This window comes from Rouxiella badensis (assembly GCF_002093665.1).
GTDB lineage: Bacteria > Pseudomonadota > Gammaproteobacteria > Enterobacterales > Enterobacteriaceae > Rouxiella > Rouxiella badensis.
The window spans coordinates 1-57,156 of sequence record NZ_MRWE01000028.1; the positions used below are offsets into that span (position 1 = coordinate 1).

A 57,156-nucleotide genomic window follows, 5' to 3' on the forward strand; every position below is an offset into this window, starting at 1 on the left:
ACATAATATTATGAAAATACTTGTTATATCCGTTTAACTAAGGAGACACAGCTGCTTGAGCGGCAGCGCGCACAGTATACCCATTTTCATCCTAAAAATAAGGCTTTGCAGGTCCGTTTGCTCATTACTTCATCATTTTACGGATTTTGGGCGTTCTTTTTGCCGATTTTTGGACTTGCGGCGTTGGTTGCTTAAATCGTTCCTAATCTGTGCGTGGCTGATCAGCGCAAAGATAAAGGTACCGCCAATGATGTTGCCGGCGAGCGTCGGCAGGGCGAAGGGCCACAGGAAGCGGTACCAGGGTTCTGCACCAGACCACACCAGATACAGTACCTCGACGGAGCCGACCACGATATGAGTCAGGTTGCCAATCGCCACCAGGTAGGTCATTAGCAGAATGACCCAAATCTTCGCCGCACCGGCGCTCGGCAGCATCCACACCATGGTCGCAATTAGCCAGCCAGACACCACGCCGCCAACAAACATTTGGGTCGGACTTTTTTCCATCACCTCCATACTTATAGTATGAAAGGCCTGCAAAATAGACGGTTCAAACAGCGGCAGTGAAACAAATGCCAGAGACGCGCAGGCTGCGCCGATAAGGTTACCGGCCAGGACCACGCCCCAAAGCCGAAACAGAATGCCGAAGTTCTTGAACGTGGGTTTATGCATCACAGGCAGCACCGCGGTTACGGTGTTCTCGGTAAAAAGCTGCTGGCGAGCCATGATGACGATAATAAATCCGACGGTATAGCCCAGGTTCTCAAGGAAAAACCGTGCCGGCGTGTCTGCAAGCTGTTCATGCAAAATGCCTTTGGTGACCAGCGAGGCGCTGATCGATAAGCCTGCGGCAATCGCCGACCACATCAGTGCGAGCCCATCGCGCTCCAGCTCTTTCTCACCCTCCATGCGGATCTGCTCGTGCACCGCGGCGGCTCGTGAGGGGAGATTCTCTTCATCGACCTCAATCTCGCTGCCGTCCTCGCGCTCCTCGCTGTCAACGTCAGGGCCATTCTTAAGATTGTCTTTTGCTGAACGAGTTGGATTCATCGCTTATCCCCTTGGTGAAAGTACACAGGCAAATAACGCCGGAATGGGTATAAAAAAGCGTGGTTACATTTTGTATCATTCAACAAGGATAGATTATTTTTTAATCCACCACTCGGTTTGAGGGTGAGAAATCTAAAAATAACAGAGCATTAAGAACTTGTTATTCGATGCTAAAGGCTGTGTTTTTTCTGTAAATTAGAAGTTAGTTAGCGGTAAACTGCGCAGCGAGAGCCTACAGGGTTTGTAAGGCTTATGATATTATGCCCATTCCCGAAAGATAAGAGACTCGCCCCATGTTTGAAGCGCTTAACCTCAGTTGCGTTCGCGATGAGCGAACCCTGTTTAGCGGCTTAAGTTTCACCATCCAGCCGGGCGAGATAGTCCAGATTGAAGGCCAGAACGGAGCCGGTAAAACCAGTTTACTGCGTATTTTGGCCGGTCTGTCCTCCCCAGATGAAGGCGAAGTGCACTGGCAGGGCCAAAACACCCGCCGCCAGCGTGAGCTTTTTCATCAGCATTTACTGTTTCTCGGCCACTATCCGGGGATCAAGTCTGTACTTACCGCTTATGAGAATCTGTCGTTCTATCAGACCGAAAGTGGGAATGACGCGCAGGACGAGATATTTCACGCGCTGGAGCAGGTGGGCCTGTTGGGATACGAAGACGTGGCTGTCGCGCAACTTTCTGCCGGTCAGCAGCGCCGTGTTGCCCTTGCCAGGCTGTGGATTAGCCGCGCGCCGCTGTGGATCCTGGATGAACCCTTAACCGCCATCGACAAACAGGGCGTCTCCACGCTTATCGAACTTTTTGAGCGCCACGCCCAAAACGGCGGCATGGTGTTATTGACCACGCATCAGGATTTACCGGGCGTCACGCGTGCGGTGCGTAAAATTCGTCTGACCAGTGCAGAGCTAGCCTAATGTTTATTAAAGTTTTACGCCGTGAATTGAAAATCGCTTTTCGTAAAAGTGCCGAGATTATAAACCCGCTGTGGTTTTTCCTGATTGTGATTACCTTGTTTCCATTGGGAATTGGGCCGGAGCCGAAGCTGCTGGCGCGCATTGCACCGGGTATTGTCTGGGTCGCGGCGCTGCTGTCTTCGCTGCTTTCGCTCGAACGTCTGTTCCGCGACGACTATCTTGACGGCTCGCTCGAACAGCTGATGCTATTGCCCGCGCCGCTTACCCTCACGGTTATCGGCAAAGTGTGCGCTCACTGGATGGTGACCGGGCTGCCGCTGTTAATCATTTCTCCGCTGATAGCCCTGCTGCTGTCGCTGGACTTTAAAACCTGGGAAGCGGTCGCGCTGACGCTGTTGTTGGGCACGCCCACGCTGAGCTTTATCGGCGCAATCGGCGTCGCACTGACCGTTGGATTACGAAAGGGCGGGGTATTGTTGAGTCTGCTGGTGCTGCCGCTGTATATTCCGGTGCTGATTTTTTCTACCGGTGCGATTGATGCCGCCTCGATGGCGATGCCTATCGGTGGCTATCTGGCCATTCTGGGTGCCATGCTAGCGGGAAGCATCACGCTGGCCCCCTTTGCTACCTCGGCGGCGCTGCGTGTGAGCGTGCACTAATCGGCAAATGTGATTATCACGTCGCGTTATTTGCGGTCATTTTATTTCAAAATACCCATAAATAGAGTAATGAGTTTACTTGTGGTTACAATACGCCTGAAAAAACGCAACCTTTGACTAACATCACACTTCTCGATAGGGAACAATAGGCGTCGTGCCTAAAAGAGCAGAAGGTGTCCAAAAATAGCCCTTACTGCCAACAGTTTTCCAGATAATGGTTTACGGCATTTAACACAGTGTAATTTTAACGTGAGCAACGACAAATAATGTGGAAATGGTTACATCAACTCGCAAGGCCTGAGCGGCTTTACCACGTCTGCGGCCGTTTTATTCCCTGGCTGGCCATTGCGGGTATTGCCTGCCTTATTATCGGCTGGGTATGGGGCTTCGGTTACGCACCTCCTGATTACCAACAAGGCAATAGCTACCGGATCATGTACATTCATGTGCCTGCGGCTATCTGGTCTATGGGGATCTACAGCTCGATGGCGATCGCTGCCTTTATCGGCCTGGTCTGGCAGATGAAAATGTCTGAACTGGCGATGGCCGCGATGGCACCGGTCGGCGCTGTCTTTACTTTTATCGCGCTAGTGACCGGCTCTGCCTGGGGTAAACCGATGTGGGGAACCTGGTGGGTGTGGGACGCGCGTCTGACCTCCGAGCTGGTGCTCCTTTTCCTCTATCTTGGCGTGATTGCGTTATACAACTCCTTCGAGGACCGCCGCACTGCGGGCCGTGCCGCCGGTATTCTGGTGCTGGTCGGCGTGGTGAATATCCCAATCATTCACTATTCCGTGCAGTGGTGGAACACCCTTCATCAGGGCTCGAGCGACTTTGGCAGAACCATCGACCCAAGCATGCGTTATCCGCTGTTCTGGTCGGTATTTGGCTATCTGTTCTTCTTTATTACGCTGACCCTGATGCGCCTGCGCAATCTTATTATCAACCAGGAGCGTCTGCGTCCTTGGGTTGCCACGTTGGTCAATAAGGAGCGCCGTTGATGAACGCTGCATTCCCAACCTGGCAGGCATTCTTTGCGATGGGAGGCTACGCGTTTTACGTGTGGCTGTCGGTCATCGTCACCCTGGTTTCTTTATTTGGCATCATTATTCATACCGTCTGGCATCGTCGCCAGCTGCTGGCTGAAATACGCCGCCGCCAGTCCCGCGAACAGCGGATCCGTCAATCGAAAAAACAGGCCAGTGCCGCGCATAATAATAGCAAGCGTGCAGCACCAGGGTCGCCGGACTCCACCCGGGAGAAGTTATCGTGAATCCTCGTCGTAAAAATCGCATGTACCTTGCGTTGATAGTCCTGGTTGGATTAGGGCTCGCAACCAGCCTGGTGCTTTATGCGTTGCGTTCCAATATTGATTTATTTTATACACCAAGTGAAATTTTGCAGGGCAAAGGCAAGGATCATGAATTGCCGTTTGTCGGTCAGCGTCTACGTATCGGCGGGATGGTAATGCCGGGTTCAGTCAAGCGTGATGACAAGACCCTTGAAGTGCACTTTAAAATCTACGATGCGCGCGGCGCTATCGCGGTGACCTACTTTGGCATCTTGCCAGACCTGTTCCGGGAAGGGCAGGGCGTAGTGGCCCAAGGAGTGATGGAGCCTAATAATGTCGTCATGGCGAAGCAGGTTCTGGCCAAGCATGATGAAAAATATGTCCCACCGGAAGTTGAAGACGCAATGAAAGATAATCATACGGGGCCAGCCTCGGCATATGTTGCTCCTGCTAAAGGAAATGGCCAGTCATGATCCCTGAAATTGGTACTTTTGCTCTTTGTCTGGCCCTGGGCCTGTCAACGTTATTGAGCATTTATCCCCAGTGGGGCGCATCGCGTCAGGACGAGCGGATGATGGCAATGGCCCGTCCACTGTCTTACGGCATGTTCGGTTGTATCCTGTTAGCCTTTATCATTCTGGTTCACGCGTTCGTGGTGAACGACTTCTCGGTCGCCTACGTTGCGAACAACTCCAACACCCACCTGCCGGTTTATTACCGTATGGCGGCGACCTGGGGCGCGCACGAAGGCTCCCTGCTACTCTGGGTGCTCCTGCTGAGCTGCTGGACTACTGCGGTTGCGCTGTTTAGCCGCCGCATGCCGAACGACGCCGTGGCGCGCGTGCTGGCTGTCATGGGCCTTATTACCACCGGCTTCCTGCTGTTCATTCTGCTGACCTCCAACCCGTTCCTGCGTACTCTGCCGAACTTCCCGATTGACGGCAGCGACCTCAACCCGGTGTTGCAGGATATTGGCCTGATTTTCCATCCACCGATTCTGTACATGGGCTACGTTGGATTCTCCGTCGCCTTTGCCTTTGCGATTGCCTCGCTGATGGCAGGCCGTCTGGATACCGCCTGGGCGCGCTGGTCGCGTCCGTGGACGCAGGCCGCATGGGTGTTCCTGACCGTCGGTATCGTGCTGGGTTCTGCCTGGGCCTACTATGAACTTGGCTGGGGCGGCTGGTGGTTCTGGGACCCGGTAGAGAATGCCTCCTTTATGCCTTGGCTGGCCGGTACCGCGCTTATCCACTCATTGGCGGTGACCGAAAAACGCGGCACCTTCAAGGCCTGGACCGTACTGCTGTCGATTACTTGTTTCTCGCTCTGCCTGCTGGGGACCTTCCTGGTGCGTTCCGGCGTGCTGGTCTCCGTGCACTCCTTCGCCTCTGACCCGGCGCGCGGTATGTTTATCCTGGCCTATCTGGTGATTGTCATCGGCAGCTCGCTGTTGCTGTACGCAATCAAAGGCAGCGCGGTGCGTGCACCAAGCCGTCACGAGCCGTTTTCACGTGAAAGCTTCCTGCTGGGAAATAACGTCCTGCTGATTGCTGCGATGCTGGTTGTGTTGCTGGGTACGCTGCTGCCGTTGATTCACAAGCAGCTGGGACTGGGCAGTATTTCCATCGGCGAACCGTTCTTTAACACCATGTTCACCTGGCTGATGGCACCGATGGCGCTGCTGCTGGGTATAGGTCCGCTAGTACGCTGGCGTCGTGACGAGCCAAGCAAGCTGTGGCGTCGTCTGGGCGTTGCGCTGGTCGTAACCTTGCTGCTGTCGATTCTGCTGCCGTGGTTGTTGCAGGACAAAATCGTTGGCATGACCGTGGTCGGTATGCTGATGTCAGTGTGGGTTATCCTGCTGACGCTGATGGAGCTGCACGAGCGCGCTACCCACCGTCACACTTTCTGGCGTGGCCTGACGCATCTGTCTCGCAGCCACTGGGGCATGGTGCTGGGTCACCTGGGTGTTGCCGTTACCGTCATCGGTATCGCCTTTAGCCAGAACTACAGCGTCGAGCGTGACGTGCGCATGAAGTCGGGTGATACCGTAGACATTCAGGGTTACCATTTTGAATTCCGCAACCTGACCGACATTAAAGGCTCCAACTACACTGGCGGTGAAGCCAATATCGACGTGACCCGTAACGGTAAATTCGTGACCGTGCTGCACGCCGAAAAACGCTACTACAGCGTGGCACACAGCATGATGACCGAAGCGGCCATCGACGGTAATCTCGCGCGCGATCTTTATGCGGCGCTGGGCGAAGAGCTGGACGACGGCTCGTGGGCGGTACGCCTGTACTATAAACCTTTCGTTCGCTGGATTTGGCTGGGCGGCATCTTTATGGCGGTCGGTGGCATCCTGTGTATCCTGGATCCGCGCTATAGAATGACCAAGAAACTGAAACGTCAGGGTAAAGAAGCGGCGGAGGAAGCATGAATCGTAAAATTCTCTTTATTCCCCTGTTTCTGTTTTTGGCGCTGGCCGCGGCGTTTCTGGTGCAGCTGACCCGCAACGCGCACGGCGATGACCCGACTCTACTTGAGTCGGCGTTGGTCGGCAAACCGGTGCCAGTGTTCAAGCTGGAATCGCTGTTCGAGCCGGGGAAAACCTACGACCAGTCAGTGTTTCACACCGGTAAGCCGATTCTGCTGAACGTCTGGGCGACCTGGTGTCCAACCTGTCGTGCCGAGCATGATTATCTCAATACGCTGGCGGCGAAAGGCGTGCACGTGGTTGGCCTTAACTACAAGGATGACCGCAATAAGGCGATTAACTGGCTGAATACGCTGGGTAACCCTTATGCGCTGAGCCTGTACGACGGCGACGGCATGCTCGGTCTTGACCTCGGTGTGTACGGAGCCCCTGAAACCTTCCTTATTGACGGTAACGGCATCGTGCGTTATCGCCATGCCGGTGATCTCAACGAGCAGGTCTGGCAGAAGGAAGTACGTCCGCTTTACAATAAATACGGAGGCAACGCATGAGACTGATTTCACTTATCTTTGGTCTGATGCTGAGCTTTAGCGTTTTTGCTGCCATCGATGCTTATCAGTTCAAATCGCCACAGCAGGAACAGCAGTATCGCGAATTGACCGAGCAGCTGCGTTGCCCGAAATGTCAGAACACCAACATTGCGGCGTCTGACTCCATCATCGCGGCTGACATGCGTAAAAAGGTCCTCGAGCTGCTGAATCAAGGGCAGTCGAGCAAGCAGATCGTTGATTATATGGTCGCGCGCTACGGCAACTTTGTGACCTACGAACCGCCGGTCACGCCGTCTACGCTGATTTTATGGGTTGGACCCGCGCTGTTTGTCATTGTCGGCGCACTGGTCATTATTTTACGCGCTCGTCGTCGTCAAACGGAAGAGCAGATGTCTTCACAAGAGAAACTGCGTTTGGCGCAGCTGCTCGGTGAAAAGGACAGGAAAGAATCATGATTGTTTTTTGGCTGGTCATTGTTGCGCTGCTGCTGGTGGGCGTCGCGTTGTTTATTGTGCCTGTTATTCGAGGCGATCGTGATTCTCTGTCCAACACGCGCGACGATCTGAACAAGGCTTTCTATCATCACCGCTTGAGCGAACTGGAAGAAGACGAACAGCAGGGCGTGGTTGCCGCGCCTGAGCGTCCTATCTTTGTTCAGGAACTCCAGGAAAATCTGTTGAGTGATATTCCGGGGCAGGCCAGCAAAGCGGGGAAACCAATCCCACGCTGGACGCTGGCTCCGGGGGTCATATTACTGGTCGTCGTCACTCTTGGTTTTTATCTGTATGCAGGCGGTCTAGGTCAGGTTAGTGCCTGGAATCAGGTCATGAAAAGAATGCCTGACTTACGCGCTCGCGTCGCGGACGAGAATGCCAAGCCACTGAATATGATGGATATTCAGGACCTCGGTCTCGGTCTGCGTACCGACCTGCAGAATGACCCGGACAACGCTAAAGACTGGCTGATGCTGGGCCGTGTGGGCATGGCGCTTAACAATGCCAGCACCGCGACGCAGGCATTTGCTCGCGCATACGCACTTTCTCCAAATGATATGGACATTAAACTGGGCTATGCTGATGTTCTGACGCGTTCCACCGATCCGCAAGATAATATCAACGGCGGCAATATGTTGCGTGATATGCTCGAACATAATCAGGGGAATCTGCAAGTATTGAGTCTGCTGGCATATAATGAATATGAACAGGGGCACTATCCGCAGGCGATCGGCGCATGGCAGGTGATGTTGAAAATTCTGCCTGCCGACGACAAGCGAACTGAAATGGTGAAAGCCAGCATTGAGCAGGCTAAAGCTAAATCGGGCATGGATAAGGTTAAACTCGGCGTTGCGGTTACACTTTCGCCGCGTGCGCAGCAACAGCTTCCTCAGCAGGGTACGGTATTTATTTCGGTGACAGACGGCAGCAGCCCGGTTCCGGTTGCAGTTAAAAAACTGCCTCTCAGCCGATTCCCGCTTTCTGTCACGGTTGATGATACCAATGCCATGATGCCGGAGCGCTTGCTTTCTTCGTTGCATCAACTGAAAGTACGTGTGCGTATTTCACAAACTGGCCTGGCGACACCGGCATCGGGCGACTGGTACGGTGACAGTCCGTTGACCAACTTCTCGGGCAGCGGGCAGGTCAATATCGAGATTAATCAGCAGGTCCCATAAAAAGGGGCCGAAGCATAAACAGGGAGAACATGATGGACTTTCGCCTGACTGGGCTGGCGGTTGCCACATTATTATTGGTTGGCTGTGCGGATAAACCAAAATCACTGGTTACGCCGTCTACGCCGCCAACCTCTTCGGCTTCAACTGCGCCTTCGGCAAAGACGATGTCAACAGGGGTGGTGCCGACAGCGGCCAACGCGTCAAATCCACCGGCTCCCGAGCAGGTTGATCCTCAATTAGGCGGGCGTTCTGACCCGCTTCAGGGCTTCAACCGTTCAATGTTCAACTTTAACATGAACGTGCTGGACCCCTATGTTTTACGTCCGGTTGCCGTGGCGTGGCGCGACTACCTACCACAGCCTGCGCGTAACGGTCTGAGCAACTTCTTTGACAACCTGAGTGAGCCGTCAACGATGGTGAACTATCTGGTTGAAGGTAATGTGCAGGAAGGTGCGAAACACTTTACCCGCTTCTTCCTGAATACCATTCTGGGTGTAGGCGGCCTGATTGACGTTGCGTCAATGGCTAACCCGCAGCTGGCGAAGGAAGAGCCGCATCGCTTCGGTAGCACGCTGGGCCATTACGGTGTGGGTTACGGTACCTACGCGGTGCTGCCGGGCTACGGCAGCTTCACCCCGCGTGAAGACGTGGGCGGCGTGGTCGACGACCTTTACTTCCCGCTTAACTACCTGACCTGGTGGATGACTGCGGGTAAATGGGCGCTTGAAGGCATCGAAACCCGTGCACAGCTGCTGGATTCCGACGGCCTGCTGACCAACTCGTCCGATCCGTATGAGTTTGTTCGCGCGGCGTACTTCCAGCATCACGACTTCCTGGCAAACGGCGGCAAGCTGACGCCGGTGGTTAACCCGAACGCTGCGGCGATTCAGGGCGACCTCGACAGCATCGACTCTGCCAACTGAGTCGATATCAGCCAGACAACAAAAAAGCGCCCAAGGGCGCTTTTTTTATGGCAACGAAACGGACTAGAACGTGTAGTTGAAGTTCATGCCGTACAGCATCGCAGTGCCTTTAGCATCGAATTCATAGTTAGGCACGCCATCGGCGACTTTTTCGCTGATGTGTACGGTTTTGCCGTGCATGTAAGAAACGCCCAGGTCAACCGACGCATCTTTGCTAAACGCATAGGTGGCACCGGCGCTCAACCACAGACGGTCCTGATCGGGAATCGAAATTGTGCGGTTGTCGGCCGGAACCGGGCTGTCATCGAACGCGATACCGGTACGGAAGGTCCATTCATCGCTGTAGTAATAGGTGGTACCCAGGGCGATGCGGTAAACGTCATGATAGCCTTCTTCTTTTTGGAACAGCGTATCGCCATTGTTGGCGGTAGCTTTCAGCTGCTGGAACTCGCTCCAGCTGGTATAGGTCATACTGTAGTGGACCGCCCATTTCGGCGCCACGCGGTTATAACCGGAAACCTCCCACACTTCAGGCAGATTCAGGGTTAAATGGCCGGCCTGCGTGCTGCCCCCAGTTCCGCCTGCCAGAACCGGCAGGTCGCTGCGGTAGTTACCGTCGAAATCGACGTTAACTTTCGAACGATAGGTGAAACCGTAACGGTTGTTTTCATCCACCTCGTAGAGGATACCGGCGTTCCAACCGTAGCCCCAGGCGTTACCGTTCAGGTGTGCGGCGGTGGTGTCGGCAGGGATCTGACCGCGGCTTTGCAACGCAACCAGCTCACCGGCGTTACGCTCGATTTTTGCCTTGGCGTAGACGGCGTCAAAGCCGACGCCGAAGCTGAAGTGTTGGTTAAGGCGATAGGCGGTGCTCAGGTTGAGGTTTTCGGTCATCAGGTCGGTTTTACCCGCCAGAGGACCCGCCGGATAGCCGCTGTTGAATTCGGTAGAGAGTCCGTAGTTGGTCGTGGCCGAGGCTCCCACCGCCCAGCTGTCGTTTAGCGGCATGATGAAGTGCAGGTTTGGAACCCACTGGGTTGGGGCAATATTGTTAGCGTCGAGGCTGGAACCCGTCACCGGGGATTTGCCGGTTAATTTGACGTCTGGATCGATAAATACTGCGCCGCCGGAGAACGTAGGGCGGTCAAACATGGTCATGGTTGCCGGGTTGCGGCTTCCAGAGGCGGCGGTGTCGGCGATGGCGCCTTCACCGGCATAAGCGCGACCCAGTCCAGAGGCGGTGTATTCGTTTAGCTGGAATCCTGCCGCGTAAACGTGTGATGAAACAAGTGCCATTGCAGCTGCCACAGCTGATCTCGTAAACAGGTTTTTCTGGTTCATGACCAAAACCTCATTTTATGTTTTATAGAACAAAGCTAATCATGGGCTATCACATGAGTAACAATGAGCGGCGGATTGTAGCGTCCTGTACTTTTGGGCCGACTAATCAGACCAGTGAGCGAAGTATAGGTCTGACCTGTACACATGTTGCAACGTTGTTTCACACTTATTGGTAATTAGATTTTAAAAATTAGATCCGCTTAACAAAAAGGGAACGGTTTAGATTCATAAAACTGACGATTCGGGTTGAACTAATCCGCATATGAATAAATTAGTTTTATTGCGCTTTATTAGTCTTGTGATTTTAATCACTTAAAAACCATAGTAAAAGTAAGGGTAGTGCTTGTCGCGAGGCAGGAGTAAGATATTTTCCAGAGAATCTATCATTTTTAATGATTCATCACGGCCACTGGCCTGGCGCAATAGCGCGTCGAAAGGAGAAAATATGTCCGAATTATCCACTGAATCGACTAAACCTACGCGGACTACCGCCGCACAGGAAACCGCGGCCTGTTGCTGCGTCGACGTGGGCACTATCATCGATAACACCGACTGCACCGCCTCTTATCAGAACGTTTTTGCAACCCGCGCTGATGCAGAAGCGGCGCTTGAAGACTTAACGGCGCGTGCCCGCCGGGCCGAGTCAGACCCGTGCGACATCAACAGTCAGTTTAACGAGGTGGAGGGCGGCGTTGAGCTTACGGCTGATTTCACCTTTTGCTGCCAGATTGAGTCGATAAACTTCCAGCTTGCCCTGCGTTAATTCCCCTTGCTGCCGCCGCACCGGCGGTAGATACCCCTTTAGATGCCTTCCTCGAAAAATTTGCTGCCGCTCTCAATTCAACAGCTTGGGCTTTGCTAATGACAGGCAGATGGTTAACACTTGATCATCAGGTCAGACCTGTTACAAAAGTCAAAATTGACCGTCATCAGGCCAGTAAACCGAGCAAAAATAAAATAACCCGCTAATTTATAAAGCATTGACCGTTTTATTGAATCAGGAGCCACTATGAACAAGGCCATTCCGCTGGTTACGCGTCAGGGCGATCGTATCGCTATTATTGACGGCCTGCGTACCCCATTTGCCAAGCAGGCAACGGCATTTCACGGCATACCGGCGGTCGATCTCGGTAAAATTGTGGTCAGCGAATTGCTGGCAAAGAGTGGGATTGACCCGTCTGTTATCGACCAACTGGTATTTGGCCAGGTCGTGCAGATGCCCGAAGCCCCTAATATTGCGCGCGAAATTGTATTAGGCACTGGAATGAGCGTTTCAACCGACGCCTACAGCGTTTCTCGCGCCTGTGCGACCAGCTTTCAGGCAATTGCCAACGTTGCCGAAAGCATTATGGCCGGCACAGTGAGCGTCGGTATTGCCGGAGGCGCAGACTCTTCATCTGTTTTGCCAATTGGCGTCAGCAAGGCGCTGGCGAAAACGCTGGTCGACCTCAACAAGGCTCGCACTTTATCTCAGCGGCTGTCGCTGTTCAGCAAACTCAAATTACGCGACCTGCTGCCGGTTCCCCCGGCGGTAGCGGAATACTCTACCGGCCTGCGCATGGGCGACACCGCCGAGCAGATGGCGAAATCCCATGGCATCAGTCGCCAGCAGCAGGACGAATTTGCCCACCGCTCGCATCAACGGGCGGCACAGGCCTGGAATGACGGTCTGCTTGATTCACAGGTGATGGCCGCGCACGTTCCGCCTTATAAAGACGTGATACAAAAAGACAACAACGTTCGCTTTGATTCCAGCATCGAGCAGTATGTGAAGCTGCGTCCGGCGTTTGACCGCAAGCATGGCACGGTGACGGCGGCGACCAGTACCCCATTGACCGACGGCGCGGCAGCAGTGCTGTTAATGAGTGAGTCTCGTGCCCGCGAGCTAGGCCTGAAACCGCTGGGTTATCTGCGCAGCTTTGCCTTTTCGGCCATCGATGTCTGGGAAGACATGTTGCTGGGGCCAGCCTATGCCACGCCGGTGGCGCTAGACCGCGCGGGGTTGACGCTCGCAGATATTGATCTGATTGATATGCACGAGGCCTTTGCCGCGCAAACACTGGCCAACGTCAAGATGTTCGCCAGCCCGCAGTTTGCGCGTGAGAAACTCGGGCGCGAGCAGGCAATAGGTGAAATTGACTGGGAAAAATTCAACGTATTGGGCGGATCGCTGGCCTATGGACATCCTTTTGCCGCTACGGGTGCACGAATGATCACCCAAATTTTGCACGAGCTGCGTCGGCGAGGTAAAAAACTCGGACTCACCACCGCCTGTGCCGCCGGTGGTCTCGGTGCGGCAATGATTGTGGAGGTGGCAGAATGAGCCAAAAACCAATGATTTCGCCGGCGGAGGTAACGGAATCAGCAACGCCTTCGGCCTTCACCCTCTATTTTACCGAGGACAATATCGGCATCGTCACCATTGATGTCGCGGATGAGAAAGTCAATACGCTAAAAGCCGAGTTTGTGCAGCAGATAAACTCACTGTTGCAGCAGGCACAGCAGCATCCCAAATTAAAAGGCTTGGTGTTTATTTCCGGCAAGAAAGACTCCTTCATTGCGGGTGCGGATATCAGCATGATTGCGCGCTGCGAAAAAGCCTCAGAAGCCGAGGCTCTGGCGAAAAAAGGACAGGGCGTGATGGCACACATTGCCGGGCTTTCGGTGCCCGTGGTGGCCGCTATTCATGGCGCATGCCTAGGCGGAGGCCTTGAGCTTGCCCTTGCCTGCCACAGTCGAATCTGCTCGCTGGATGATAAAACTCAACTCGGCTTGCCTGAGGTTCAGCTCGGTCTGCTGCCGGGTTCCGGTGGAACTCAACGCCTGCCCCGACTGATTGGCGCACCGAAAGCGCTGGATATGATGCTCACCGGCCGCAGCATCCGCGCAAAACAGGCACTGCGTATGGGGCTGGTGGACGACGTTGTGCCACAGTCTATTCTTTTTCAGACGGCTATTGAGCGCGTTCGCAAAGGGCATACGGCCAGACGAGAGCTGTCTTACATTGACCGTGTAGCTCAGGGGCCGCTAGGCAAAGCGCTGCTGTTCTATATTGTGCGCAAGCAAACGCGGGCGAAATCACGCGGACATTATCCCGCCACTGAAAAGATTATTGACGTGGTACAGACCGGGCTGAGTCAGGGCAGCAGCAGTGGCTACGAGGCGGAGGCTCGTGCGTTTGGTGAACTGGTCATGACGCCACAGTCCGCCGCGCTGCGCGGTATTTTCTTTGCCTCTACCGCGTTGAAAAAAGATTTTGGTGCGCAGGCTGAACCGCGAGAAATCCACAAAGTCGCGGTCTTGGGAGGCGGGCTGATGGGCGGCGGCATTGCTAACGTGACAGCTACCAAGGCCAATATTTCGGTCAGGATTAAAGATATTAATGAGCAGGGAATAAGCCACTCGTTTAAATACAGTTGGGATCTGTTGCAGAAAAAACTGCGCCGTGGGCACCTCAAAAAATCCGAGCTGCAACGCCAGATGATGCTGATTTCCGGCACGACCGACTACAGCGGATTCTCGCAGGTTGACTTGGTGATTGAGGCGGTCTTTGAAGACCTTGAGCTTAAGCAGAAGATGATCCATGAAGTTGAGGAAAATGCCTCTCCGCAGACAATTTTTGCTTCAAACACTTCTTCTTTACCGATTCATAAAATTGCCGAAGGCGCAGCAAGGCCGGAGCAGGTGATCGGCCTGCATTATTTCAGCCCGGTAGATAAGATGCCGTTGGTGGAGGTTATCCCGCACGCGCAGACCAGTCCGCAAACTATTGCCACCACGGTTTCTTTCGCCAGAAAACAGGGCAAGACCGCTATTGTGGTCGGTGACAGCGCCGGTTTTTACGTTAATCGTATTCTCGCGCCTTATATGAATGAAGCGGCGCGTTGCCTGCTGGAAGGCGAGAGCATTGAACACATCGACAACTCACTGGTCAACTTTGGTTTTCCAGTGGGGCCGCTGCAACTGCTCGACGAGGTCGGAATAGACGTGGGCACTAAAATCATTCCTGTTCTCGAGTCGGCCTTCGGCGATCGCTTTGCCGCGCCTGGCGGGCTTGAGGCGGTGCTCGAAGACGGCAGGAAAGGCCGAAAAAATAGTCGGGGATTTTATCTTTATCCACAGAAGGGCCAAAAGTCCGGTAAAAAAACGCCAGACCCAACGATTTACAAGCTGTTAGCCGTGACGCCAAAAAACAAACTGAGCGAGCAGGCGCTGGCCGACCGCTGTGTGGCGCTGATGCTCAACGAGGCAGTACATTGTCTGGATGATGGCACCGTGCGCAGCGCGCGAGATGCCGATATTGGTGCCGTTTTCGGCATTGGCTTCCCGCCGTTCCTCGGAGGGCCTATGCGCTATATCGATGCGCTGGGGGCCGACGTTTTGGTGAAGAGACTGCAGGCATTGCAGAAGCTGCACGGCACCCGTTTTGCACCCTGTGAAGGGCTCGTCACCCGAGCAGACAATGGGCAAAAATTGTATAGCTAACGTAATGGGCGTAAAATAGACGATCTTTTAGACTTTGAAACGATGCAAATTTAGCCATTAAGTGTGATCTGCATCACGGCTTAATTTAAGGTTTCTGGTAATTCTTGGTTAGCAGAGTGAAAAATGATCGCGCTGTTCATTAAATAGCCAGACCTATTTACATCTATTCGCAGTTGGTGTAAAAAACAGCGTTTTCTTTGTGGTGACTTTCAGGCAAAATGCCCGGCCGCGATACGGTGGGTTTTGATGTGATGGTTGTAGTGCCCTGCTAGGATGTGGGCAGAAGGGTAATACAGCACGCTCAGCGTACCTGTATAGCGCTATTTTTGTTAACAAAAGCGGTGCAATATGCAAGTTGTGATTATGCGTCACGGTGAGGCTGCTCTTGATGCGGCCAGCGATTCAGTAAGACCTCTTACCGATTGTGGTTGTGACGAGACGGTATGTATGGCGTCCTGGTTGAACGGTCGCTCCGTGAAAATTCAGCGTGTGCTGGTGAGCCCTTATCTTCGGGCGCAGCAAACGCTGGAAAAAGTGCGTCAGGCGCTCTCTCTTCCTGAAAAGGTTGACGTGTTGCCGGAACTGACGCCGGGCGGTGACCCCGCACAAGTAGCCGAAGAGCTTCAGGCTTTGGCGAGAGAGGGCGTGAGCTCCGTGCTGGTGGTTTCTCACTTGCCGTTGGTCGGCTATCTGGTGGCGGAACTTTGCCCAGGACAGTGCCCTCCGATGTTTGCCACCTCGGCGATGGCCAGCGTAGAAATCAACGCTGACACCGGACGAGGCAGCTATGACTGGCAGTACAGCCCTTCTCAGGTGATTGCGAAAGCCTGCAGCTGAGGTGACTGAAAGACGCTAAAAAGGCACAGCTTGCTGTGCCTTTCGCTATTTTGGGCCGCGAAAAATCGTTAGCCGTTATTCCTGGTCGGTTTTATCGTCCAGCTCGACCAATACCAGCAGTGCCGCATTACCGCCCAGCTCACGCGGAGCCTGGTGGAAGGCCTCGACGTCAGGATGCTGCGCCAGCCACAGAGGGGTCTGCTGCTTAAGAATATGTTTGCCGTGCCCGTGCATTATACAGGCGCAGTGAACGTGTTCTCTACGGCACGCGGCAATCAGCGCACCCAGTTCCTGCTTGGCTTCGTGCTGCGTCAGGCCGTGCAAATCAAGAAACAGCTCGGGCGAATAATCGCCGCGGCGAAGCTTCTTTAATTCGAAATGGCTGACGTCAGGCCGCACATGACGTACCGGTCCTTCGGCGTCAAGCATTGGCTGAAACTCGTCAGAGAAATAGTAGGTCGCATCCACCTGCTCCTGAAGCAAACGCTTTGGCGAGGCAATCACCGTCGGTTTAGGTGCCGGTTTATGGACTATGGTGTCATTTTTAAGTCGCTTGGTGCCCGGTACCGCCTCACGAAATAAGGCCAGCTCCTCCTTACTCAGCGAAAATTTTTTCTTCATCGCAATATCATCATTCGTCGAACATTTTCACAGTGTACCTGCTCCTCTTCCCCTTTTTAAGTAAATGTCTTTGGAGAAGTCTCGCAACAATGGGGTATTACTGCTGATTTGTTGCCGTCTTCGTGGCAAACTATGCGGAAATTTTATGGCTATGAATGATGGCCACCCGCCGTACCCCAGGAGAGAAAATTGGATAAAATATTCGTCGACGAAGCCGTCAGTGAGCTGCATACCATTCAGGATATGCTGCGCTGGACCGTCAGCCGCCTGAATGCCGCGAATGTCTATTACGGCCATGGAACGGATAATCCCTGGGACGAAGCCGTACAACTGGTGCTGCCAAGCGTCTTTTTACCGCTCGACATCCCTGAAGACATGCACACCGCACGCCTGACCTCGAGCGAGCGCCACCGCATCGTCGAGCGGGTGATCCGCCGCGTGAACGAGCGCGTACCGGTCGCTTATCTGACCAACAAAGCCTGGTTCTGCGGCATGGAGTTTTACGTTGACGAACGCGTGCTGGTCCCGCGCTCGCCAATCGGTGAACTGATCAACAACCGCTTCTCCGGCATCTTGCAAGATCAACCAAGCCACATTCTTGATATGTGTACTGGCAGCGGCTGCATCGCTATTGCCTGCGCCTACGCGTTCCCTGAGACCGAGGTTGATGCGGTAGATATCTCCGCCGACGCGCTGGCCGTGGCCGAGCGCAACATCGAAACGCACGGCATCGAGCAGTGGGTTACGCCGATTCGTTCAGACCTGTTCCGCGAGCTGCCTGAGCTGCAGTACGACCTGATTGTGACCAATCCGCCTTACGTCGACGAAGAAGACATGTCTGACCTGCCGGACGAATATCGCCACGAGCCGGTGCTGGGCCTGGCGTCCGGTAGCGACGGTCTGAAGCTGACTCGCCGTATTCTGGCCTGCGCGCCAGACTACCTGACCGACAACGGCGTGCTGATTTGTGAAGTGGGTAACAGCATGGTACATCTGATGGATCAGTATCCTGATATTCCATTTACCTGGCTGGAATTTGAAAACGGCGGCGACGGCGTATTCATGCTGACTAAACAACAGCTGCTGGACTGCGCTGAGCACTTCAGCGTGTACAGGAAGTAATTCGTTCAGCAAAACGCGTATCTTGCCAATAAGCGGGGTCGCGGTTTGCATCAGATTTAACGTCATTGAATTTAACAGCTAACTAATGGTTAAGGAGCCGTGATGGCAGGGAACAGTATTGGGCAGTTTTTCCGCGTCACAACGTTTGGTGAGTCCCACGGTATTGCGCTGGGATGTGTTATCGACGGCGTGCCTCCGGGCATTCCATTGACCGAAGCTGACCTGCAGCACGACCTGGACCGTCGTCGTCCGGGCACGTCCCGCTATACGACACAGCGCCGCGAAGCTGACGAAGTGAAGATTTTGTCTGGCGTGTTTGACGGGGTGACCACCGGCACCAGCATCGGTCTGATTATTCAGAATACCGACCAGCGTTCGCAGGACTACAGCGCGATTAAAGACGTATTTCGTCCGGGCCATGCCGATTACACCTATGAGCAAAAATACGGCACCCGCGACTATCGCGGCGGCGGTCGTTCTTCTGCCCGTGAAACCGCAATGCGTGTAGCCGCGGGTGCAGTCGCTAAAAAATATCTGGCGCAGAAATTTGGCGTACAGATTCGTGGCTATCTGGCACAAATGGGCGACGTAAGCTGCGAGCTCAAAGACTGGGATATCGTCGAGACCAACCCGTTCTTCTGCCCGGATGAGTCAAAGCTGGAAGCGCTCGACGAACTCATGCGTGAGCTGAAGAAAGCCGGTGATTCTATCGGGGCAAAAATTACCGTGGTTGCAGAGAACGTGCCTACCGGTTTGGGCGAGCCGGTCTTTGACCGTCTGGACGCCGATATTGCACACGCCCTGATGAGCATCAACGCCGTTAAGGGCGTCGAGATCGGTGACGGCTTTGCGGTTGTGAACAAGCGCGGCAGCGAAAACCGTGACGAAATCACGCCACAGGGCTTCGAAAGCAATCACGCAGGCGGCATTTTGGGCGGCATCAGCAGCGGTCAGGCGATTGTCGCGCACATGGCGCTGAAACCGACCTCAAGCATTACCGTGCCGGGTCGCACTATCAACCGCGAAGGCGAGCAGGTCGAGATGATAACCAAAGGGCGTCATGACCCTTGCGTGGGCATCCGCGCCGTGCCGATTGCCGAGGCGATGATGGCGATTGTGTTGATGGACCATCTGCTGCGCCAGCGCGCACAGTGCGGTGACGTCAATTCCAGCGTTCCGCGCTGGTAATCGCGCGACAAAAGACCGCCTGACAGCAGAGAGTGCGCTTATAGAATGCGAATTAACATCGGTTTAGTGGGATTACTGGCTTTAGCGGCATCATTGCCTGCTTTGGCCGTCACGCCGTGGCAGCGTATTACCCAACCTATTGCGGGTGCTCCGCAGGCGGTGGGGAGCTACGCCAATGGGTGTCAGATTGGCGCGAAGCCGCTGCCGCTCAACTCGCCGGACTATCAGGTGATGCGTACCGATCAGCGTCGCTTCTATGGGCAGCCTGACCTGCTGACTTTCATCAAGCGACTGTCCTCCGAGGCCAATCGTGAAGGGCTGGGCACCGTGCTGATTGGCGATATGGCGATGCCTGCGGGCGGGCGTTTCAGCAGTGGGCACGCGAGTCATCAGTCCGGCCTCGACGTCGACATCTGGCTACAGATGCCGCGCAAACGCTGGACTGAGCAGCAGCTGCTGAAACCGCAGCCTATCGATCTGGTCAGCCGTGACGGTAAAAGCGTGGTCAAAAGCCAGTGGCAGCCGCAAATCGAATCGCTTATCAAGTTAGCCGCTGAGGATGCCGATGTGGTCCGCATCTTCGTCAACCCAGCCATCAAGCAGCAGCTTTGTGCCGATGCGGGGAGTGACCGTGAATGGCTGCACAAGGTCAGACCATGGTTTGGTCACCGGGCGCACATGCATGTACGCCTGCGGTGCCCGGTTGGCGACCACAACTGTGAGAGCCAGGCCCCTCCGCCGCCGGGAGACGGTTGCGGCGCCGAGCTGCAAAGCTGGTTCCTGCCGCCGAAACCGGGCGGCGGTATTCCGGTGAAACGTGAGCCACCGCCGCTGCCGGCCATCTGCCAGTCGCTGCTGGATAATCATGCGGGTCAGCTGTAATCAGCCGTTATTTTGTCGTTTTGCTTTATTTTGAGTTAGTCAGTCACTATGTCAGATTCAACAGAAAAACATTATTATCAGCAGCTTATTGATATTTTTGACGGCTGTTTCAGTCAGGATCACAACACACGTTTGATCCGCGGCGACGATGAACCTATCTATCTTCCGGCCGACGAGCAGGAAGATTACAACCGCATCGTTTTTGCCCACGGCTATTACGCCAGTGCGCTGCATGAGATCTCCCACTGGTGCGTTGCCGGCGCTGAGAGACGCAAGCTGGTGGACTTTGGTTACTGGTATTGCCCAGACGGCCGCGATGCGCAAACACAAAGCGAGTTTGAGAAGGTTGAAATCAAGCCGCAGTCTTACGAGTGGATGTTCTGTGTCGCTGCAGGCTTTAACTTTAACGTCAGCTGTGACAATCTTAGCGGCGAATGTGAACCGGACCGGATAGGTTTCCAGCGCAAAGTACGTGAAGAAGTGTTGAGAATGCTTGAGAAAGGGTTGCCAGAGCGCCCGGCGCGGTTCATCCGTGCGTTGCAAGCCTACTACAACACGCCTGCGCTGAGCGCCGAGTCTTTCCCCGCGCCGCAGGACTTTTAATCTCGCAACGGGCGGATGCCCCGTGAATCAGTAAGGAAGAGAATGATTGCAGAATTTGAAGGGCGTATTTTCGCGCTAATTGAAGACATGGTTGAAAGCGCCACCGACGATGAGCTGTTTGCGAGCGGCTATCTGCAGGGTCATTTGACTGTTTCCGTTGCCGAGGCAGAAGCTAACGGCGAGAACAGCTCAGAGCAGCTGAAGGCCCGGGTTCAAAGCAGCCTGGACAAGGCGATTCAGGCCGGTGAACTCTCTCCGCGTGACCAAGTTCTGGTGCTCGGTATGTGGGAAAACCTCTACCAGAAAGCACTGCCTGAAACCGAACGTTGAGTCTGGCGCTTTGCAGGACAAAAAAGGGCCCTTAAGAGGCCCTTTTTTTACGTCTGTTGATTGCGTTAAAGCGTCTCAGGTGGGGTAATTGGCCGACCCTTCAACAGTTTGCGGACCCACATGCGATTTGGATTAAGCGCCGCCAGCGTTTTCGAATCGAGCGGAAGAGGTTCTGCCGTTATCTGTGCGGCCAGTATTTCGGCAGCGAGCGGTGCGGAACTCAGCCCTCTGGATCCCAGCGCACCCAATACGTAGAGGTTGGCATAATCCGGCGCAGGCTCAATCTCCTGCTGCTGCTTCAAACGCTGCGGCAAATCGGCATAGTTAGCCAATAGCTTAACGTAGTCTGGCACGCTGCCGACCATCGGCAGATGGTCACGCGAGGCGCAGCGCACGCCGTTTCTTGCCTCCCCGGCACTGACATCTACCTCATGCGGCCAGTCTATCCCCGGCAGGCAATCAATGAGCCGCTGGCGGTTCTGCTGCTGATCGGAATCGCGATAAAGTGGCTTGCGCTCGGCGCGATGATAGCTGGCACCGATGCAGTGATGCTGATTGTTTGGGTTAACCGGCGTCAGATAACCGTCGTAGCACAATACCTGCTTAAGCTGGCCAAGCGTCGCTGCGGTTGGCACGTGCGAAACCTGTCCACTCACAGCGTAAACCGGCAGCTTGTCGCTTTGCTCAAAGCGGGTGATATCCGCCCCGTTCGCCAACACAACGGTGGCATGTTCTGCTTCGGGTTGAGCGGCAAAGCTTAACTGCCATCCCAGCGTTTGTGTCGGTGCTATGCCGGTTACCTGGTGCTGATAATGCACCACCAGTCCGAGCGACTGGGCGTGGGCGATAGCCTGTGCGGTCAGCTGTGCTGGACACAACCAGCCACCCAACGGATAACTCACACCGCCGTTCCCGCAGGGCACGCCAACCTGTTCGGTGAATTGCTCTGCGTTCAGCGCCGTCGCCAGCGCCTGAGGCCATTCACCTGCCATAATCTGGTCAATTTTGCCCTGACTTTTCTCGTCGTATCCTAATTGCGCAACCCCACACCAGTCATGATCAAAAACAAGATTCAGCTGGGCGAACTGGGTATATTGGCGGCGCGCAAAGGTAAAGGCATGAGCAAAGAACTGCTCGATAGTGTCGTGTCTGCCGTTCAGCAAAGGATAAACCGCCCCCTGACGATTGCCCGATGCACCCAGAGCCGGTTGTGGATCTTCACAGTACAGGGTGACGCGAGAGCCGCGGCGCAGCAGTGCCAGTGAGAGCAGGGCGCTGGCAACACCGCCGCCGATAATTGCCACCTCTTCGGGATGTGTGGCGGCAGTGCGCGAATACCAAGGGGCAGGGTGCAGGGCTTTCGGACCCGCTTCTCGCCAACCGCTGAGCATTTCACGTTTTTTGCCGTGGCCTTTGACCCGGCTGACGTTAAAGCCTGCCTGTTGCAATCCGCGACGCACAAATCCTGCGGCGGTGAAGGTCGCAAAGGTGCCTTCCGGGCGGGTGAGTTTTGCCATGGAGGTGAACAGACCTTCGGTCCACATATCTGGGTTCTTGGAGGGAGCAAACCCGTCCAGGAACCAGGCGTCAACCTGTTGAAACAGACTCGGGTCGCTCTGCGGAAGCAGGTCGGTCACGTCGCCATACCACAGGTCGAGCGTGATGCGTCCGCCGTCCAGCAACAGTCGATGGCAGCCGGCGAACGGCAGTGGCCATTGCTGGCGTAATTCCTCGGCGAAGGCGGCTAATTCTGGCCAATGAGCCAGCGCTTTGTCTAAATCTTCTGCAGAAAGTGGATATTTTTCATAGCTGATGAAATGTAATCGCTGAAGCGTTGTCAGAGGATGCTGTTGTCTGAATGCAGAGAAGGCCTGCCAAAGAGTCAGGAAGTTCAAACCCGTGCCGAAACCCGTTTCCGCAATGACTAAAAGTGGACGCGGATGCGTGACAAAACGTTCTGGAAAATGGTTGCCATTAAGAAAAACATGGCGTGTTTCATCAAGACCGCCGCTTTCGGAAAAGTAGATGTCATCAAACTGTGAGGAAACAGGTGTACCCTGTTCATTCCACCGTAATTCGGCCGGTTGGATGGGAGTGTGATCCACGTAAAACTCTCTTGGTTCTAGGCTGTGCGCGAAGTTTAACTGTCTGCTACTCTCTGCGCAAATTTCAATTCTTTACATAATGAATTGCTGATCGGACTTGTTCGGCGTACAACTGTACGCTAAAGTGCATGGCGAAATCCCGAATAGTTAATAGTAAAAGAGGTATTAAATGAAACGTGCTGTGATTACTGGTCTGGGCATTATCTCGAGCATCGGTAACGACAAGCAGGAAGTTCTCGAGTCTCTGAAAGCAGGGCGCTCAGGGATCACTTTCTCGCAAGAATTCGAAGATGCAGGGATGAAATGCAAAGTCTGGGGCAATGTGAAACTGGACACAGCCGGTCTTATCGATCGTAAAGTCGCGCGTTTCATGAGCGATGCTTCTATTTACGCTTACCTTGCCATGGAGCAGGCGATTGCAGACTCAGGTCTGACTCCAGAAATGGTTTCAAACGACCGTACCGGCCTGATCGCAGGTTCCGGTGGTGGTTCTCCGCGTAACCAGGTTGCTGGTTCTGACGCGATGCGTTCTACCGGCCTGAAAGGCGTTGGTCCTTTCATGGTGACCAAAGCGATGGCATCTGGCGTTTCTGCCTGCCTGGCGACCCCATTCAAAATCCGTGGCGTTAACTACTCCATCAGCTCAGCCTGTGCGACCTCTGCTCACTGCATTGGTAACGCGTATGAGATGATTCAGTTAGGTAAACAGGACGTTGTATTTGCTGGCGGCGGCGAAGAGCTGTGCTGGGAAATGGCCTGTGAGTTTGACGCGATGGGCGCAATGTCTCGTAAATTCAACGAAAATCCAGAAAAAGCTTCCCGCACCTATGATACAGACCGCGACGGTTTTGTTATCGCAGGCGGCGGCGGCATCGTTGTTGTCGAAGAACTTGAGCACGCTTTGGCTCGTGGCGCGCACATCTATGCTGAAATCATCGGCTACGGCGCGACCTCAGACGGTGCAGACATGGTGGCTCCATCAGGCGAAGGCGCTGTGCGCTGCATGAAGATGGCGTTGCAGAACGTTGATACCCCTATTGACTACCTGAACGTGCACGGCACTTCTACGCCAATCGGCGACAGAAAAGAGCTGGGTGCAGTGCGTGAAGTCTTCGGTGATAAAGCGCCAGCAATCTCTTCTACCAAAGCCATGACCGGTCACTCTCTGGGTGCCGCTGGCGTGCAGGAAGCTATCTACACCCTGCTGATGGCTGAGAACAACTTCATCGCACCAAGCATCAACATCGAAAATCTCGATGAAGCGGCAGAAGGCATCAACATCGTGACTCAGCCTACCGAGCGTGAGCTGACTACCGTGATGTCTAACAGCTTCGGCTTCGGCGGTACCAACGCCACGCTGGTGATGCGTAAGCTGAAAAACGATCGTTAATCCTTTGTGATTCAACGCTGAATATCGAAAGCTCGCCCTCTGGCGGGCTTTCTTTTTTTGGATCACGGCCGACAGACTTTCACTCCAATTATCCTGCATTTAATCAACATTTCAGATACAATTCCCTGCGCCTCACTCCTCACTGAATACATTTTTAAGATGCGATTTATTTTTCAACGATGAAAATCTCAATTGGCCAGATAGCGCATTCGCGAGGTCGCTTCCCCGCATGGCTGGGAATTTGCGCGATCCTGATGCTGTTTATCGCGCCAGTGGTCTCTAAAGCGCTGGTCGCTCAAGGCGTGCCGATGCCGATGATGGCGGGCATGGAGATGTCGTCGATGAATGAGATGTCGGATAGGGCGATGAGCGATATGCCGATGTCGGAGCACGTCAAACACGCCGTGGGGGCAGAGCATGCGGTGGCCGACAACAGCGGGAACAGCACGCCGTATGACACGATGTCTCCTCTGGAGATGATGGACGCCGCCTGCGGATATTGCGTGCTGCTGATGCACCTGCCGCTGCTGGTGCTGCTCGCGATCCCGCTTTTGTGGTCGCTGGCGAGAATGGTTCGCCCTCCCTTTATACGCGTTACTTCCTGTCTTATTCCTGCTCCTGTCTTTACCGATGCTCAACCGCGTGCGCCACCTGAACTTGTCTGGGCCTGATAACGGCCAAAGCGTTTAAAAATCAATTTATTGCAAGATAACCTGCCGTTGCGTCTATCATCCGACGCGGCTGCGGCGTTGTTTGATTTTATACTGACAAGCTTCAGGACATTCCCTATGAGTCAATCCTTGGACCGCACCGCTGTGGCGGGCGATTTGAGTACCAAAGCCGCCGCGCTGGCGCTGCTAAAACGCATCCATTTTTATATTGGTTTGTTTGTTGGACCGTTTATTTTCATCGCCGCGCTTACCGGCGTGCTGTACGTTGCTACACCGCAAATTGAAAATAAACTCTATGCTAACCAGCTTTTTACCTCATCAACAGGCACAGTTCAGCCGTTGTCGAGGCAGGTCGAGTCCGCCCGTGCCGTCGTCGGCGAGCAGGCGGAAATCTACGCCGTGCGACCGGCTCCCTCAAGCGGCGAAACCACCCGCGTGCAGTTTTCCGAGCCGGGACTGGGTGCATCAAAAAGCCGTGCCATCTTTATCGATCCCGTTACGCTGGATGTAAAAGGCAGTTTGGTTGTCTACGGCACCAGCGGTGTGTTGCCGTTTCGTACCTGGCTGGATGATTTGCACCGTGGGCTTTTGTTGGGGGATATCGGCCGTAATTACAGCGAGTTGGCAGCATCCTGGCTGTGGGTTGCGGCACTGGGCGGGCTGCTATTATGGGCATTTACCCGGGGCGGCCAGAAATCGGTTCGTAAAATGACCCGGCAGGGTGCGCGCCAGCGTCGTAGTCGTCTGTGGCACACCACGCTTGGGATTGTATTGCTCGGCGGCCTGCTGTTTTTCTCGGCCACCGGCCTCACCTGGTCGCAGTGGGCGGGAAATAATATCGGTATTTTGCGTGCCGATATGGGGTGGTTAACGCCCTCGGTCTCCACACAATTGAGCGCTGAGGCACCCCATGAGGTCGCCGATGAACACGCCGAACATCACGCCGCTTCCATGAGTGGCATGAAGATGGCCGATATGCCGGATATGGACATGAGTGCCATGCAGCCCGCACCGGCTCAAGCATTGCAGATAAAAGACGCCAGCTTTGATAGCGTGGTGGCCGCCGCGCGGGCGTCAGGTATTGATGCGGCAAAAATCGAAATTCGACCCGCTTACAAGGCTAGCAAAGCCTGGACGGTCAGCGAGATTGACCGCAGTTGGCCGACCCGCGTTGACGCCGTCTCGGTGGATCCCGCCAGCCTGCGCATCGTTGATCACGTCTACTTTGCCAAATTTCCACTCCTGGCGAAGCTGACACGCTGGGGCGTAGATGCCCATATGGGCGTTCTGTTTGGCGTGTGGAACCAAGTAGTGCTGATTCTGTTTGGGTTGGGGACCTGTGCACTCATTGGTTGGGGTTATGTATTGTGGTGGCAGCGCAGACCGAAGATGGCCGGTCAACGTAGCCCAACCGCAACACTCATTCAGACCTGGCGGGCGGTTCCTGTTTTGCCGCGTTGGGTTCTATTGGCGTTAGCCATTGCTCTGGCCTTTAGCCTGCCGGTGATGGGTGTGAGCCTGCTGGTGTTCCTAATTGTGGATCTACTGCGCTGGCTGCGTCAGGCCAGAGAGTCGCACTCAAAGCCGATGACCTCGGCGCGCCAGCCATAACTTCACCGAATATACTACGGTGATGGATGAAAAAGGGATGCATTAGCATCCCTTTTTTTGCGAGACGTCGCGGAGAGTTAACCGGCGCATCTGGCGTAATGCTTTTCTGTAAGGTAACGTCTGCACATTACCGGCCGGTATGTAAACTTGCGATATCCTAATGATGACTCAAACCTTTTCGATGCTTTTTCGTCCTTTTCTGCGCGACCGTTTTTTACATATTTTACTGTTGCTGGGCGTGATTCTCACCGTCTTTCAGCCCGAGAAAGCATCGCAGTTTATAAGCTTTGTTGACTGGAACACCATCGTCACTCTGCTAGGCCTGCTGATGCTGACTAAGGGCGTCGAGCTGAGCGGGTATTTCGACGTTGTGGGTCGAAAGATGATAAATACGCTGGACAACGAACGCTGGCTGGCACTGTTTTTAGTCACTGCGGCGGCGGTGCTTTCGACCTTTATGACTAACGATGTCGCGTTGTTTATTGTGGTGCCGCTGACCATCACGCTGAAAAAGCTGACGTCGTTGCCGGTGACGAGACTGATCGTCTTTGAGGCTCTGGCGGTTAACGCAGGCTCGTTGCTGACACCTGTGGGCAATCCGCAGAATATCCTGCTGTGGAATCGTTCTGGTCAATCGTTCCTGCATTTTATTGCTCAGATGACACCGCTGGCGCTGGTGACGATGGCTGCACTGTTGATAGTTACCTGGATAAGCTTCCCGTCGCACAGCCTCAAGAAGAAAGAAAGCCAAAGCCAAAGTACCTTCAGCAAGCCGCTACTCATCTCTTGCGTCGTTTTGTATCTGCTGTTTATTGCCTGCGTCGATTTAGGCTTTGCCCGTTACGGACTCGTTGCCGTATTGGTTGGCTTTCTGGTGATGTCGCGTCAGGTGCTGCTGCGTATCGACTGGCCGCTGATTTTGGTGTTCATCACTATGTTTGTCGATGTCCGGCTGATTGTGGGGCTGGGTGCTTTGCAGCAGGCATTGGGCAGCATTGCCGGTCTGCCAGACTATGGTCATTACCTGCTGGGGCTCGGGCTTTCGCAGGTGATTAGCAACGTTCCGGCAACGATTTTGCTGGTGAACTATGTTCCCGCCAATGCGCTGCTGGCCTATGCCGTCAATGCCGGAGGGTTTGGTCTGGTCATTGGGTCTCTCGCTAACCTGATTGCACTGCGGATGTCGGGAGAGAAGAAAATTTGGATCACTTTCCACTATTACTCTTTTGCCTTTTTAGCGTTTAGCGGGCTTGTCGGCTGGTGGTTATTGCCTCTGGTTGCCTAGCTTTTGGAGGCGGTCAACGGCGGCGGTGATTTCGCCCGGCGTCAGCGCTGAAAATCCCAGCAGCCATCCGTCTTTCACGGTCGAGATAGCGGTATCTGCATTGGGCAGATAGAGGGCTGAAAGCCCCGGCGTAATGACGCCGAGACGTTGAGCCTGCTGGCTGAGTATGGCTTCTTGCCCGACAGGCAGGCGAACGGCCAACTGAAGTCCCCCGGCCGAAGGTTGAGGGGTTATCCAGTCACCCAGTTTTTGCTTTATCTGCGTCAGTAAGCTGTCGCGACGGCTCTGGTAAAGCTGGCGCATATAGCGCAGGTGGGCGGCGAAGTGGCCTTGCTGGATAAATTCAGCGGTCACCGCCTGCATTAACTGCGAAGTGTGGCCGTCGTAAACGGTGCGAAGCGTCGTGGCAGGCGCAACCAGCGCTGGCGGCAGCACCATGTAGGCCAGTCGCAGCGAAGGGAATAGAACCTTTGAAAATGTGCCCAGATAGATGACGCGCTGATGAGTATCCAGCCCCTGCATGGCGGGAAGCGGACGACCGTCATAGTGCAGTTCGCTGTCGTAATCGTCTTCAATTATCCAACTCGCCTGCCGCTTGGCGTAATCGAGCATCGCTATCCTACGGGGTAAACTCAGGCTGACACCAGTGGGATAATGGTGTGAGGGCGTCAGATAAATAAGCCGTGGCGGCGGCAGATTATCGGCTAATGCCACTCCTTGTTCATCGACCGGGATCCCGTGAAGATGGGCACCCGCGCTTGCAAAGGCATTGCGCGCACCGAGGTAGCCGGGCTGTTCAATCCATACCGGGTCGCCGTTGTCGATGAGCAGCGTGGCGAGCAACTGGAGTGCCTGCTGCGAGCTGGTGGTAATCACAACGTGTTCGGCGCTGCACAGCACGCCCCGCGACTGCTGCAAATAGCCCGCAACCGCCTCACGCAGGGCAATATACCCCTGTGGGTCGCCATACCCCAGCAGCCGCTCACCGCCCAGCCTGAGCGTTTTATTGGTCAATTGCCGCCACAGCTTTAATGGGAATGCGCGTAAATCCGGTGAACCGGCGGCGAACGGCAGAGGCGTCTGTGGGTCCCGGCATCCACCGGTGGCAATAATCTCGGCTCCGCGCGCCGAGAGCAGGGCGGACGAGGTCTTTTCCTGGGCGAACGCTGGCCTATCGTCCTGCAACTTGCGCGAAGCTTTAGTTGTGGACCTACGGGGCGCGTTGCCCTGGAGAGGGTTAACCCCGTTTGCGGCAGCAAGCACCTCTGCGCTGACAAAAGTGCCTTTCCCCACATGACGGGTAATATAGCCTTCGGCTTCAATCTGCGCATACGCGGCCTCAACGGTAATACGCGAAAGTTGCAGGTCGGTGGCCAAAAGGCGTGATGACGGCAGGCGTTGCCGTGGGGATAGCGCGCCCAAACGAATTGCCTGCCGCAGTGCGGCGCAAAGCCGGTCACGCAGTGAAGTAGACGCAAGATCCGACTGTTCGAACAGTTGTATGAGAGCGCCGTGTTGGCGATGGGCAGGAGAGGCCGGTTGCTTGCTCAAAATGGGTCTTACCCTCATCATTAAAATGGTCTTAATTATAAGACCAAAAGGCGGCAATATAACACCGGTGTGAGGAGTTAAAACCCCTCATCGGCCTTGCACCAATCAACGAACTCAGGAGAATTCTATGCAGCCCATGTCGAAAGTTTTGGCTTTTCCGCCGCCGCAGCCACAGGTCAGTGAGCACTATTTGTATTCCAAATTGAGTTTTTATACCGATGCATGGGACGTCGCCGAAGACCTGCGTCATCAGATTCCAGACGTGGTGGTGCTCGACGCCCGTTCAGAGCAGCATTATCAGGCGGGCCACATTCCTGGTGCCGTGAGCTTCCCACATCGATTAATGAATGAAGAAACGGTGGCAAATCTGGCTCGCGACAAGGTTTATGTGACCTACTGCGACGGCATTGGCTGCAACGGTTCTACTCAAGGAGCTTACAAGCTGGCGAAGCTGGGTTTTAGGGTCAAGGAACTGATTGGTGGACTGGATTTCTGGATACGCGACGGGCATCCGCTGGCGAAAGGTACAGAGGCCGGTGTTTATCCGGCCAACGTTGAGGTGCAGGACTGTGGGTGCGAGTAATGGCTAAAAGCCTTGCTCAGACCACTAACCACAGCACCAGAGCGAGCAATACCAAGATAATAACGGTAAGCCAGACGCCGCCGTTGGGCCGCATAGACTCGGGCAACATCGCAACGAAAGGATTGACCCGTGAGGTGGAGTTCGAGATACGCGGCTGTCTTTCCTGCGCCTGCGGGCGGTCATGGCGAACGGTATTCCCCACGCGCTGACTAAACAGCACGGTAATCAGGCTGTTGACCTGGGCAGGCAGCAGAGGGGTTTTGGGCGTTGCATGAAAATTGCTGGCGGCGTAGTCGCTCAGACGATGCTGCTCTAGCTCCGTTGCAGGCTGTTTTAGCACGCTGAGCAGGCTGGTCAGCGTTGGCGCGGTTTGCTGGCTAACGGTGATTTTCACCTGAGCAAACTGAGTCAACAGCTGGAAATGTTTGGCCGGGATAGGGTCACCGACCTTGACGCCAACCAGCATAAACAGGTCCTGCCAAATCTTGGCCGGGGCTTCACCGGTCGCGGCGCTGAGCTTGGTCACCGACTGTTGAAGATTGTTATGCTCGGCAGGAAGCAGGGGACGGTCCATTACCGCCGTAAGCTGTGGCTGAGGAATGGCCATCTCTCGCGACTGGATGAGCACCAGCACCTTTTCAAGCTGTTCATGGCTAAGCTGGCTGAGCACCGTGTGGCCGAAATTCTGGCGTATAAATTCGCTCACAGCCTGACGATTATTGCCCAGCGGCACCAGTTCGGTGAGCTGCTGCATGAGTTGGCGCGTGGCGTGGCTGTCCTGTGCCTGATTGAGCTTGGCTAACAGCAGCGTCTCGGCCTGCGCACATTGGCTGGCGTTAAGTTCGGCGTCATGGGGCAACGACAGATCGTGGCGCAGGTTGGCCCAGATCTCGGGGGATTTCATGGTCGTTAAGGCCATGAGCTTCACGATCAGCTTTTCGAGGGTGGTTCGCTGAGCGGGGGTCAGCGGATGATTTTCACCCGCTCCGGCAGGGACTGTTTGACCATCAGGCTGTTCCCGATTTTCGTCAACGGGCGAGCGGCCACTCAAAGGTTGCATAGTACCAGTCCTTGCTAAGAGGTTTTATGCCCCCGCAGGCTAAACATTGGGGGGATAAAAGAATATTAAACACGGCGTCGAGCGCACAAGGCCGACATCATACAGATAAATCTTTTATATCGACACCGTGAATACCTTCATAGCAGAGATTCTTTTGACTTAACTTTCCTGCTTATCCTCAACGAGGAGGGTGGGTTCACGACGTCCAAACAGTGGCGTTCGCAGTCTCTGGGCCAGGATCACGCCAATCAGGGTAATTCCCCCGCCGATGAGGTGATAACTGTGCAGCTGCTCGTGCAGAAACAGTACCGCGATAACCGCCGTGAAAATAGGCGTCAGGTTCATAAAGATGGTTGCCAGATTAGCCCCAAGATGATGAACGCCTTTAATCCACAGGAACGGCGCAATAATCGAGGCAGGGATACCGGCAAACAGAACCAGCGGAATGTTGTGCTCGTTCAATTGTACGTCGTTTGCCATCAGGAAATTAGGCACCAGCATCACAACGCCAAAAATAATCTGCAGATAAAGCGACTGCCAGTTTGGCACGGGAATGGCCCAACGCTTGGTCAGCACGCCGTACAGCGCGTAAGAGGCAGAGGCGGCGAACATCATGAGCTCACCCATGCCAACGCCCTGTTGCAGCAGCAGTTCAGGGTGACCCGAGCTCACCAGCCAAATCAGGCCGCCGAGTGAGACCAAGCTGCCTACGGCGATGCCGACGGTGGGTACCACGCTAAGCACCACCAGGCTGATAAGCACGGTCAGTAGCGGAATAAGGGAAGCAATAATTCCCATGAAAAGCGCGCTTACTGTGTGGGCGGCATAGTAGGCCAGGCTCTGATAGAGCACCATGCCCAGCAGCCCGAGGATCATAAACTTCCACCAATATTTTTTGATTTCGGCGCGATTGCGCCACACGCTCGGCAGGATAAACGGCGTCAGGGTGACTAACGCCAGTAACCAGCGATAAAACGAGATAGCCGCGGGGTCAATAGCTCCGGCGGCTGCTTTGCTCACCACGGCGTTTAAAGACCAAATGAGCACGGCAAAAAGAGGGAACAGCAGGTTCATGTGTTGAGTCCAATGTGAATGATCACGTTAGTGTATTACTGTCTGGTTTTTTAGATATACTGATAACCAGACATCTTGTGACGCTAACCAGACAATATGAGTCCCAGTGGCACAAGAGATTGAGTAGAGTAGATCGAATTTATTAAAGCATCATTGTGGCGAATCATTTTCGCAGGAAACCTTTATATGGGCACCCCAAAAAAGAGCCGCATTGCCGCCCACTCTTTTCCATTATCTACCCAGCCTCCCGAGCCGATACTGTTTCGCGGCGAAACGGTGAGCGCCAATACCGAATACGCCCCGCACTCCCACAGCTGGAGTCAGATAATTTGTGTCAAGTCGGGAGTATTGACGATGGAGGTGGACGGACAGCGTTACCTTGCGCCCCCCGAGTTTGCGTTTTGGTTGCCCGCCGGAATCGTACATTCAAGTTATAACCGCAAGACCACTCGCTTTTATGCCATCGATATCGCCGCTGAACTTAATGAAGGGCTGCCGCAGTCGGCCTGTATGCTGAGCCTGACGCCGGTGTTTAACGCCATCGCAGAAGACTGTTTTGCGCGCAATTTGTCAGTGCCTAAAACCGCCGCTGATATGCGCATGTGCCAGGTTCTGCTCGACCAAATCGCCATTTGTCCGCGACTTCGCGCCTATCTCCCAGGTTCTGAAGACAAACTGCTGGCACCCGTGCTCTCGGCACTGGAAAAGGATCCGGCCAATAATCTGTCGCTGGCCGAGTGGGCAAAGCAGGTTTATACCTCCGAGCGCACGCTGTCGCGTCGGTGTCAGGAAGAGCTCGGCATGGCGTTCAGTGAATGGCGGCAGAGGCTGCGTTTTCTATACGCTATCTCCCTGCTCGAACAGGGGAAAAGCATCCGCGAGGTTGCACTGGACGTGGGATACAGCTCCTCTTCCGCCTTCATTAACATGTTTGTGCAAATCTCGGGTACTACGCCTCAGCGTTTTCGCACTGAACAATAATTCGCTGGGTATATATAGCCGAAAAGCTATGGCAAAATGGCCTCCGTTTGATAAAAACTTATTTTTTTTGCATGGCTAGCGGAGACAAGCGTGAAAATCCTGGTTGATGAAAATATGCCTTATGCGGTCGAGCTGTTCAGCCGATTGGGGGAAGTTCAGGCCGTACCCGGCCGTCCGATCCCAACAGAAGCTCTCTCGTCTGCCGATGCACTGATGGTGCGTTCTGTGACAAAGGTTAACGAGAGCCTGTTACGCGATACGCCGGTGAAATTTGTTGGCACTGCCACCGCCGGGACTGACCACGTGGATGACGGTTGGCTTGCGCAGGCGGGTATCGGTTTCTCGGCGGCACCGGGCTGTAACGCTATCGCCGTCGTAGAATACGTGTTCTCTTCGCTGTTGATCCTTGCCCAGCGTGACGGTTTTTCTCTGCGCGACAAGACCATTGGCATCATCGGCGTGGGTAACGTTGGCTCTCGCCTGAACGCGCGCCTGACGGCACTGGGTATCCGCACGCTGCTGTGTGATCCACCGCGCGCGGCGCAAGACAGCAGTGAGACCTTCTGGACGCTCGACAAGCTGGTCGCCGAGGCTGATATTCTGACCTTCCACACGCCGCTGAATCAGTCTGGTCCCGATAAAACCTTTCATCTGGTGGATGCGGCGCTGCTCGCAGCCCTTAAACCTGGCGCTATTCTTATTAATGCCTGCCGTGGCGAAGTGGTCGACAACGCGGCGCTTCTGGACGCACTCAACGGCGAAAAACCGCTGACCGCCGTGCTTGACGTCTGGGAACCTGAACCGGAGTTGTCGCTGGCGTTGCTCGACAAGGTGGCTATCGGCACGGCTCACATCGCGGGTTACAGCCTGGAAGGCAAGGCGCGCGGCACCACGCAGGTGTTCGAGGCCTATAGCCAGTTTATCGGCAATCCGCAGCATGTTCCGCTCGCTAGCCTGCTGCCTGCGCCAGAGTTTGGCGAAGTTCTCCTGCGCGGCGAGCTCACAGAAGCTAAACTGCTGCGTCTGGCGCACTTGGTGTATGATGTGCGCCGCGATGATGCGCCTCTGCGTCGCGTCGCGGGAAAAAGCGGGGAGTTTGACCGCCTGCGTAAGTTTTATGAAGAACGCCGTGAATGGTCTTCGCTGCAGGTTCACTGTGATAATCACGAAACAGCAGACCTGTTGAAAAAAATCGGTTTCAGCAGCGACGTCATTTGATTTTCCCCTAAGGAACGCGCTTCATACTGACGTATCCTTTCATAAATCAGGGCGGTGATTGCCGCCCCTTTTAGTTTGTAGTCTGAAATTTTCTGGAGAGAACCAACATGTCTGATGGCTGGAATATTGCGCTGCTTGGCGCCACTGGCGCAGTGGGTGACGCGCTGCTGGAGCTACTGTCTGAACGTCAGTTCCCGGTTGGTGAGCTTTTCCCTCTGGCGAGCGAGCGCAGCGCCGGACAAACCATTCGCTACAACGGTAAGAGCATGCTGGTACGCGATGCCGCCGAGTTCGATTGGTCACAGGTGCAACTGGCCTTTTTCGTTGCCGGTAAAGAGGCTTCCGCGAAATATGCCGAAGAAGCGGCAAATCAGGGGTGTCTGGTTATCGACAGCAGCGGCCTGTTTGCCCTGGAGCATGACGTGCCGCTGGTGGTGCCGGGCGTAAATCCGGACGTGCTGACGCACTACCGCAACCGCAACATCGTGGCGGTTGCCGATAGCCTGACCAGCCAACTGCTGACCGCCATCAAGCCGCTGACCGAGCTGGCTGGGCTGTCTCGCCTGCACGTGACTTCTCTGCTCTCCGTTTCTGCTCTCGGCAAGGCCGCAGTTGACGATCTCGCGGGCCAGAGCGCGCGCCTGCTCAACGGCATTCCGGCCGAGGAAGGCATCTTCAGCAAACAGCTGGCGTTTAACCTGCTGCCGTTGCTGAATGACGGCGAAGGCAGCGTGCTCGAAGAACGTCGCCTGGTTGATCAGGTGCGAAAAGTGGTGCAGGACGATGGCCTGCCGATTTCCGTTAGCTGCGTGCAGTCGCCGGTGTTCTACGGTCATGCGCAGGTCGTGCATCTCGAAGGTTTGCGTCCGCTGTCTGCCGAAGAAGCTCGTGCTGAGCTTGAGAAGGTTGACGACATCAATTTGAGCGACGAAGACGACTTCCCGACCCAGGTCAGCGATGCTTCAGGTAATGCTTCATTGAGCATCGGCTGCCTTCGCAACGATTACGGTATTCCTGAGCTTATCCAGTTCTGGTCTGTCGCCGATAACGTGCGCTTTGGTGGCGCGTTGATGGCGGTAGAAACGGCTGAGAAATTGATCCAGGAGTATTGGTATTAATGTCTGTTGAGCAACCCTCCGAACAGGCGTCTCCGGCCGTGGCTGAGCGCATTGCCTTGGGGATTGAATATGACGGCAGCCGCTATTACGGCTGGCAGCGTCAGCAGGAAGTCGAAAGCGTGCAGGAGTGGCTCGAGAAGGCGTTGAGCCGCGTGGCCGACGCGCCCATTACCGTGCAGTGCGCCGGGCGTACCGATGCCGGTGTAAGTGCAACCGGTCAGGTCGTGCATTTCGATACCCCGGTTATCCGCAAGGATGCCGCCTGGACCATGGGGGTAAACACCCATCTGCCAAAAGATATTGCGGTGCGCTGGGTGAGCCACGTCCCGCAGGACTTCCATGCCCGTTTTACCGCGACGGCGCGGCGTTATCGTTATGTGATTTATAACCATCGCTATCGTCCTGGCATCTTAAGTCATGGAATTACCCACGTTCATATGCCGTTGGATGTTGAAAAAATGCAGCGGGCAGGGCAATGTTTGCTGGGCGAAAATGACTTCACCTCATTTCGTGCGGTTCAATGCCAGTCAAGAACGCCTTGGCGCTTCATGATGCATCTCAACGTGAGCCGGTTTGGAAATTATGTTGTGGTTGATATAAAGGCCAACGCATTTGTTCATCATATGGTGCGCAATATCGTCGGCAGTCTGGTTGAAATAGGTGCGGGTAACCAGCCTGAAAGCTGGATGGCTGAATTGTTGGCTGCGAAAGACAGAAATCTTGCTGCAGCCACGGCCAAGGCTGAAGGTTTGTATCTTGTTGCCGTTGATTATCCTGAAAAGTTTGCTCTACCAGCCGTCACTATGGGCCCACTTTTTCTCGCCGATTAAAGGACATTAGAGGTAATACCATGGAATTCATCCACTATATCGTTGATTTTATCCTGCATATCGATGTGCATCTCACCGAGCTGGTTGCGCAGTATGGCGTCTGGGTTTATGCCATTCTGTTCGTGATTCTTTTTTGCGAAACCGGGCTGGTGGTTACGCCATTCCTGCCGGGCGATTCGCTGCTGTTTGTTGCGGGGGCACTTGCTGCGCTGCCAACCAACAGCCTCGACGTCCATCTGATGGCGTTTCTGATGGTGGTGGCTGCCGTCGTGGGTGATGCGGTGAACTACACCATTGGGCGTTTGTTCGGTGCGAAGCTATTTTCCAATCCGAATTCAAAAATTTTTCGTCAAAGTTATTTAGATCAAACTCACAAGTTTTACGAGAAACATGGCGGCAAAACGATTATTCTTGCGCGCTTTGTGCCAATTGTTCGCACTTTTGCACCTTTTGTTGCCGGCATGGGACGCATGTCTTATCGCCAATTTGCCGCCTATAACGTGATCGGTGCGCTATTCTGGGTACTGTTACTGACATACGCTGGCTACCTTTTTGGCAATGTGCCGTTTGTGCAGAACAATTTGAAATTTGTGATTGTCGCCATTATCGTTGTTTCTGTTTTGCCGGCGATTATCGAGGTAATTCGTCACCGCAAAACGGCTAAAAACGCGGGATAGCGGTCAGGCCGTAGGGCAGAGGAAACCCTGTCCCTGGCGTGAATTATTAAAATTAAAGGCATTAAACCAAAGGGTAAGACCAGTTTTTTATCTACAGTCTCTAACTGTTATGGTTTAATGAGCGACATTTGTGGTCTGTTCCTGCGAGCAACCCTCCCTGTAGGACGTTTTTTAGCGGCTCGAGTTGCTTAAAAATTCTTGATAATTGGGGACGGTTATTTGTTTTAAGCAGGGGACTTGTTACAGCATGAACAGCGAACTGGCGTTTGCCAGGTTCAAACAGAAAGGTCATCGATGAGCTGGATTGAACGAATTCTTAATAAGAGCAACATCTCGCAAACCCGTAAAGCAAGCATTCCAGAAGGTGTCTGGACCAAATGCGATAGCTGTGGTCAGGTGTTATACCGCGCTGAACTCGAGCGCAATCTGATGGTTTGTCCTAAGTGCGACCACCATATGCGTATGTCTGCGCGTATGCGTCTGTTCACTTTCATGGACGAAGGGAGCGAGGTCGAATTGGGTAGCGAGCTTGAGCCTAAAGATTTGCTTAAGTTTAGAGACTCCAAAAAATATAAAGATCGTCTGCTGGCTGCTCAGAAAGAAACTGACGAGAAAGATGCAATGGTCGTGATGAAAGGCACCCTGTACGGCATGCCAATCGTTGTTGCTGCATTCGAATTTGCCTTCATGGGCGGTTCAATGGCATCCGTTGTCGGCGCGCGTTTCGTTCGTGCGGTCGAACAGGCTCTTGAAGACAACTGTCCACTGGTCTGTTTCTCTGCCAGCGGCGGAGCACGTATGCAAGAAGCGCTGATGTCTCTGATGCAGATGGCAAAAACCAGTGCTGCACTGGCTAAACTTCAAGAGCGTGGTCTGCCTTACATCTCCGTACTGACTGACCCAACTATGGGCGGGGTTTCAGCCAGTCTGGCAATGCTTGGCGATATCAACGTGGCTGAGCCTAAAGCGTTGATCGGCTTTGCGGGTCCTCGCGTTATCGAGCAGACCGTACGTGAGAAACTGCCGCCAGGCTTCCAGCGCAGTGAGTTCCTGATTGAAAAAGGCGCGATCGACATGATCGTTCGTCGTGCAGAACTGCGTAACAAACTGGGCAGCGTGTTGGCCAAGTTGACCGGCCATCCTGAACCTAAAGTCACCGAAGTCCCTGTTATCAAAGCAGACGACGCTTCAGCTGATCATCATCAGGATGCCTGACAGGCAGCAACAATAGCCTGTGAGTGAAAATTGGCGGCAAGCTTCTTGCCGCCTCTGCTATTATCCTCGCCAGTGGCGGGGATAAACAAAATGGGCTGTTATCCAGCGTCGTGCGCACAGTACTGACAAAGGGGCATTGCCTGTCGTAAAAGTCCGGTAATGCATGTCCTTCAGGCTCATTATGAATCTGAACAGATTACGTTAGGCGGGACTTATGCAAAACATCTCTATTCCTGAAGCCACGTCGCCTTTGGCCACGTGGCTTCATTATCTTGAAAATCTTCATTCTCAGGCGATTGAGCTCGGGCTCGACAGAGTAAATACCGTGGCAACGCGCATGAATCTTCTGACTCCCGCTCCCCAGGTCTTTACCGTCGCCGGAACCAATGGCAAAGGCACCACCTGCCGCACGCTCGAAGCCGTGCTGATGGCCGCAGGGTATCGCGTGGGCGTTTATAGCTCACCGCATCTGGTGCGCTACACCGAGCGCGTGCGTATTCAGGGGCAGGAGCTGAGCGAAGCCGAACACTGTCAGTCCTTTGCGCTGCTCGAGGCCGGTCGCGGTGATATTTCGCTGACCTATTTCGAATACGGCACCCTGTCGGCGTTACAGCTGTTTAAGCAGGCGGCGCTCGACGTGGTTATCCTTGAAGTGGGCCTTGGCGGTCGTCTTGATGCCACCAACATTGTCGATGCCAACGTTTCCGTCGTGACCAGCATTGCGCTCGACCACACCGACTGGCTCGGTTCCGATCGCGAGAGCATCGGCCGTGAGAAAGCAGGCGTATTCCGCAAGGACCGTCCTGCGGTCGTGGGGGAGATTGATATGCCGCAGTCGATTGCCGACGTCGCCAACGAAAAAGGCGCGCACCTGCACCGCGTGGGTCAGGACTGGCATTATCAGGTCGGCAGCAGCGACTGGAGCTGGCGTTGCGAAGGCGTAGAGACAGCGGCTTACAGCGCACTGCCGCTGCCTAACGTGCCGCTGGCGAATGCGGCGACGGCGTTGGCCGCATTGCACTATAGTGAAATCAACGTTTCGGAAGACGCGCTGCGTCAGGGGTTGCAGCAGGCATCCTTGCCGGGCCGCTTCCAACAGGTTAGCGAATCTCCACGTCTGATCCTCGACGTTGCTCATAATCCACACGCTGCCGGGTATTTAGCCGGTAAACTTTCTGATTTGCCACGTCAGGGCGGAAAAGTGCGTGCAGTTATCGGTATGTTGTTGGATAAAGACATTGCCGGAACGTTGGACTGTCTGAAACCGCAGGTTGATGTCTGGTACTGTGCTCCTCTCGAGGGTCCGCGCGGTGCTGGGGTCGCGGCGTTGACAGAACATCTTCCCGAGGCGTTTTCGTTCACAGATGTGGTGAGCGCATGGAAACAGGCGATGCAGGATGCTGAAAGTCAGGATATTGTTATAGTCTGTGGATCATTTCATACCGTAGCGCATGTGATGGCTGCGTTGGATACGGGGAATACCAGTGGCAAGTAAGTTTCAAAATCGTCTGGTTGGCACCGTAATTCTGGTGGCGTTGGGGGTCATTATTCTCCCGGGGTTGCTGGATGGAAAAAAGAAGCACTATGAGGACGAGTTCGCCTCGATTCCTCTGGTTCCAAAAGCCGGGGATTCTCAGGATCAGGAAAACGCCGGGCAGGTGACGCAGGCGTTACCGGCTCAGCCGCCAGAAGGGGCGAGTGCGGCAATCAACGCTGGCGCTGCCGAGGCGGCACACGCCGCCGCACAGGCTGACGGAGAAGCCGATGAAGGCGATACCGCCACCGCCGCGCCGAAAACTGAATCACCCAAAGCGACGCAGCCTAAAACTTTGACGCCGCCTGCGATGACAGAATCTCGTCAGGCACAGCAGCCAAGGCAGACGCAGACCAAACCGGTCGAACCGAAGCGCGTTGAGCCTAAAAAGGTGGAGCCTAAACCTGTTGAGACGGCTAAAACTGAAACTCGCCCGCAGACGCCTGAAAAGGCCCCGGCGGGTCAGTCTTACGTCGTACAGTTAGGGGCGTTGAAAAATGCTGATAAAGTGAACGAGGTGGTCGCTAAACTGCGTTTATCAGGCTATCGTGCTTATACCGTCCCGGCCACGCCGGTTCAGGGGCAAATCACCCGCGTCTTCGTTGGGCCTGAAGCCAATAAGCAAAACCTTGAAGCCTCTCTGTCTTCGCTGAAAAGCGTCAGCGGATTGAGCGGCGTAGTGCGTGCCTACTCTGCCCACTAAACTGTCTTTCACCCATTAACGTACAGGGTGGTTGATTCCTCTACAGCACCCCGGTTACCGAATTGTCAGGTATCCGGGGTGCTTGCAGTGGCGTCTGTTTGTAGGTTAAGGGGCGCGAAGACTAAGCGGAATGTGCCCTTTTTAGGTAACTTGAATTTATAACGTTTCGTTATCTTTTTGCGGTGATTGATGTTTTTTTAGCCGCAATGATTAATTTGGCTGACCGGCAGATTTCCCCTACGCAAACGTTTTCTTTTTCTGTTAGAATTCGCAGCGATTTGGATGCCGGGCAAGTTTTTCCCCGAATCATTCCCGCTTTGGCGAGAAAGATGAAGGGTCTTATCCTGGATGAGATTGATAAAGTGATGGTTTGGATTGATTACGTCATTATTGCGGTTATCGGGTTTTCTGCTTTAGTCAGCCTGATTCGAGGTTTTGTTCGCGAGGCCTTATCATTGGTAACCTGGGGGTGCGCCTTCTTCGTTGCCAGCCACTATTATCCTTACCTCGCCGTCTATTTCACGCGTTTCGAAGACGAAGTCGTTCGAAACGGGATCGCAATTGGTATCTTGTTCATCGCGACGTTGATCGTAGGTGCCATTGTAAACTATGTGATCAGCTCTTTGGTCGATCGTACCGGACTATCGGGAACCGACCGGGTTTTAGGCGTCTGTTTTGGCGCACTGCGTGGCGTATTGATCGTCGCAGCAGGGCTCTTCTTTCTGGACACTTTCACCAGCTTTTCACACGGTGATGACTGGAAGCAGTCTCAGTTGATCCCGTATTTTAGTTCTATCATCAGGTGGTTTTTTGACTACCTGCAGAGCACGTCGAGTTTCTTGCCAAAGCATATTTAACTTTGGCAGCGCTGATGAGGAAAAGACAACATGTGCGGTATTGTCGGTATCGCCGGTTTTATGCCGGTAAACCAGTCGATTTATGACGCGTTAACGGTGTTGCAGCACCGTGGGCAGGATGCCGCTGGCATCGTCACCATTGATGGCAACAATAACTTCCGTCTGCGGAAGGCAAATGGCCTGGTGAAGGATGTGTTTGAAGCACGGCATATGCAACGTTTACAGGGCAACATGGGCCTTGGTCACGTTCGTTACCCTACGGCTGGCAGTTCCAGCGCTTCTGAGGCTCAACCATTTTACGTCAACTCTCCGTTCGGCATTTCACTGGCCCATAACGGTAACCTGACGAATGCACACGAATTGAGAAGTACGCTGTTTGAAGGCGCGCGTCGCCACGTCAACACCACTTCCGATTCTGAAGTTTTGCTAAACATTCTGGCCAGCGAGTTGGACAAGTTCCAGCACTATCCGCTGGAGGCTGACAACATTTTCGCTGCCGTCACGGCAATGAATCTGAAGATCCGCGGTGCGTATGCTTGCGTCGCGATGATCATCGGCCACGGAATGCTGGCTTTCCGTGACCCGCACGGAATTCGCCCGCTGGTTATCGGCAGGCGTGAGCTTGAAGACGGCCGCTCCGAGTACATGGTAGCGTCCGAGAGCGTGGCGCTGGATACCCTGGGCTTCGAGTTCCTGCGTGACGTCGCGCCAGGCGAAGCGGTGTATATCACCGAAAAAGGCCAACTCTTCACTCGCATGTGTGCCGAGAATCCTCAGTACAACCCATGCCTGTTCGAGTACGTCTATTTCGCCCGCCCTGACTCGTTCATCGACAAGATTTCCGTTTACAGCGCGCGTCGCCGTATGGGTCAGAAGCTGGGTGCCAAAATTGCCCGCGAGTGGGAAGATCTTGAAATCGATGCGGTTATCCCGATCCCTGAGACGTCTAACGACATCGCTCTGGAAATCGCCCGTATCCTGAACAAGCCGTACCGTCAGGGGTTTGTTAAAAACCGCTACGTGGGCCGTACCTTTATCATGCCGGGTCAGCAGGAGCGCGTTAAGTCGGTGCGCCGCAAACTAAACGCCAACCGCGCCGAGTTCCGTGATAAAAACGTTCTCCTGATCGATGACTCCATCGTTCGCGGTACCACCTCTCAACAGATTGTCGAGATGGCCCGTGACGCGGGAGCTAAAAATGTTTACCTGGCTTCGGCTGCGCCGGAAGTGCGTTTCCCGAACGTCTACGGTATCGACATGCCAAGCGCCAACGAGCTGATTGCCCACGGTCGTGAAGTGAGCGAAATCAACCAGATGATCGGTGCGGATGCGCTTATATTCCAGGACTTGAGTGACCTCATCGACGCGGTGAAGGAAGAGAACCCGGATATCGAGCAGTTCGAATGCTCGGTGTTTGACGGTATCTACGTCACCAAAGACGTTGACCAAAGCTATCTCGAATACCTCGACGCCCTGCGTAACGACGATGCTCAGGCATTGCGTGGTCAGCAGGAAGCCGAAAATCTCGAAATGCATAATGAAGGTTAATTAAGCCTTTTTACCGTCTGTCTTACCCTGTTACGCAGGTCAAGGCAGACGGTTCTCTCCGGTATTATCCCCGCTTGACACCGTTACTTGCCAATCGCTTTTCATTCCGGCAAAGTCTTCTGATTAATCCTACGTTCTGAAGTTTAAGTTCGTCATTTCTGAGGCTGTATCCATGAAACGACTCATTGTCGGCATCTCCGGCGCCAGTGGCGCTATTTATGGCGTTCGTCTTTTACAGGTGTTGCGCGAAGTGCCTGAGGTCGAAACGCATCTGGTGATGAGCAATGCGGCGCGTCAAACGCTGGCGCTTGAAACCGATCTCAGCCTGCGCGACGTTCAGGCGCTTGCCGACGTTGTCCATGACTCCCGAGATATCGCGGCAACCATCTCTTCCGGCTCGTTCAAAACCGCGGGTATGGCAATACTGCCGTGCTCAATCAAAACGCTGTCCGGTATTGTCAATAGCTATACCGACGGATTGCTGACCCGTGCGGCAGACGTCGTGCTGAAAGAGAGCCGTCGTCTGGTGCTGTGCGTGCGCGAAACGCCACTGCATCTCGGCCATTTGCGTCTGATGACCTCCGCAGCCGAACTCGGCGCGATTATCATGCCGCCGGTACCTGCCTTTTATCATCGTCCCTCAAGCGTTGAAGACATCATCGATCAGACCGTAAACCGGGTTATCGACCAGTTTGATATCGAACTTCCGGAAGACCTGTTTGTTCGCTGGCAGGGCAGCCACTAGCTTTTTGCAAGCCCTTATGCCCTAAATTTGCACAGAATGATAACGATGCACCAAAATTGAACTCTTTATGTTTTATTTTGGTGCGTTTCTGTTTCAATCTGACGGTAGCGCTCGCTTAACCGGTGATTTTGCAGACTAATCTGAATGTAATTTTGCCTTCGTTGTTCACTAAAACGACAGTTCCGCAAAGTCGGCACGATTACTGCATAACTATTGCATAATTACTGCATAGTAGTGAAAGTGGTGAAAATGTTACCGACGCAGACCGGTGACAAAAAAATAAAACGGTTGTCCCGGCAACCAAACACAACAAACAACAACGCACGATTAATGGCTGAGGGTTATGTATGAAAAAGTTGTTCAAGGTTCTTCCTCTGGTATTCGTATTGGCCAGCGCAAGCAGCGCTTTTGCTGCCGTGCCAAAAGTAATTAAAATCGGTACGGATCCAACCTATGCACCATTTGAATCGAAAGATTCCAGCGGTAAGCTGGTCGGTTTTGATATCGACCTGGCTAATGAAATGTGTAAACGTGCGCAAATCAAATGTACCTACGTTGAAAGCGACTTTGACGCGCTGATCCCTTCCCTGAAGGCGAGAAAAATCGACGCCATCATCTCTTCTTTGTCTATCACTGAGAAACGCCAGCAGGAAATTGACTTCACCGAGAAGCTGTATGCCGCCAACGCGCGTCTGATAGCACCGACCGGCTCTAAAATCTTGCCCACTCTGGATTCCCTGAAAGGCAAAAACATCGGTGTTCTGCAGGGTTCTACTCAGGAAGCCTATGCCAACGCCAACTGGCAGCCTAAGGGCGTTAACGTAGTGGCCTACCAGAATCAGGACCTGATTTATTCAGACCTCGCGTCCGGCCGTCTTGACGCAGCGTTCCAGGATGAAGTCGCAGGCAGCGAAGGCTTCCTGAAACAGCCTGCGGGTAAAGGCTACGCGTTTGCAGGCGAGTCGGTTAAAGATGACAAATTCTTCGGTGTGGGCACCGGCATGGGCCTGCGTAAGAACGAAGACGATCTGAAAAATGCATTGAACAAAGCCTTCGATTCCATGCGCAAAGACGGCACCTACGACAAGCTGGCGAAAAAATACTTCAACTTCGATGTGTACGGCGGTTAAGGGGTAGCTGACGACATCAGGGACAGGAGTCGTTTCCGTAGTGGCGGCCTGCCTGCAAGGGGAGGCCGCTTTAAAAGAGAAGCCCAGTTAAACCTGCGAAACGCAGTCTGATTATCGTCAAAGACAGGATATGTTCATGCTATACGGGTATTCCCACGTAATAATCCAGGGCACACTGGTCACGCTGGAACTGGCACTCTCCTCGGTGGTGCTGGCCTTGATCATTGGTTTGATCGGAGCGGGCGGAAAGCTGTCAAAAAACCGGGTTATATCTGGATTGTTTGGCGCCTACACCACGTTGATTCGCGGCGTTCCCGATCTGGTATTAATGCTGTTAATTTTCTACGGCCTGCAAATTGCGTTAAACAGTCTGACCGAAGCCATCGGCATCGATCAGATTGATATCGATCCCCTCAGCGCAGGTATTATCACCCTTGGATTCATTTACGGTGCCTATTTCACCGAGACCTTTCGCGGCGCTTTTATGGCGGTTCCGCGCGGACAAATCGAGGCGGCGGTGGCTTACGGCTTCAGCGGCTCACAGATTTTCCGACGTATTCTCTTTCCAGCCATGATGCGTTTCGCTCTGCCTGGCATCGCCAACAACTGGCAGGTTATTCTCAAGGCCACGGCGCTGGTGTCTCTGCTCGGCCTCGAGGACGTCATCAAGGCAACGCAGTTGGCAGGTAAGGGGACTTATCAACCTTTCTACTTCTCTATCGTTGCCGGCATCATTTATCTGGTATTTACCACCTTATCCAATGGAGTATTGCTGTGGCTCAACCGCCGGTATTCGCTGGGTGTGAAGAGGGCTGAGCTATGATCGACATTTTGCATCAATACGGCATGTCGCTGCTCTACAGCGACGGCTACCGTTTTACCGGTCTCGCCGTAACGCTGTGGCTGCTAATAAGCTCGGTGGTGATGGGGGGACTTCTCGCTGTGCTGCTCTCCGTTGGGCGCGTTTCGCCAAACCGTTGGATAAGCATGCCAATCTGGCTGTTTACCTACGTTTTCCGCGGTACCCCGCTCTACGTGCAACTGCTGGTGTTTTACTCCGGGATGTACAGCCTCGAAATTGTCCGTGGCACTGACTTTCTGAACGCCTTCTTCCGCAGTGGCCTCAACTGCACCATTCTGGCCCTGACGCTGAACACCTGTGCCTACACCACCGAGATTTTCGCCGGTGCGATACGTGCAGTACCGCATGGTGAAATCGAGGCGGCCAATGCTTACGGTTTCTCGCGCTTTAAAATGTATACCTGCATCATCCTGCCTTCTGCGTTGCGTACCGCTTTACCGGCCTATAGCAACGAGGTGATTCTGATGCTGCACTCTACGGCGCTGGCGTTTACAGCCACCGTGCCAGACGTGCTTAAAATTGCCAGGGACATCAACTCTGCGACCTATCAGCCGTTCTATGCGTTCGGTATCGCGGCGGTGATTTACCTCTGTGTCTCGTTTGTTTTGATTAGTTTGTTCCGCAAGGCGGAAAAACGCTGGCTGGCGCACGTTAAGCCTCAGTCTTCACACTAAGAAAAAAATGTATTAACCGTGAAAACGTTTAAACCAGTGCGGGAAAAATCATGTCAGAAAATAAATTAGCCGTAATCGATCTGCATAAGCGCTATGGCGAGCACGAGGTACTCAAAGGCGTCTCAATGTCTGCCAATGCCGGTGACGTTATCAGCATCATTGGATCATCAGGTTCTGGGAAAAGTACCTTCCTGCGCTGCATTAACTTCCTCGAAAAGCCGAGCGAAGGGTCGATTAGCGTCAATAATCAAGATATCCGCATGGTGCGCGACACCGATGGTCAGCTCAAAGTGTTCGACAAGAAGCAGCTCCAGCTGTTGCGCACCAAGCTGACGATGGTGTTTCAGCACTTCAACCTGTGGAGTCACATGACGGTGCTTGAAAACGTCATGGAGGCACCGATTCAGGTGCTGGGCATCAGCAAGGCCGAAGCGAAAGACCGGGCTATCCGTTACCTCGAGAAAGTCGGGATTGACGAGCGTGCACGCGGCAAGTATCCGGTGAACCTGTCTGGCGGTCAGCAGCAGCGCGTATCAATTGCGCGTGCCCTGGCGATGGAGCCTGAGGTGCTACTGTTTGACGAACCGACGTCGGCACTGGATCCGGAGCTGGTGGGGGAGGTTTTACGCATCATGCAGAAACTGGCCGAAGAGGGGAAAACCATGGTGGTGGTTACGCATGAGATGGAGTTTGCCCGTAACGTCTCCAGCCACGTAATTTTCCTGCATCAGGGCGTTATCGAGGAGCAAGGGAACCCTGCAGACGTATTCGGTAGCCCGAAAAGTGCCCGTTTGCAGCAGTTTTTATCGGGTGCCTTAAAATAACCCGCTGTACTTGACGTTGCAGCAGCGTTGGCTCACCCCGGTTACTGAGTTTTTTAGGTTTCCGGGGAAAGGGCCAACTTGCCGCAGCGCCAAATACTTAGGGTTATGTTCGTCCTATCTTACTTACTCCATTTTGGTCAAATCATACAGCTGATGCATGTCTCCCTTGATGTTTTTGTATATTGAACGATAGGTGTTGAACAGTGCGTTGTATTTTTCGTGGGCTTTTGCGTCGGGTTCCGCACGAGCTTCCAGCGTAAACCACTGCTTTATCTGTTCTGCATTTTGAATGATCCCTACGGCCTTCGCGGCCAGGAAGCAATCCCCAAGCGGTGCCTCAACCTCCTCCTTGATAGTCAGAACCGGATAGCCGGTCACGTCAGCGATGATCTGCATCCACATGTCCGAGAAGGCCGCACCGCCGACGACGATAAGCTCGTTGTCTAACCGCTCGGCGCAGGCTTTGCCGGACTCGATATTATCTTTGAGCGCAAAGGTGATGCCTTCTAACACAGCGCGATACATGTGATGTCTCGTGTGGTAAAGGCTTAATCCAACCAGAGTCCCGGTTGCCTTGGCATCCCAAATTGGGCTGCGCTCTCCCATCAGATAAGGGAGAAACACCAGACCATCAGCCCCTGGTGATAGGCATTTGGCTTTTTCTTCCAACACATGGTGCACCGTGCAGCCTTGCTCTTTAGCCTGTTGCTTCTCGGCGCTGCAAAACTGCTCGATAAACCAGGTCACTGACGCGCCTGCGGTAATCGCACCGCCAAACGTGTAGATATCCTGCAAAGGATTATTGACGTGCGGCATGCTAATAAGGCCGTGCCGTGCGTCTACGGAGTGATTGATAAAGCCCCAGCACATCGAGGTGCCTATCATCGCCACGTGGTTACCCGGCGCGACAACGCCTGCGGCCAGGGTTGCGACGGCGGCATCGACGCCGCCGGCCACAATCGGCGTACCCGCGGCCAGTCCGAGTTTCTCTGCCATCTCGGGCAGCAGACCGCCCACAATTTCGTCGGAGGCGACCAGCCGAGAGGGCATCATCGATTTGGGGATCCCGAGCATGCGGCAGGCCTTGGTTGACCAGTCGCGTTTTTCAATGTTGTAGACACCGCCGATATTGCCCGCCGAACAGTGATCGACCGCGACCTCGCCGGTCAGCTTGTAATTGATGTAGCTGTTTGGCGGCAGGAAGAAACGGGTATTTTCCCAGACCTCAGGTTCGTGCTCTTTGATCCACAGGATCTTGGTGTAACCGTAGTAGCTGTCGAGCGAGTTGCCGGTAATACGGAACAGCTCCTTAGTGTCGACGTAATTCTTGACCCACTCGACGCGGTCAGACGCGCGTCGGTCCATCCAGATAAGACAGGGATAAAGCGGTATGAGGTTTTCATCGACCGCGATCCCCGATCCGCCGTACAGACTGCTAATGCAGACGGAGGCAATCTGGCTTTTGTCTACGCCGGACTGCCTGACAATGTCTGCCAGCACCGCCATTGTTGCCTCGAGCCAAACCTCAGGCCATTGCTGCGCCCACAGCGGCTTTGGCGTTTCGACGCTGTAGCCGCGGGATGCGCTGGTGAGAATACGTCCCTCGGCGTTCATCAGAATACCTTTGGTGCTCTGGGTACCGACATCGACTCCAATAACATATTTCATGGCCGTGCGTCCTTCAGGGAACTAACAAAACTTTAACCGATTCGGCGCTGTGAGCGTTTTCAAATGCCGCCTCCCATTCATCCAGAGAATAGGTGTGAGTAACAACGCCCTCGGCGCTGAACAGCTTACGTTCAAAAAAGTTGATAACGGTTTCGTAGCAGTGCGGGCCGAGGTGTGCGCCGCGAATGTCCAGCTCTTTGCGGTCGCCGATGATCGACCAGTCGACGGTGGTCTCTTTGCTGAACACGCTGAATTCAACGAAGCGGCCCATCTTGCGGATCATTTGCAGACCCTGTGGGACACTCGCCGGATTACCCGTGGCTTCAATGTACACGTCACAGCCATAGCCGTCGGTCAGGGCTTTCACTTTCGCCACCACGTCTTCTTCGAGCGGGTTCATCACCAGGTCGGCACCGAACCCTTTTGCCAGCCGCAGGCGCTCGGGGATAGTGTCGAGGACAATTAACAGCTTAGGTGTTTTGAGGCGAATTGCCTGTACCATGCCCAGCCCCAGCGGACCTGCACCCGACAGCACCACGACGTCGTTGAACTGGATGTCTCCGCGATTGACGGCGTGAATGGAACAGGCGAAAGGCTCGATCAGCGCGCATTCGTTGCGAGTGAGTGAGTCTGGGATTTTGTGAACGCGGCTGGTGGGTTTGAACAACATGTATTCGCACATGCCGCCGTTAGCGTCCTCGTTCTGAAAACCGTAGATATCGTGCTTCTCGCACATCCAGTATTGGCCGTTTTTACAGAAACGGCATTGTTCGCAGGGTACGATTTGTTCCGCGATAACCCGGTCACCCATCTTGACGCTGAAATGCTCCAGCGCACCTTCCCCATAGCCGACGACTTCACCAAAAAATTCATGCCCGGGGACGACCGGTGGTTTAACCCATGAAGGGGCGGTCGCGCTGCCCCAGAACATCGGTGCGCCGCCGTGGCAGTGAACGTCAGAGGCGCAGACGCCGCAGGCACTGATCTTGATTAATAGCTCACGGGCCTTGGGTGTCGGTAGAGGCGCATCTGAAACCAGGCGATAATCACGCGGACCGTAATTAACGAGTTGTTTAATTCGTTGAGGTAATATATTCATTTTTGACCTTATTGTATTTTTATTGGTGCTTATACCGTAGTTTTTAAAATTATTTTCTTCAACATTTTGGTTGTTATTTTAGATCGTCGTCACCTTTATTCTTTTCGTTAAGCTAATATTCATTTGGCGATCTTATTGGCTCTCTTTAATAAGGTGTTTTACTTGTCTAATGTATTTGTCGTTGAGTTGATGGCTTATTGTGTGACTGGCTTCTTGATAATGAGAATATTCTGTTGACCTTGATAGGCCTACTGTTGATTAGATGGAGGGTGCGAGACTTTTCCAGAAACGATTTATAAAATTTATTTGTGGAAACTTCTCCATGCCATTGACTTATTGTCGCCTGTTTACAACCATCAATTTATTACAACAAGGGCTTAGGATGAAAGCGAATACAGACCACTGGATGGGGCTGCCCAAAAACTTGCTTTGGGGCTATATCGCCATCTTTTTATTCATGACCGGCGACGGTTTTGAGCTGGCTTTCCTGTCAAAATATATCGTTGAAATTGGTTTTTCACCGGCGCAGGCGACCTTCGCCTTCACGGTTTATGGCCTTTGCGCGGCGCTTGCTGCCTGGGCTTCTGGCGTTATCGCCGAGGTGATTACGCCACAGAAGGCGATGAAAATAGGCTTTTTAATGTGGGTCGTTTTCCACGTGCTGTTCATGATTTTTGGTCTTACACAAAAGAACTACTATTTTATTTTACTGTTTTATGGAATACGTGGGCTTGCCTATCCATTATTTCTTTATTCATTCATAGTAGTTATTGTTCACAACGTGCGTGAGGAATTAGTTGGATCGGCATGTGGGTGGTTCTGGGCTGCATATTCATTAGGCATCGGTGTAATAGGCAGTTATTTGCCGAGTCTGATTATCGTTCATATTGGCGAGCTTAATGTTTTATGGTTCTCGCTGGTCTGGGTGTGCGCGGGAGGAATGCTTGCGATGGTGTCTCTTAAAAATATTAAAACCTCAACCCATTTGCTCGATTTATCTACCCGTGAAAAGTTTAGCGAAATGAGCCGCGCCGTTACGCTGCTGGTGAGTAATAAAAATATTGCACTGGCCAGCGTCGTCAGGATTATTAATACGCTTTCGCTTTACGGGTTTGCGATTATTATGCCGCTGCTGTTTGTGGGCGATCTGGGCTTCACGATGCCAGACTGGCTGCAAATATGGGCAATCTTCTTCTTCTCGACTATCGTGTTTAACGTTTTTTGGGGGATCATGTCGCAAAAATGGGGAATGCTGCGATTAATACGCTGGTATGGCTGTATTGGCTGCGCGGTATTTAGCCTGTCGTTTTACTATCTGCCTGTCTACTTTGGCGATAACTTCTGGATAGCGGCGCTGGGGGCCACTTTGCTAGGCGCATCGACGGCGGCTTTTGTGCCGATGACCGCACTGTTTCCTGCACTCGAACCCGAGCACAAGGGGGCGGCGATATCGGTATGTAATCTGTCGGCCGGGCTGAGCAACTTCTTTGCACCGGCAATCGCGACGTTATTGCTGCCGTTCGTCGGAGTGAAAGGCGTTGTCTTTGCCTATAGCGCGCTCTACATTTTGGCCTTCTTGCTGACGCTCTACATTCAATTTACGCAGAAAGAGTTCGGGCCGATGACCCGCAGTACCGCGAGGTCCGTGTCCTGATGGACTAAAATTATTTCGCCCCATAAACCGTCTGTGGGGCGAAATTTTTTATCACGAATTAGCTTTTTGCCGCCAACAGGCACAGCGCCTTGGTCAGCTCGTAGGACTTCACGAAGGAATTTACCGGCAGGAACTCAAATTTAGAATGGAAATTGTGTGCGCCAGTAAAGTAGTTCGGCGTTAGCAGGCCTTTAGCCGAGAGCGCCGCACCGTCGGTGCCTCCACGCATCGGGATAACTTTAGGCTCGACCTTAATTTCTTTCAATGCCTCAAAAATCAAGTCAATAGCGCGACGATCTTCCCCGATAGCGCTGCTGATATTGCTGTAGGTATCGCTTATCTCGACCGACACCTTCGCGGTTGGGTATTGCTCGGCAATAATCTTCACCACGTCTTGAATTTTCACTTTACGCGCGGCAAAGCTGGCGCTGTCGAAATCGCGAATTGAGGCTTTCAACGTCGCCGCTTGCTGGTTGGCGCTGATGTCATTGAACCAAACATAGCCTTCACGATCCTTCGTTTTTTCTGGCGTTTCTTCGCGGTCGAAGTGGCTGATGAAATCGTGGGCCATCAGCAGAGGGTTGACCAGCACGCCAATGGCCGACATCGGATGCGCCGTCACGCCGGTAAAGGTAATTTCCGCCGACGCGGCGTTGAAGTTTTCATACACCACTTCGCCGAGTTCGCAGCAGTCGATGGTGTAAGCGAAATCGACGTCAAAACGGCGCAGGTCCAGTGCCTTGGCGCCGCGCAGGCCAATCTCTTCATCCGGCACAAACGCCACGACGATATCTCCGTATTGCTCCTGTTCGGTCAGGTTTTCCAACAGCGTCATCACCACGGTGACTGCCGACTTGTTGTCTGCGCCGAGCACGCTGGTACCGTCGCTGAAGATGATCTCCTCACCTTTGTACGGAAGAATTTCAGGATGCTCATCGGTACGCAGCCAGATATTTTTTTCGGCATTCAGGCACACATCGTCGCCGTTAAATACCTGCGTCTGCGGGTGAATATCCGGGCTCAGTCCGACGTCAACGGTGTCAATGTGGGTGATAAAACCAATGCGCGGACCGCCTTTTTTGGTGCCCGGTTTCACGGCGGTGACGGTCGCGTGCTGGTCAATCTCGATATTTTCCAGCCCCAGTGTTTTTAGCTCTTCGGCGAGAAGGTTTGCTAACTCTTGCTGCCCCGGCGTGCTCGGCAGAGCGGTGGCTTTGGGGTCGCTTTGGCTAGTAACGGACAGGTAACGGAAGAAGCGTTCAGTGAGCTGCTTGGCAATTTGAGTCGACATCCTAACCTCTGGTTGTTTATCTATAAGATTTTCATATATAACAGAGTATTACTAAGTTTATTGTGAATGGTAGTCTGTTTTTGAATTGCGTACTAACGAATTAATTAGCCAAATATCTTTCTGACAGGGAAACGCATGAAACAAAAAATAGCACAACTGACCACCGGACTTTTAGCCCTGGCGATGGTCGCAGGGGCATCGGCACAGACGCTGGTTTATTGCTCCGAAGGCTCGCCGGACATTTTCAATCCTCAACTTTATACTTCTGGAACCAACGTTGACGCCAGCGCGGTGCCTATCTACAACCGTTTGGTGGATTTCAAGACCGGGACGACCGAACTGATCCCAAGCCTGGCAGAAAGCTGGGATATCAGCCCGGACGGTAAGACTTACACCTTCCATTTGCGTAAAGGGGTGAAGTTCCAGAGCAATAAACTGTTTACCCCAACGCGGGATTTCAACGCTGATGACGTGATTTTCTCGTTCATGCGCCAGAAAGATCCTAATAACCCTTATCACAACGTTTCTAACGGCACCTATCTGAACTTCGACAGTCTGGATATGGGCCATCTGATTTCAAGCATTGACCGCGTTGATGATTACACCGTGCGTTTCAATCTGTCGCGTCCCGAAGCGCCATTTATCGCAGATCTCGGCTGGTATTTTGCTTCGATTCTTTCCTCGGAATACGCGGACAACATGCTGAAGGCCGGCACGCCGCAAAAAGTCGATACCGACCCGGTCGGCACCGGTCCGTTTGAACTGGTGCAGTATCAGAAAGACACGCGCATTCTCTACAAGGCCTTCCCACAGTATTGGCAGGGTAAATCCAAGATTGATCGCCTGATTTTCAGCATCACGCCGGATGCTTCAGTGCGTATGGCCAAGCTTGAGAAGAACGAGTGCCAGGTAATGCCTTTCCCGAATCCGGCAGACCTCAAGCGTCTCGGTGACAATAAAGATATTACGTTGCTCAGCAAATCGGGTCTGAACACCGGATTCCTGGCATTTAACACGCAGAAAAAACCGCTGGATAACGTCAAGGTGCGTCAGGCGTTGACCATGGCGGTGGACAAGGCGGCGATTATCGATGCCGTATTCCAGGGGACCGGCACAGTCGCGAAGAGTTTGCTGCCGCCGGACGTATGGAGCAGTGAAGACAAGACGATGCAGGACTATCCGTACTCGCCGGAAAAAGCCAAGGCGCTGCTGGCGGAGGCCGGGTATCCGAATGGATTTGATATCGATCTGTGGGCGATGCCGGTACAGCGTCCTTACAACCCTAACGCGCGCCGCATGGCCGAGATGATTCAGTCAGACTGGGCGAAGATTGGCGTCAGGGCGCACATTGTCAGCTATGAATGGGCCGAGTATCAGACGCGCATCCGTAATGGCGAGCACCAGGCCGCGCTAATGGGCTGGACGACGGCGAACGGTGACCCGGATAACTTCTTCGCTCCATTGTTTACCTGTAAGGCGGCCAACGGCGGTTCTAACTCGGCGAAATGGTGCGATCCGGCGTTTGACAAAATTATCGAGCAAGCGCGTTTAACCACCGACCACGACAAGCGTGTGGCGCTTTACCAACAGGCGCAGCAGATCATGCACGACGAAGCGCCGGCAATTATGATTGCCCACTCGAAAATCTTTGAACCGGTGCGCAAAGAAGTGACCGGCTACGAAATTGATCCGTTTGGGAAGCACATCTTCTACCAAACATCAGTGAAATAGGGGCTTAGCAGCCCGCAGGCACTTTTTCAAGGCGGCTGCCATAAGAGCCGCTTTTAAACTTCGCTTACTGAGCGACGGCCCAGTAAGCGAAGCGCATGTCTTTGCCCGAAAAGACCGCTCCCTTCAAAAGAACCCGGAAAGTTTTATTTTTCTAACACATCCTCTAAGGCCGGTTTCAACTCGGTATAACGAAATTCAAATCCGGCATCCTCAAGCCGTTGGGGGATGGCCCGCTGGCCGCCCAACACCAGAATCGCAGATTCTCCCATCAGCAGTCGCACCACGCTCGCCGGAACGCGCATAAACGACGGGCGATGCAGAATTTCACCCAGCAGCGCGCTAAATTGATCGTTGCGCACCGGGTAAGGTGACACCAGATTGAATGCGCCGTTTAAGGTTTCATGATTAAGCAGGAAGAGGATGGCGTTAACCATGTCGTCGATATGTATCCACGGCATATACTGCTGGCCGTCGCCGAAGGGCCCCCCCAGACCGGCGCGGAAAGGCAACACCATCTTAGACAGCGCGCCGCCCTTTTGGGAGAGCACCACGCCGGTACGCAGCAGGCAGACGCGAGTTCTCTCGCTTTCCGCCGCCAGCGCCAGCGCCTCCCATCGGGCGCAAAGCTGCCAGGTGAACTGTTTGTTCGGCGGCTCGTCCTCAGCGACCACCGCCTGACCCTGATCGCCATAATAGCCAACTGCAGAACCCGAGATAAATACCGACGGTGGATTTGTGCTGGCATTAATCAGCGCAGCAAGCTTTTCGGTCAACTGCCAGCGGCTGTCGCAGAGTTTCTGTTTCTGATCTTTGGTCCAGCGCTTGTCGGCAATAGGTTCACCGGCCAAATTGATGACCGCGTCAAAACCGTCCAGCGATGTCTTGTCCGCCAGCGTATTCCAGAGCTGCACCTGAGGGCCGAGAAGTTTGGCCGCCCGCTCAGGTGCGCGCGTCAATGCAGTGACTTGATGAGACTGACTCAGGAGAGTCTCGGTCAAACGACGCCCAATCAGCCCGCTGGCACCGGTTATCAAAATCTTCATAGTCTGCCTCCAATTAACTTGCTGATATTACTATCTGTACTCTGCTAGTCAGCATAGTTTATGTCAGCCAGGTAACACGCGATACAGAGCACATCCTGTAGTTAATTATCTACAGAACGCGTTATTTATCAGGAAAGGGGGCGGGATAGGCAGAACAAAACGCCCCCGGAACCGGGGGCACAAAGCCTTAGCTGGCGTCGGCCAGAGAGTAGGCTTTAATGGTAGCCGGGCGGTTTTTAATGCGTTCTACCCAGTTGCGAACTGCCGGATAGTCAGCCAGATCAATGCGTTGGCGCTCATGAATCAACGCCCAAGGATAGGTGGCAATATCGGCAATGCTGTAATGTTCGCCCGAGAGATACGCGTGTTTCTCCAGCTGGGTATTCAGCACGCCGTAGAGGCGCTTTGTCTCTTGCTGATAACGCTCGATGGCGTAAGGCACCGGCTGGGGAGCGAAATGCGTAAAATGGCTGTTTTGTCCCAGCATCGGGCCAAAGCCTGCGACCTGCCAGTACAACCATTGTAGAGTGTTGGTGCGCTCGCGCAGCTCCTTACTCAGCAGCTTGCCGGTCTTCTCGGCCAGATATTGCAAAATGGCACCCGACTCAAACAGGCTCAGAGGCACGCCGCCGTCTACCGGTTGGCTGTCTACAATAGCGGGGATTTTGTTGTTGGGGGATATTGCGAGAAAGGCAGGGAGAAACTGGTCACCGGATTTGATATCAACGCGATGAAGTCGATAGGGAAGTCCCGACTCCTCCAGAAATAGGGTTATTTTATGGCCGTTTGGTGTTGGTGCATAATAAAGGTCGATCATAATTGCCTCCTGCGTATTTTTTTAATGGTCCATCAGTGCTTTATGGGTCAATACCGATGGGGCTGGATGCGAACGCTTAACTCAATTGAGTGTGACAGTGTTGAAGAATACCCATAAGGTTAATATAACTGCTAATGATAGCAGCCTATGTCAGACTAGTCTGATGGATTACCGTGGCCTTTGACATAGGTTTTACATATTACTAACGCATCTGTTGCTATTGAAGCGATCCCCATGAGCCGGATAGAATCAGTGACTCATTGAAAAATCACAGCGCAACATTCCGCGCAATAGAGAAGGTTTCATAGGATGACGAACCAAGAGCAAAACACCGGCAGCAGCGACGAGTGGGTTGATATCGTTAATGAAGAAAACGAGGTGATTGCCCAGTCCAGCCGCCATCAGATGCGCGCTCAAAACTTACGTCATCGCGCCAGCTACATCGTGGTTCATGATGGCATGGGAAATATTTTGATTCAGCGTCGAACCGAAACAAAAGATTTCTATCCTGGTTGGCTTGATGCGACAGCGGGCGGCGTGGTGCAGAGCGGGGAAAATATCCTCGATTCCGCCCGTCGCGAAGCAGAAGAAGAGTTGGGCATTGCCGGTGTACCTTTTGCTGAACATGGTGCGTTTTATTTCGAACAAGACAACTGCCGGGTGTGGGGATCGTTGTTTAGCTGCGTTTCCCA

54 protein-coding genes (1 of these 54 only partly in view) are annotated in these 57,156 nt (G+C 53.7%); 42 read left to right on the forward strand and 12 right to left on the reverse strand.

Annotation, left to right across the window (positions count from 1 at the left end):
* Positions 1 to 132: 132 nt before the first annotated feature.
* On the reverse strand, positions 133 to 1,050 hold the full coding sequence (locus BS640_RS15740; RefSeq protein WP_017494291.1) for a formate/nitrite transporter family protein: 918 nt from the start codon (positions 1,048 to 1,050) through the stop codon (positions 133 to 135).
* Positions 1,051 to 1,343: 293 nt separating this feature from the next.
* Between BS640_RS15740 and ccmA the strand changes: the two genes are divergently transcribed.
* The 10 genes from ccmA (at position 1,344) to mlaA (ending at position 9,506) form a co-directional block, all read left to right on the forward strand.
* Positions 1,344 to 1,970 (forward strand): cytochrome c biogenesis heme-transporting ATPase CcmA, encoded by a 627-nt coding sequence (gene ccmA, locus BS640_RS15745; protein WP_017494290.1) that lies wholly within the window; start codon positions 1,344 to 1,346, stop codon positions 1,968 to 1,970.
* The gene (gene ccmB, locus BS640_RS15750) at positions 1,970 to 2,629 is read left to right on the forward strand and encodes a heme exporter protein CcmB (RefSeq protein ID WP_084912902.1); all 660 of its coding nucleotides are present in this window, start codon (positions 1,970 to 1,972) and stop codon (positions 2,627 to 2,629) included. Before ccmA ends, ccmB begins: the two co-directional genes overlap by 1 nt.
* Positions 2,630 to 2,895: 266 nt before the next feature.
* The gene (locus BS640_RS15755; protein ID WP_084912903.1) at positions 2,896 to 3,630 is read left to right on the forward strand and encodes a heme ABC transporter permease; all 735 of its coding nucleotides are present in this window, start codon (positions 2,896 to 2,898) and stop codon (positions 3,628 to 3,630) included.
* Positions 3,630 to 3,902: a heme exporter protein CcmD gene (ccmD, locus tag BS640_RS15760; protein WP_084912904.1), complete on the forward strand. Its 273-nt coding sequence runs from the start codon at positions 3,630 to 3,632 to the stop codon at positions 3,900 to 3,902. Before BS640_RS15755 ends, ccmD begins: the two co-directional genes overlap by 1 nt.
* Positions 3,899 to 4,393, forward strand: coding sequence for a cytochrome c maturation protein CcmE (ccmE, locus tag BS640_RS15765; RefSeq protein WP_017490312.1), 495 nt, complete (start codon positions 3,899 to 3,901; stop codon positions 4,391 to 4,393). The genes ccmD and ccmE overlap by 4 nt, the downstream gene beginning before the upstream one ends.
* The gene (locus tag BS640_RS15770) at positions 4,390 to 6,363 is read left to right on the forward strand and encodes a heme lyase CcmF/NrfE family subunit (RefSeq protein WP_017490311.1); all 1,974 of its coding nucleotides are present in this window, start codon (positions 4,390 to 4,392) and stop codon (positions 6,361 to 6,363) included. The genes ccmE and BS640_RS15770 overlap by 4 nt, the downstream gene beginning before the upstream one ends.
* Positions 6,360 to 6,911: a DsbE family thiol:disulfide interchange protein gene (locus tag BS640_RS15775; RefSeq protein ID WP_017490310.1), complete on the forward strand. Its 552-nt coding sequence runs from the start codon at positions 6,360 to 6,362 to the stop codon at positions 6,909 to 6,911. The genes BS640_RS15770 and BS640_RS15775 overlap by 4 nt, the downstream gene beginning before the upstream one ends.
* Positions 6,908 to 7,366 (forward strand): cytochrome c-type biogenesis protein, encoded by a 459-nt coding sequence (locus tag BS640_RS15780; RefSeq protein WP_017490309.1) that lies wholly within the window; start codon positions 6,908 to 6,910, stop codon positions 7,364 to 7,366. The genes BS640_RS15775 and BS640_RS15780 overlap by 4 nt, the downstream gene beginning before the upstream one ends.
* Entirely contained in the window at positions 7,363 to 8,583 is a 1,221-nt protein-coding gene (gene ccmI, locus BS640_RS15785) for a c-type cytochrome biogenesis protein CcmI (RefSeq protein ID WP_017490308.1), read from the forward strand. Before BS640_RS15780 ends, ccmI begins: the two co-directional genes overlap by 4 nt.
* 32 nt (positions 8,584 to 8,615) lie before the next feature.
* Entirely contained in the window at positions 8,616 to 9,506 is an 891-nt protein-coding gene (mlaA, locus tag BS640_RS15790) for a phospholipid-binding lipoprotein MlaA (protein ID WP_017490307.1), read from the forward strand.
* A 63-nt stretch (positions 9,507 to 9,569) separates the two neighbouring features.
* On the opposite strand, the gene fadL is transcribed toward mlaA, so the two are convergent.
* Complete coding sequence (gene fadL, locus BS640_RS15795; RefSeq protein WP_017490306.1) at positions 9,570 to 10,847, reverse strand: long-chain fatty acid transporter FadL; 1,278 nt, start codon at positions 10,845 to 10,847, stop codon at positions 9,570 to 9,572.
* Between the two features lie 445 nt (positions 10,848 to 11,292).
* Between fadL and BS640_RS15800 the strand changes: the two genes are divergently transcribed.
* The 4 genes from BS640_RS15800 to sixA all read left to right on the forward strand — a co-directional run bounded on the left by BS640_RS15800 (position 11,293) and on the right by sixA (position 16,169).
* A complete protein-coding gene (locus BS640_RS15800) occupies positions 11,293 to 11,610 on the forward strand; it encodes a YfcZ/YiiS family protein (protein ID WP_017490305.1) in 318 nt (105 codons plus the stop codon).
* Positions 11,611 to 11,856: 246 nt separating this feature from the next.
* A complete protein-coding gene (fadI, locus tag BS640_RS15805; RefSeq protein ID WP_017490304.1) occupies positions 11,857 to 13,170 on the forward strand; it encodes an acetyl-CoA C-acyltransferase FadI in 1,314 nt (437 codons plus the stop codon).
* The gene (fadJ, locus tag BS640_RS15810; RefSeq protein WP_084912905.1) at positions 13,167 to 15,332 is read left to right on the forward strand and encodes a fatty acid oxidation complex subunit alpha FadJ; all 2,166 of its coding nucleotides are present in this window, start codon (positions 13,167 to 13,169) and stop codon (positions 15,330 to 15,332) included. The genes fadI and fadJ overlap by 4 nt, the downstream gene beginning before the upstream one ends.
* Before the next feature lie 348 nt (positions 15,333 to 15,680).
* On the forward strand, positions 15,681 to 16,169 hold the full coding sequence (gene sixA, locus BS640_RS15815) for a phosphohistidine phosphatase SixA (RefSeq protein ID WP_017490302.1): 489 nt from the start codon (positions 15,681 to 15,683) through the stop codon (positions 16,167 to 16,169).
* A gap of 75 nt (positions 16,170 to 16,244) precedes the next feature.
* Here sixA and smrB read toward each other — a convergent pair whose 3' ends face one another.
* Positions 16,245 to 16,790: an endonuclease SmrB gene (gene smrB, locus BS640_RS15820; protein WP_017490301.1), complete on the reverse strand. Its 546-nt coding sequence runs from the start codon at positions 16,788 to 16,790 to the stop codon at positions 16,245 to 16,247.
* Between the two features lie 189 nt (positions 16,791 to 16,979).
* On the opposite strand from smrB, the gene prmB reads away from it, so the two are divergent.
* The 5 genes from prmB (at position 16,980) to BS640_RS15845 (ending at position 20,915) form a co-directional block, all read left to right on the forward strand.
* Entirely contained in the window at positions 16,980 to 17,912 is a 933-nt protein-coding gene (gene prmB / locus BS640_RS15825) for a 50S ribosomal protein L3 N(5)-glutamine methyltransferase (RefSeq protein ID WP_017490300.1), read from the forward strand.
* 102 nt (positions 17,913 to 18,014) lie between these two features.
* Complete coding sequence (gene aroC / locus BS640_RS15830) at positions 18,015 to 19,100, forward strand: chorismate synthase (RefSeq protein WP_017490299.1); 1,086 nt, start codon at positions 18,015 to 18,017, stop codon at positions 19,098 to 19,100.
* Between the two features lie 45 nt (positions 19,101 to 19,145).
* Positions 19,146 to 19,982 carry a penicillin-insensitive murein endopeptidase gene (mepA, locus tag BS640_RS15835; RefSeq protein ID WP_017490298.1) on the forward strand — a complete coding sequence of 279 codons (837 nt, stop codon included), beginning with the start codon at positions 19,146 to 19,148 and terminating at the stop codon, positions 19,980 to 19,982.
* A 48-nt stretch (positions 19,983 to 20,030) separates the two neighbouring features.
* Positions 20,031 to 20,585 carry an elongation factor P hydroxylase gene (locus BS640_RS15840; protein WP_017490297.1) on the forward strand — a complete coding sequence of 185 codons (555 nt, stop codon included), beginning with the start codon at positions 20,031 to 20,033 and terminating at the stop codon, positions 20,583 to 20,585.
* 42 nt (positions 20,586 to 20,627) lie between these two features.
* Positions 20,628 to 20,915 (forward strand): YfcL family protein, encoded by a 288-nt coding sequence (locus BS640_RS15845; RefSeq protein ID WP_017490296.1) that lies wholly within the window; start codon positions 20,628 to 20,630, stop codon positions 20,913 to 20,915.
* Positions 20,916 to 20,980: 65 nt separating this feature from the next.
* Here BS640_RS15845 and mnmC read toward each other — a convergent pair whose 3' ends face one another.
* Positions 20,981 to 23,020: a bifunctional tRNA (5-methylaminomethyl-2-thiouridine)(34)-methyltransferase MnmC2/FAD-dependent 5-carboxymethylaminomethyl-2-thiouridine(34) oxidoreductase MnmC1 gene (mnmC, locus tag BS640_RS15850; protein WP_017490295.1), complete on the reverse strand. Its 2,040-nt coding sequence runs from the start codon at positions 23,018 to 23,020 to the stop codon at positions 20,981 to 20,983.
* Positions 23,021 to 23,189: 169 nt separating this feature from the next.
* Between mnmC and fabB the strand changes: the two genes are divergently transcribed.
* The 4 genes from fabB (at position 23,190) to BS640_RS15870 (ending at position 27,977) form a co-directional block, all read left to right on the forward strand.
* A complete protein-coding gene (fabB, locus tag BS640_RS15855; protein WP_017490294.1) occupies positions 23,190 to 24,410 on the forward strand; it encodes a beta-ketoacyl-ACP synthase I in 1,221 nt (406 codons plus the stop codon).
* Positions 24,411 to 24,589: 179 nt separating this feature from the next.
* Entirely contained in the window at positions 24,590 to 25,081 is a 492-nt protein-coding gene (locus BS640_RS15860) for a DUF2946 domain-containing protein (protein ID WP_084912906.1), read from the forward strand.
* 117 nt (positions 25,082 to 25,198) lie between these two features.
* A complete protein-coding gene (locus BS640_RS15865) occupies positions 25,199 to 26,692 on the forward strand; it encodes a PepSY-associated TM helix domain-containing protein (protein ID WP_084912907.1) in 1,494 nt (497 codons plus the stop codon).
* Between the two features lie 160 nt (positions 26,693 to 26,852).
* Positions 26,853 to 27,977, forward strand: coding sequence for an SLC13 family permease (locus BS640_RS15870; RefSeq protein WP_017490291.1), 1,125 nt, complete (start codon positions 26,853 to 26,855; stop codon positions 27,975 to 27,977).
* On the opposite strand, the gene pdxR is transcribed toward BS640_RS15870, so the two are convergent.
* Positions 27,957 to 29,549, reverse strand: a complete 1,593-nt coding sequence (pdxR, locus tag BS640_RS15875) for a MocR-like pyridoxine biosynthesis transcription factor PdxR (RefSeq protein ID WP_084912908.1) — start codon at positions 29,547 to 29,549, stop codon at positions 27,957 to 27,959. The two genes, BS640_RS15870 and pdxR, sit on opposite strands and share 21 nt — an antisense overlap.
* Positions 29,550 to 29,655: 106 nt before the next feature.
* Here pdxR and BS640_RS15880 point away from each other — a divergent pair, with 106 nt between their 5' ends.
* The gene (locus BS640_RS15880; protein ID WP_084912909.1) at positions 29,656 to 30,111 is read left to right on the forward strand and encodes a rhodanese-like domain-containing protein; all 456 of its coding nucleotides are present in this window, start codon (positions 29,656 to 29,658) and stop codon (positions 30,109 to 30,111) included.
* 16 nt (positions 30,112 to 30,127) lie between these two features.
* Here BS640_RS15880 and flk read toward each other — a convergent pair whose 3' ends face one another.
* Both flk and BS640_RS15890 read right to left on the reverse strand, forming a co-directional pair.
* The gene (gene flk / locus BS640_RS15885; RefSeq protein ID WP_084912910.1) at positions 30,128 to 31,171 is read right to left on the reverse strand and encodes a flagella biosynthesis regulator Flk; all 1,044 of its coding nucleotides are present in this window, start codon (positions 31,169 to 31,171) and stop codon (positions 30,128 to 30,130) included.
* Positions 31,172 to 31,330: 159 nt separating this feature from the next.
* Positions 31,331 to 32,245 carry a DMT family transporter gene (locus tag BS640_RS15890; protein ID WP_017490287.1) on the reverse strand — a complete coding sequence of 305 codons (915 nt, stop codon included), beginning with the start codon at positions 32,243 to 32,245 and terminating at the stop codon, positions 31,331 to 31,333.
* 186 nt (positions 32,246 to 32,431) lie between these two features.
* Between BS640_RS15890 and BS640_RS15895 the strand changes: the two genes are divergently transcribed.
* The 15 genes from BS640_RS15895 (at position 32,432) to hisP (ending at position 47,161) form a co-directional block, all read left to right on the forward strand.
* Positions 32,432 to 33,226 carry an AraC family transcriptional regulator gene (locus BS640_RS15895; protein WP_026110313.1) on the forward strand — a complete coding sequence of 265 codons (795 nt, stop codon included), beginning with the start codon at positions 32,432 to 32,434 and terminating at the stop codon, positions 33,224 to 33,226.
* 90 nt (positions 33,227 to 33,316) lie between these two features.
* Positions 33,317 to 34,444 (forward strand): 4-phosphoerythronate dehydrogenase PdxB, encoded by a 1,128-nt coding sequence (gene pdxB, locus BS640_RS15900; protein WP_084912911.1) that lies wholly within the window; start codon positions 33,317 to 33,319, stop codon positions 34,442 to 34,444.
* A gap of 107 nt (positions 34,445 to 34,551) precedes the next feature.
* Positions 34,552 to 35,562: an aspartate-semialdehyde dehydrogenase gene (locus BS640_RS15905; RefSeq protein ID WP_017490284.1), complete on the forward strand. Its 1,011-nt coding sequence runs from the start codon at positions 34,552 to 34,554 to the stop codon at positions 35,560 to 35,562.
* Positions 35,562 to 36,392 (forward strand): tRNA pseudouridine(38-40) synthase TruA, encoded by an 831-nt coding sequence (truA, locus tag BS640_RS15910; RefSeq protein WP_017490283.1) that lies wholly within the window; start codon positions 35,562 to 35,564, stop codon positions 36,390 to 36,392. Before BS640_RS15905 ends, truA begins: the two co-directional genes overlap by 1 nt.
* Positions 36,393 to 36,412: 20 nt before the next feature.
* The gene (locus BS640_RS15915; RefSeq protein ID WP_017490282.1) at positions 36,413 to 37,069 is read left to right on the forward strand and encodes a DedA family protein; all 657 of its coding nucleotides are present in this window, start codon (positions 36,413 to 36,415) and stop codon (positions 37,067 to 37,069) included.
* 294 nt (positions 37,070 to 37,363) lie between these two features.
* Complete coding sequence (gene accD, locus BS640_RS15920; RefSeq protein WP_017490281.1) at positions 37,364 to 38,284, forward strand: acetyl-CoA carboxylase, carboxyltransferase subunit beta; 921 nt, start codon at positions 37,364 to 37,366, stop codon at positions 38,282 to 38,284.
* Positions 38,285 to 38,498: 214 nt separating this feature from the next.
* Positions 38,499 to 39,779: a bifunctional tetrahydrofolate synthase/dihydrofolate synthase gene (gene folC / locus BS640_RS15925; protein WP_084912912.1), complete on the forward strand. Its 1,281-nt coding sequence runs from the start codon at positions 38,499 to 38,501 to the stop codon at positions 39,777 to 39,779.
* A complete protein-coding gene (dedD, locus tag BS640_RS15930) occupies positions 39,769 to 40,521 on the forward strand; it encodes a cell division protein DedD (protein WP_084912913.1) in 753 nt (250 codons plus the stop codon). Before folC ends, dedD begins: the two co-directional genes overlap by 11 nt.
* A gap of 365 nt (positions 40,522 to 40,886) precedes the next feature.
* Entirely contained in the window at positions 40,887 to 41,378 is a 492-nt protein-coding gene (gene cvpA / locus BS640_RS15935; RefSeq protein WP_026110311.1) for a colicin V production protein, read from the forward strand.
* Between the two features lie 30 nt (positions 41,379 to 41,408).
* Positions 41,409 to 42,926 (forward strand): amidophosphoribosyltransferase, encoded by a 1,518-nt coding sequence (gene purF / locus BS640_RS15940; RefSeq protein WP_017490277.1) that lies wholly within the window; start codon positions 41,409 to 41,411, stop codon positions 42,924 to 42,926.
* A 172-nt stretch (positions 42,927 to 43,098) separates the two neighbouring features.
* Positions 43,099 to 43,671, forward strand: a complete 573-nt coding sequence (locus tag BS640_RS15945; RefSeq protein WP_017490276.1) for a UbiX family flavin prenyltransferase — start codon at positions 43,099 to 43,101, stop codon at positions 43,669 to 43,671.
* Positions 43,672 to 44,018: 347 nt separating this feature from the next.
* Positions 44,019 to 44,801: a lysine/arginine/ornithine ABC transporter substrate-binding protein ArgT gene (gene argT / locus BS640_RS15950; RefSeq protein ID WP_084912914.1), complete on the forward strand. Its 783-nt coding sequence runs from the start codon at positions 44,019 to 44,021 to the stop codon at positions 44,799 to 44,801.
* Positions 44,802 to 44,937: 136 nt separating this feature from the next.
* Positions 44,938 to 45,624 carry a histidine ABC transporter permease HisQ gene (locus tag BS640_RS15955; protein ID WP_017490274.1) on the forward strand — a complete coding sequence of 229 codons (687 nt, stop codon included), beginning with the start codon at positions 44,938 to 44,940 and terminating at the stop codon, positions 45,622 to 45,624.
* Entirely contained in the window at positions 45,621 to 46,337 is a 717-nt protein-coding gene (locus BS640_RS15960; RefSeq protein ID WP_017490273.1) for an ABC transporter permease, read from the forward strand. Before BS640_RS15955 ends, BS640_RS15960 begins: the two co-directional genes overlap by 4 nt.
* Positions 46,338 to 46,387: 50 nt before the next feature.
* Positions 46,388 to 47,161, forward strand: a complete 774-nt coding sequence (gene hisP, locus BS640_RS15965; protein WP_017490272.1) for a histidine ABC transporter ATP-binding protein HisP — start codon at positions 46,388 to 46,390, stop codon at positions 47,159 to 47,161.
* A gap of 123 nt (positions 47,162 to 47,284) precedes the next feature.
* On the opposite strand, the gene BS640_RS15970 is transcribed toward hisP, so the two are convergent.
* Together BS640_RS15970 and BS640_RS15975 are read right to left on the reverse strand one after the other, a co-directional pair.
* Complete coding sequence (locus tag BS640_RS15970; protein WP_017490271.1) at positions 47,285 to 48,829, reverse strand: FGGY-family carbohydrate kinase; 1,545 nt, start codon at positions 48,827 to 48,829, stop codon at positions 47,285 to 47,287.
* 13 nt (positions 48,830 to 48,842) lie between these two features.
* A complete protein-coding gene (locus tag BS640_RS15975; protein ID WP_017490270.1) occupies positions 48,843 to 49,928 on the reverse strand; it encodes an erythritol/L-threitol dehydrogenase in 1,086 nt (361 codons plus the stop codon).
* A gap of 382 nt (positions 49,929 to 50,310) precedes the next feature.
* On the opposite strand from BS640_RS15975, the gene BS640_RS15980 reads away from it, so the two are divergent.
* Positions 50,311 to 51,582, forward strand: coding sequence for an MFS transporter (locus BS640_RS15980; RefSeq protein WP_017490269.1), 1,272 nt, complete (start codon positions 50,311 to 50,313; stop codon positions 51,580 to 51,582).
* Positions 51,583 to 51,640: 58 nt separating this feature from the next.
* On the opposite strand, the gene pepT is transcribed toward BS640_RS15980, so the two are convergent.
* A complete protein-coding gene (pepT, locus tag BS640_RS15985; RefSeq protein WP_084912915.1) occupies positions 51,641 to 52,873 on the reverse strand; it encodes a peptidase T in 1,233 nt (410 codons plus the stop codon).
* A gap of 183 nt (positions 52,874 to 53,056) precedes the next feature.
* Between pepT and BS640_RS15990 the strand changes: the two genes are divergently transcribed.
* A complete protein-coding gene (locus tag BS640_RS15990) occupies positions 53,057 to 54,604 on the forward strand; it encodes an ABC transporter substrate-binding protein (RefSeq protein WP_273637403.1) in 1,548 nt (515 codons plus the stop codon).
* 143 nt (positions 54,605 to 54,747) lie between these two features.
* On the opposite strand, the gene BS640_RS15995 is transcribed toward BS640_RS15990, so the two are convergent.
* Positions 54,748 to 55,647, reverse strand: a complete 900-nt coding sequence (locus BS640_RS15995) for a TIGR01777 family oxidoreductase (protein ID WP_084912917.1) — start codon at positions 55,645 to 55,647, stop codon at positions 54,748 to 54,750.
* Positions 55,648 to 55,834: 187 nt separating this feature from the next.
* A complete protein-coding gene (yfcG, locus tag BS640_RS16000; protein ID WP_084912918.1) occupies positions 55,835 to 56,464 on the reverse strand; it encodes a GSH-dependent disulfide bond oxidoreductase in 630 nt (209 codons plus the stop codon).
* 309 nt (positions 56,465 to 56,773) lie between these two features.
* On the opposite strand from yfcG, the gene yfcD reads away from it, so the two are divergent.
* On the forward strand, positions 56,774 to 57,156 hold the 5' portion of the coding sequence (gene yfcD, locus BS640_RS16005; protein WP_017490264.1) for an NUDIX hydrolase YfcD. The gene runs 172 nt beyond the window's last position; the window shows 383 of its 555 coding nt (coding positions 1-383); it begins with the start codon at positions 56,774 to 56,776; the stop codon falls past the right edge of the window.

Excerpts from the sequence above, each read along its gene's own strand:
- BS640_RS15770 (WP_017490311.1), top strand. The coding sequence starts at position 4,390 with ATGATCCCTGAAATTGGTACTTTTGCTCTTTGTCTGGCCCTGGGCCTG.
- yfcG (WP_084912918.1), bottom strand. The coding sequence starts at position 56,464 with ATGATCGACCTTTATTATGCACCAACACCAAACGGCCATAAAATAACC.
- sixA (WP_017490302.1), top strand. The coding sequence starts at position 15,681 with ATGCAAGTTGTGATTATGCGTCACGGTGAGGCTGCTCTTGATGCGGCC.
- pepT (WP_084912915.1), bottom strand. The coding sequence starts at position 52,873 with ATGTCGACTCAAATTGCCAAGCAGCTCACTGAACGCTTCTTCCGTTAC.
- accD (WP_017490281.1), top strand. The coding sequence starts at position 37,364 with ATGAGCTGGATTGAACGAATTCTTAATAAGAGCAACATCTCGCAAACC.
- BS640_RS15845 (WP_017490296.1), top strand. The coding sequence starts at position 20,628 with ATGATTGCAGAATTTGAAGGGCGTATTTTCGCGCTAATTGAAGACATG.
- BS640_RS15980 (WP_017490269.1), top strand. The coding sequence starts at position 50,311 with ATGAAAGCGAATACAGACCACTGGATGGGGCTGCCCAAAAACTTGCTT.
- BS640_RS15865 (WP_084912907.1), top strand. The coding sequence starts at position 25,199 with ATGAGTCAATCCTTGGACCGCACCGCTGTGGCGGGCGATTTGAGTACC.
- BS640_RS15915 (WP_017490282.1), top strand. The coding sequence starts at position 36,413 with ATGGAATTCATCCACTATATCGTTGATTTTATCCTGCATATCGATGTG.
- BS640_RS15995 (WP_084912917.1), bottom strand. The coding sequence starts at position 55,647 with ATGAAGATTTTGATAACCGGTGCCAGCGGGCTGATTGGGCGTCGTTTG.
- folC (WP_084912912.1), top strand. The coding sequence starts at position 38,499 with ATGCAAAACATCTCTATTCCTGAAGCCACGTCGCCTTTGGCCACGTGG.
- BS640_RS15945 (WP_017490276.1), top strand. The coding sequence starts at position 43,099 with ATGAAACGACTCATTGTCGGCATCTCCGGCGCCAGTGGCGCTATTTAT.
- BS640_RS15890 (WP_017490287.1), bottom strand. The coding sequence starts at position 32,245 with ATGAACCTGCTGTTCCCTCTTTTTGCCGTGCTCATTTGGTCTTTAAAC.
- hisP (WP_017490272.1), top strand. The coding sequence starts at position 46,388 with ATGTCAGAAAATAAATTAGCCGTAATCGATCTGCATAAGCGCTATGGC.
- truA (WP_017490283.1), top strand. The coding sequence starts at position 35,562 with ATGTCTGTTGAGCAACCCTCCGAACAGGCGTCTCCGGCCGTGGCTGAG.
- purF (WP_017490277.1), top strand. The coding sequence starts at position 41,409 with ATGTGCGGTATTGTCGGTATCGCCGGTTTTATGCCGGTAAACCAGTCG.
- BS640_RS15800 (WP_017490305.1), top strand. The coding sequence starts at position 11,293 with ATGTCCGAATTATCCACTGAATCGACTAAACCTACGCGGACTACCGCC.
- ccmD (WP_084912904.1), top strand. The coding sequence starts at position 3,630 with ATGAACGCTGCATTCCCAACCTGGCAGGCATTCTTTGCGATGGGAGGC.
- fadJ (WP_084912905.1), top strand. The coding sequence starts at position 13,167 with ATGAGCCAAAAACCAATGATTTCGCCGGCGGAGGTAACGGAATCAGCA.
- cvpA (WP_026110311.1), top strand. The coding sequence starts at position 40,887 with ATGGTTTGGATTGATTACGTCATTATTGCGGTTATCGGGTTTTCTGCT.
- flk (WP_084912910.1), bottom strand. The coding sequence starts at position 31,171 with ATGCAACCTTTGAGTGGCCGCTCGCCCGTTGACGAAAATCGGGAACAG.
- ccmB (WP_084912902.1), top strand. The coding sequence starts at position 1,970 with ATGTTTATTAAAGTTTTACGCCGTGAATTGAAAATCGCTTTTCGTAAA.
- BS640_RS15970 (WP_017490271.1), bottom strand. The coding sequence starts at position 48,829 with ATGAAATATGTTATTGGAGTCGATGTCGGTACCCAGAGCACCAAAGGT.
- BS640_RS15955 (WP_017490274.1), top strand. The coding sequence starts at position 44,938 with ATGCTATACGGGTATTCCCACGTAATAATCCAGGGCACACTGGTCACG.
- BS640_RS15880 (WP_084912909.1), top strand. The coding sequence starts at position 29,656 with ATGCAGCCCATGTCGAAAGTTTTGGCTTTTCCGCCGCCGCAGCCACAG.
- mlaA (WP_017490307.1), top strand. The coding sequence starts at position 8,616 with ATGGACTTTCGCCTGACTGGGCTGGCGGTTGCCACATTATTATTGGTT.
- BS640_RS15975 (WP_017490270.1), bottom strand. The coding sequence starts at position 49,928 with ATGAATATATTACCTCAACGAATTAAACAACTCGTTAATTACGGTCCG.
- mepA (WP_017490298.1), top strand. The coding sequence starts at position 19,146 with ATGCGAATTAACATCGGTTTAGTGGGATTACTGGCTTTAGCGGCATCA.
- BS640_RS15895 (WP_026110313.1), top strand. The coding sequence starts at position 32,432 with ATGGGCACCCCAAAAAAGAGCCGCATTGCCGCCCACTCTTTTCCATTA.
- BS640_RS15960 (WP_017490273.1), top strand. The coding sequence starts at position 45,621 with ATGATCGACATTTTGCATCAATACGGCATGTCGCTGCTCTACAGCGAC.
- BS640_RS15755 (WP_084912903.1), top strand. The coding sequence starts at position 2,896 with ATGTGGAAATGGTTACATCAACTCGCAAGGCCTGAGCGGCTTTACCAC.
- BS640_RS15775 (WP_017490310.1), top strand. The coding sequence starts at position 6,360 with ATGAATCGTAAAATTCTCTTTATTCCCCTGTTTCTGTTTTTGGCGCTG.
- fadL (WP_017490306.1), bottom strand. The coding sequence starts at position 10,847 with ATGAACCAGAAAAACCTGTTTACGAGATCAGCTGTGGCAGCTGCAATG.
- BS640_RS15870 (WP_017490291.1), top strand. The coding sequence starts at position 26,853 with ATGATGACTCAAACCTTTTCGATGCTTTTTCGTCCTTTTCTGCGCGAC.
- ccmI (WP_017490308.1), top strand. The coding sequence starts at position 7,363 with ATGATTGTTTTTTGGCTGGTCATTGTTGCGCTGCTGCTGGTGGGCGTC.
- BS640_RS15840 (WP_017490297.1), top strand. The coding sequence starts at position 20,031 with ATGTCAGATTCAACAGAAAAACATTATTATCAGCAGCTTATTGATATT.
- pdxR (WP_084912908.1), bottom strand. The coding sequence starts at position 29,549 with ATGATGAGGGTAAGACCCATTTTGAGCAAGCAACCGGCCTCTCCTGCC.
- aroC (WP_017490299.1), top strand. The coding sequence starts at position 18,015 with ATGGCAGGGAACAGTATTGGGCAGTTTTTCCGCGTCACAACGTTTGGT.
- smrB (WP_017490301.1), bottom strand. The coding sequence starts at position 16,790 with ATGAAGAAAAAATTTTCGCTGAGTAAGGAGGAGCTGGCCTTATTTCGT.
- BS640_RS15740 (WP_017494291.1), bottom strand. The coding sequence starts at position 1,050 with ATGAATCCAACTCGTTCAGCAAAAGACAATCTTAAGAATGGCCCTGAC.
- BS640_RS15860 (WP_084912906.1), top strand. The coding sequence starts at position 24,590 with ATGAAAATCTCAATTGGCCAGATAGCGCATTCGCGAGGTCGCTTCCCC.
- ccmA (WP_017494290.1), top strand. The coding sequence starts at position 1,344 with ATGTTTGAAGCGCTTAACCTCAGTTGCGTTCGCGATGAGCGAACCCTG.
- BS640_RS15990 (WP_273637403.1), top strand. The coding sequence starts at position 53,057 with ATGGTCGCAGGGGCATCGGCACAGACGCTGGTTTATTGCTCCGAAGGC.
- fadI (WP_017490304.1), top strand. The coding sequence starts at position 11,857 with ATGAACAAGGCCATTCCGCTGGTTACGCGTCAGGGCGATCGTATCGCT.
- argT (WP_084912914.1), top strand. The coding sequence starts at position 44,019 with ATGAAAAAGTTGTTCAAGGTTCTTCCTCTGGTATTCGTATTGGCCAGC.
- fabB (WP_017490294.1), top strand. The coding sequence starts at position 23,190 with ATGAAACGTGCTGTGATTACTGGTCTGGGCATTATCTCGAGCATCGGT.
- BS640_RS15780 (WP_017490309.1), top strand. The coding sequence starts at position 6,908 with ATGAGACTGATTTCACTTATCTTTGGTCTGATGCTGAGCTTTAGCGTT.
- BS640_RS15905 (WP_017490284.1), top strand. The coding sequence starts at position 34,552 with ATGTCTGATGGCTGGAATATTGCGCTGCTTGGCGCCACTGGCGCAGTG.